This window comes from Neorhizobium sp. R1-B, assembly GCF_004368875.1.
GTDB lineage: Bacteria > Pseudomonadota > Alphaproteobacteria > Rhizobiales > Rhizobiaceae > Neorhizobium > Neorhizobium huautlense.
Window position 1 is genome coordinate 1 of the sequence record NZ_SOEM01000013.1, and the last position, 57436, is coordinate 57436.

The 57436-nt window shown below is 59.9% G+C and carries 50 protein-coding genes and 1 tRNA gene (1 of these 51 cut by a window edge); 28 read left to right on the plus strand and 23 right to left on the minus strand.

Features of this window, described 5'->3' with window-relative positions; translation table 11 throughout:
- Nucleotides 1-134: 134 nt before the first annotated feature.
- Entirely contained in the window at nucleotides 135-1181 is a 1047-nt protein-coding gene (locus EDE05_RS17575) for an NAD(P)-dependent alcohol dehydrogenase (RefSeq protein WP_112796673.1), read from the minus strand.
- A gap of 188 nt (nucleotides 1182-1369) precedes the next feature.
- Here EDE05_RS17575 and EDE05_RS17580 point away from each other — a divergent pair, with 188 nt between their 5' ends.
- The 3 genes from EDE05_RS17580 (at nucleotide 1370) to ilvC (ending at nucleotide 4185) form a co-directional block, all read left to right on the plus strand.
- Complete coding sequence (locus EDE05_RS17580) at nucleotides 1370-2272, plus strand: AraC family transcriptional regulator (RefSeq protein WP_112796519.1); 903 nt, start codon at nucleotides 1370-1372, stop codon at nucleotides 2270-2272.
- Between the two features lie 200 nt (nucleotides 2273-2472).
- On the plus strand, nucleotides 2473-3126 hold the full coding sequence (locus tag EDE05_RS17585) for a TetR/AcrR family transcriptional regulator (RefSeq protein WP_112796521.1): 654 nt from the start codon (nucleotides 2473-2475) through the stop codon (nucleotides 3124-3126).
- 39 nt (nucleotides 3127-3165) lie between these two features.
- A complete protein-coding gene (ilvC, locus tag EDE05_RS17590) occupies nucleotides 3166-4185 on the plus strand; it encodes a ketol-acid reductoisomerase (protein WP_105373521.1) in 1020 nt (339 codons plus the stop codon).
- Between the two features lie 57 nt (nucleotides 4186-4242).
- Here the strand turns inward: ilvC and EDE05_RS17595 are convergent, their stop codons facing one another.
- Nucleotides 4243-4695 (minus strand): RbsD/FucU family protein, encoded by a 453-nt coding sequence (locus tag EDE05_RS17595; RefSeq protein ID WP_132412421.1) that lies wholly within the window; start codon nucleotides 4693-4695, stop codon nucleotides 4243-4245.
- A gap of 199 nt (nucleotides 4696-4894) precedes the next feature.
- Between EDE05_RS17595 and EDE05_RS17600 the strand changes: the two genes are divergently transcribed.
- Complete coding sequence (locus EDE05_RS17600; RefSeq protein WP_112796525.1) at nucleotides 4895-6121, plus strand: PLP-dependent aminotransferase family protein; 1227 nt, start codon at nucleotides 4895-4897, stop codon at nucleotides 6119-6121.
- Between the two features lie 66 nt (nucleotides 6122-6187).
- On the opposite strand, the gene EDE05_RS17605 is transcribed toward EDE05_RS17600, so the two are convergent.
- Nucleotides 6188-8089, minus strand: a complete 1902-nt coding sequence (locus tag EDE05_RS17605) for a hypothetical protein (protein WP_134102156.1) — start codon at nucleotides 8087-8089, stop codon at nucleotides 6188-6190.
- A 239-nt stretch (nucleotides 8090-8328) separates the two neighbouring features.
- On the opposite strand from EDE05_RS17605, the gene EDE05_RS17610 reads away from it, so the two are divergent.
- From EDE05_RS17610 to EDE05_RS27270, 8 genes are all read left to right on the plus strand, one after another.
- Nucleotides 8329-9312: an ABC transporter substrate-binding protein gene (locus EDE05_RS17610; RefSeq protein WP_112796530.1), complete on the plus strand. Its 984-nt coding sequence runs from the start codon at nucleotides 8329-8331 to the stop codon at nucleotides 9310-9312.
- Between the two features lie 12 nt (nucleotides 9313-9324).
- Entirely contained in the window at nucleotides 9325-11019 is a 1695-nt protein-coding gene (locus EDE05_RS17615) for an iron ABC transporter permease (RefSeq protein ID WP_132412423.1), read from the plus strand.
- Nucleotides 11007-12035 (plus strand): ABC transporter ATP-binding protein, encoded by a 1029-nt coding sequence (locus EDE05_RS17620; RefSeq protein WP_112796534.1) that lies wholly within the window; start codon nucleotides 11007-11009, stop codon nucleotides 12033-12035. Before EDE05_RS17615 ends, EDE05_RS17620 begins: the two co-directional genes overlap by 13 nt.
- 52 nt (nucleotides 12036-12087) lie before the next feature.
- Entirely contained in the window at nucleotides 12088-13197 is a 1110-nt protein-coding gene (locus tag EDE05_RS17625; RefSeq protein WP_105373515.1) for an endonuclease/exonuclease/phosphatase family protein, read from the plus strand.
- Nucleotides 13194-13946, plus strand: a complete 753-nt coding sequence (locus EDE05_RS17630; protein ID WP_112796538.1) for an NUDIX hydrolase — start codon at nucleotides 13194-13196, stop codon at nucleotides 13944-13946. Before EDE05_RS17625 ends, EDE05_RS17630 begins: the two co-directional genes overlap by 4 nt.
- Before the next feature lie 62 nt (nucleotides 13947-14008).
- Entirely contained in the window at nucleotides 14009-14926 is a 918-nt protein-coding gene (locus EDE05_RS17635) for a PhzF family phenazine biosynthesis protein (protein ID WP_112796540.1), read from the plus strand.
- A 228-nt stretch (nucleotides 14927-15154) separates the two neighbouring features.
- Nucleotides 15155-15230: transfer RNA gene (locus EDE05_RS17640), tRNA-Lys, on the plus strand.
- Between the two features lie 146 nt (nucleotides 15231-15376).
- Entirely contained in the window at nucleotides 15377-16159 is a 783-nt protein-coding gene (locus tag EDE05_RS27270) for a BA14K family protein (protein WP_132412425.1), read from the plus strand.
- Here the strand turns inward: EDE05_RS27270 and EDE05_RS17650 are convergent.
- Both EDE05_RS17650 and EDE05_RS17655 read right to left on the minus strand, forming a co-directional pair.
- Nucleotides 16156-17343: an MFS transporter gene (locus EDE05_RS17650; protein WP_162712208.1), complete on the minus strand. Its 1188-nt coding sequence runs from the start codon at nucleotides 17341-17343 to the stop codon at nucleotides 16156-16158. The two genes, EDE05_RS27270 and EDE05_RS17650, sit on opposite strands and share 4 nt — an antisense overlap.
- A 115-nt stretch (nucleotides 17344-17458) precedes the next feature.
- The gene (locus tag EDE05_RS17655) at nucleotides 17459-18394 is read right to left on the minus strand and encodes a LysR family transcriptional regulator (protein WP_105373511.1); all 936 of its coding nucleotides are present in this window, start codon (nucleotides 18392-18394) and stop codon (nucleotides 17459-17461) included.
- A 155-nt stretch (nucleotides 18395-18549) separates the two neighbouring features.
- On the opposite strand from EDE05_RS17655, the gene EDE05_RS17660 reads away from it, so the two are divergent.
- The 3 genes from EDE05_RS17660 to EDE05_RS17670 all read left to right on the plus strand — a co-directional run bounded on the left by EDE05_RS17660 (nucleotide 18550) and on the right by EDE05_RS17670 (nucleotide 23893).
- Nucleotides 18550-19347, plus strand: coding sequence for an alpha/beta hydrolase (locus tag EDE05_RS17660; protein WP_105373510.1), 798 nt, complete (start codon nucleotides 18550-18552; stop codon nucleotides 19345-19347).
- A gap of 55 nt (nucleotides 19348-19402) precedes the next feature.
- Nucleotides 19403-20587, plus strand: coding sequence for an efflux RND transporter periplasmic adaptor subunit (locus EDE05_RS17665; protein WP_112796546.1), 1185 nt, complete (start codon nucleotides 19403-19405; stop codon nucleotides 20585-20587).
- A gap of 123 nt (nucleotides 20588-20710) precedes the next feature.
- The gene (locus EDE05_RS17670) at nucleotides 20711-23893 is read left to right on the plus strand and encodes a multidrug efflux RND transporter permease subunit (RefSeq protein WP_112796548.1); all 3183 of its coding nucleotides are present in this window, start codon (nucleotides 20711-20713) and stop codon (nucleotides 23891-23893) included.
- Nucleotides 23894-23970: 77 nt separating this feature from the next.
- Here the strand turns inward: EDE05_RS17670 and EDE05_RS17675 are convergent, their stop codons facing one another.
- Nucleotides 23971-24741: an SDR family oxidoreductase gene (locus EDE05_RS17675; protein ID WP_112796550.1), complete on the minus strand. Its 771-nt coding sequence runs from the start codon at nucleotides 24739-24741 to the stop codon at nucleotides 23971-23973.
- A 204-nt stretch (nucleotides 24742-24945) separates the two neighbouring features.
- Complete coding sequence (locus EDE05_RS17680; protein ID WP_245505200.1) at nucleotides 24946-26676, minus strand: catalase; 1731 nt, start codon at nucleotides 26674-26676, stop codon at nucleotides 24946-24948.
- A gap of 242 nt (nucleotides 26677-26918) precedes the next feature.
- On the opposite strand from EDE05_RS17680, the gene EDE05_RS17685 reads away from it, so the two are divergent.
- Nucleotides 26919-27602 carry an HAD family hydrolase gene (locus EDE05_RS17685; protein ID WP_112796552.1) on the plus strand — a complete coding sequence of 228 codons (684 nt, stop codon included), beginning with the start codon at nucleotides 26919-26921 and terminating at the stop codon, nucleotides 27600-27602.
- Here the strand turns inward: EDE05_RS17685 and EDE05_RS17690 are convergent, their stop codons facing one another.
- The gene (locus tag EDE05_RS17690; RefSeq protein WP_112796554.1) at nucleotides 27603-28964 is read right to left on the minus strand and encodes an APC family permease; all 1362 of its coding nucleotides are present in this window, start codon (nucleotides 28962-28964) and stop codon (nucleotides 27603-27605) included.
- Nucleotides 28965-29137: 173 nt separating this feature from the next.
- Here EDE05_RS17690 and EDE05_RS17695 point away from each other — a divergent pair, with 173 nt between their 5' ends.
- Nucleotides 29138-29881 carry a phospholipid methyltransferase gene (locus tag EDE05_RS17695; RefSeq protein ID WP_245505201.1) on the plus strand — a complete coding sequence of 248 codons (744 nt, stop codon included), beginning with the start codon at nucleotides 29138-29140 and terminating at the stop codon, nucleotides 29879-29881.
- A gap of 14 nt (nucleotides 29882-29895) precedes the next feature.
- Here the strand turns inward: EDE05_RS17695 and EDE05_RS17700 are convergent, their stop codons facing one another.
- From EDE05_RS17700 to EDE05_RS17725, 6 genes are all read right to left on the minus strand, one after another.
- On the minus strand, nucleotides 29896-30333 hold the full coding sequence (locus tag EDE05_RS17700) for a YqaA family protein (protein WP_112796556.1): 438 nt from the start codon (nucleotides 30331-30333) through the stop codon (nucleotides 29896-29898).
- Nucleotides 30334-30406: 73 nt separating this feature from the next.
- On the minus strand, nucleotides 30407-32947 hold the full coding sequence (gene secD, locus EDE05_RS17705; RefSeq protein WP_134102159.1) for a protein translocase subunit SecD: 2541 nt from the start codon (nucleotides 32945-32947) through the stop codon (nucleotides 30407-30409).
- An 81-nt stretch (nucleotides 32948-33028) separates the two neighbouring features.
- Nucleotides 33029-33436 carry a hypothetical protein gene (locus EDE05_RS17710; protein ID WP_112796560.1) on the minus strand — a complete coding sequence of 136 codons (408 nt, stop codon included), beginning with the start codon at nucleotides 33434-33436 and terminating at the stop codon, nucleotides 33029-33031.
- Between the two features lie 468 nt (nucleotides 33437-33904).
- Entirely contained in the window at nucleotides 33905-34834 is a 930-nt protein-coding gene (locus EDE05_RS17715; RefSeq protein ID WP_112796680.1) for a U32 family peptidase, read from the minus strand.
- A 2-nt stretch (nucleotides 34835-34836) separates the two neighbouring features.
- A complete protein-coding gene (locus tag EDE05_RS17720; protein ID WP_112796562.1) occupies nucleotides 34837-35814 on the minus strand; it encodes a peptidase U32 family protein in 978 nt (325 codons plus the stop codon).
- Nucleotides 35805-36314, minus strand: coding sequence for an SCP2 sterol-binding domain-containing protein (locus tag EDE05_RS17725; RefSeq protein WP_112796564.1), 510 nt, complete (start codon nucleotides 36312-36314; stop codon nucleotides 35805-35807). Before EDE05_RS17725 ends, EDE05_RS17720 begins: the two co-directional genes overlap by 10 nt.
- A gap of 246 nt (nucleotides 36315-36560) precedes the next feature.
- Between EDE05_RS17725 and EDE05_RS17730 the strand changes: the two genes are divergently transcribed.
- Nucleotides 36561-38726, plus strand: coding sequence for a methyl-accepting chemotaxis protein (locus tag EDE05_RS17730; protein WP_132412427.1), 2166 nt, complete (start codon nucleotides 36561-36563; stop codon nucleotides 38724-38726).
- Between the two features lie 96 nt (nucleotides 38727-38822).
- Here the strand turns inward: EDE05_RS17730 and EDE05_RS17735 are convergent, their stop codons facing one another.
- The 4 genes from EDE05_RS17735 to EDE05_RS17750 all read right to left on the minus strand — a co-directional run bounded on the left by EDE05_RS17735 (nucleotide 38823) and on the right by EDE05_RS17750 (nucleotide 40948).
- On the minus strand, nucleotides 38823-39293 hold the full coding sequence (locus EDE05_RS17735; protein ID WP_105373497.1) for a hemerythrin domain-containing protein: 471 nt from the start codon (nucleotides 39291-39293) through the stop codon (nucleotides 38823-38825).
- Between the two features lie 159 nt (nucleotides 39294-39452).
- The gene (locus EDE05_RS17740) at nucleotides 39453-39728 is read right to left on the minus strand and encodes a DUF6522 family protein (protein ID WP_112796572.1); all 276 of its coding nucleotides are present in this window, start codon (nucleotides 39726-39728) and stop codon (nucleotides 39453-39455) included.
- A 38-nt stretch (nucleotides 39729-39766) separates the two neighbouring features.
- Nucleotides 39767-40420 (minus strand): UbiX family flavin prenyltransferase, encoded by a 654-nt coding sequence (locus EDE05_RS17745; RefSeq protein ID WP_105373495.1) that lies wholly within the window; start codon nucleotides 40418-40420, stop codon nucleotides 39767-39769.
- 135 nt (nucleotides 40421-40555) lie between these two features.
- Nucleotides 40556-40948, minus strand: coding sequence for a group III truncated hemoglobin (locus EDE05_RS17750; RefSeq protein WP_134102171.1), 393 nt, complete (start codon nucleotides 40946-40948; stop codon nucleotides 40556-40558).
- Between the two features lie 259 nt (nucleotides 40949-41207).
- Here EDE05_RS17750 and EDE05_RS17755 point away from each other — a divergent pair, with 259 nt between their 5' ends.
- From EDE05_RS17755 to EDE05_RS17780, 6 genes are all read left to right on the plus strand, one after another.
- Nucleotides 41208-41576, plus strand: coding sequence for a response regulator (locus tag EDE05_RS17755; RefSeq protein ID WP_105373493.1), 369 nt, complete (start codon nucleotides 41208-41210; stop codon nucleotides 41574-41576).
- Nucleotides 41577-41653: 77 nt separating this feature from the next.
- A complete protein-coding gene (locus tag EDE05_RS17760; RefSeq protein WP_105373492.1) occupies nucleotides 41654-41950 on the plus strand; it encodes a hypothetical protein in 297 nt (98 codons plus the stop codon).
- A gap of 142 nt (nucleotides 41951-42092) precedes the next feature.
- A complete protein-coding gene (locus EDE05_RS17765) occupies nucleotides 42093-43478 on the plus strand; it encodes an FAD/NAD(P)-binding protein (protein WP_112796578.1) in 1386 nt (461 codons plus the stop codon).
- Nucleotides 43479-43590: 112 nt separating this feature from the next.
- On the plus strand, nucleotides 43591-44142 hold the full coding sequence (msuE, locus tag EDE05_RS17770; RefSeq protein WP_105373490.1) for an FMN reductase: 552 nt from the start codon (nucleotides 43591-43593) through the stop codon (nucleotides 44140-44142).
- Between the two features lie 68 nt (nucleotides 44143-44210).
- Nucleotides 44211-44702: a heme-degrading domain-containing protein gene (locus EDE05_RS17775; RefSeq protein ID WP_112796580.1), complete on the plus strand. Its 492-nt coding sequence runs from the start codon at nucleotides 44211-44213 to the stop codon at nucleotides 44700-44702.
- A 9-nt stretch (nucleotides 44703-44711) separates the two neighbouring features.
- Nucleotides 44712-45269, plus strand: a complete 558-nt coding sequence (locus EDE05_RS17780; RefSeq protein ID WP_112796582.1) for a DUF924 family protein — start codon at nucleotides 44712-44714, stop codon at nucleotides 45267-45269.
- A 9-nt stretch (nucleotides 45270-45278) separates the two neighbouring features.
- Here the strand turns inward: EDE05_RS17780 and EDE05_RS17785 are convergent, their stop codons facing one another.
- Nucleotides 45279-45533, minus strand: a complete 255-nt coding sequence (locus tag EDE05_RS17785) for a GlsB/YeaQ/YmgE family stress response membrane protein (protein WP_105373487.1) — start codon at nucleotides 45531-45533, stop codon at nucleotides 45279-45281.
- A 167-nt stretch (nucleotides 45534-45700) separates the two neighbouring features.
- Here EDE05_RS17785 and EDE05_RS17790 point away from each other — a divergent pair, with 167 nt between their 5' ends.
- The 3 genes from EDE05_RS17790 to EDE05_RS17800 all read left to right on the plus strand — a co-directional run bounded on the left by EDE05_RS17790 (nucleotide 45701) and on the right by EDE05_RS17800 (nucleotide 51848).
- Nucleotides 45701-48175 (plus strand): DUF3772 domain-containing protein, encoded by a 2475-nt coding sequence (locus tag EDE05_RS17790; protein WP_245505202.1) that lies wholly within the window; start codon nucleotides 45701-45703, stop codon nucleotides 48173-48175.
- Between the two features lie 150 nt (nucleotides 48176-48325).
- Nucleotides 48326-50839: an FAD-dependent oxidoreductase gene (locus tag EDE05_RS17795; RefSeq protein WP_105373486.1), complete on the plus strand. Its 2514-nt coding sequence runs from the start codon at nucleotides 48326-48328 to the stop codon at nucleotides 50837-50839.
- 157 nt (nucleotides 50840-50996) lie between these two features.
- The gene (locus tag EDE05_RS17800) at nucleotides 50997-51848 is read left to right on the plus strand and encodes a response regulator (protein ID WP_105373485.1); all 852 of its coding nucleotides are present in this window, start codon (nucleotides 50997-50999) and stop codon (nucleotides 51846-51848) included.
- A 107-nt stretch (nucleotides 51849-51955) separates the two neighbouring features.
- Here EDE05_RS17800 and EDE05_RS17805 read toward each other — a convergent pair whose 3' ends face one another.
- Together EDE05_RS17805 and EDE05_RS17810 are read right to left on the minus strand one after the other, a co-directional pair.
- Entirely contained in the window at nucleotides 51956-52984 is a 1029-nt protein-coding gene (locus tag EDE05_RS17805) for a GlxA family transcriptional regulator (RefSeq protein WP_105373537.1), read from the minus strand.
- Between the two features lie 226 nt (nucleotides 52985-53210).
- Complete coding sequence (locus tag EDE05_RS17810) at nucleotides 53211-53417, minus strand: hypothetical protein (RefSeq protein ID WP_105373484.1); 207 nt, start codon at nucleotides 53415-53417, stop codon at nucleotides 53211-53213.
- A gap of 211 nt (nucleotides 53418-53628) precedes the next feature.
- Here EDE05_RS17810 and EDE05_RS17815 point away from each other — a divergent pair, with 211 nt between their 5' ends.
- Entirely contained in the window at nucleotides 53629-54525 is an 897-nt protein-coding gene (locus tag EDE05_RS17815; RefSeq protein WP_105373536.1) for a LysR family transcriptional regulator, read from the plus strand.
- Nucleotides 54526-54599: 74 nt separating this feature from the next.
- On the opposite strand, the gene EDE05_RS17820 is transcribed toward EDE05_RS17815, so the two are convergent.
- Nucleotides 54600-56636 carry an ASKHA domain-containing protein gene (locus EDE05_RS17820; RefSeq protein WP_112796586.1) on the minus strand — a complete coding sequence of 679 codons (2037 nt, stop codon included), beginning with the start codon at nucleotides 56634-56636 and terminating at the stop codon, nucleotides 54600-54602.
- 31 nt (nucleotides 56637-56667) lie between these two features.
- Nucleotides 56668-57436: the 3' portion of a methyltetrahydrofolate cobalamin methyltransferase gene (locus EDE05_RS17825; RefSeq protein ID WP_105373482.1), read on the minus strand. It continues 194 nt past the right edge of the window; the window shows 769 of its 963 coding nt (coding positions 195-963); its start codon lies off the right edge, out of view; it ends in the stop codon at nucleotides 56668-56670.

The following is a 57436-nucleotide window of genomic DNA, read 5'->3' on the forward strand; positions in this document are numbered from 1 at the left end:
GCTTTGCCCTCAGCCATTGCGGTGTTGCGATCACCCCAATGACAAACGAGGCCGGAGCATCATAACAGACGCTCCGGCCTCTCAATGTATAAGGGCGGTCCGCGGACCGCCCTTCCCGTTTCGACTTTTTTGTCTCAGGCGGCCAGCGAGGCGATGTCGATGACGAAGCGGTAACGGACGTCGCTCCTCAGGACGCGTTCATAGGCTTCGTTGACATCCTGGATGTTGATCTTTTCGATCTCCGACACGATGTTGTGCTTGCCGCAGAAGTCCAGCATTTCCTGGGTTTCCTTGATCGACCCGATCATGGAGCCGGCGAGGCTGCGCCGGCCGGGAATGAGCGAGAAGGCGTGGACCGGAATGGCATTTTCCGGAGCGCCGACGACGACCATGGTGCCATTGACCTTCAGCAGGCCGAGATAGGCGTTCCAATCGATTTCAGCGGACACAGTGCAGATGATCAGGTCGAAGGTGCCGGCGAGCTTTTCGAAGGTCGATGCGTCGCTGGTGGCGTAGTATTCTTTCGCGCCGAGCTTCAGGCCGTCTTCCTTCTTGGAGAGCGATTGGGAGAGTACGGTGATATCGGCACCCATAGCTGAGCCAATCTTGACGCCCATATGGCCAAGTCCGCCCATGCCGACGATCGCAACCTTCTTGCCGGGACCGGCACCCCAGTGCTTGAGCGGCGAATAAAGCGTGATGCCGGCGCAGAGCAGAGGCGCGGAAGCGTCGAGCGGCAGGTTGTCCGGGATAGAGAGGACGTAACCTTCCTTGACGACGATGTGGTCGGAATAACCGCCTTGGGTCGCCGTCTTGCCGTCGGCATCGACGCTGTTATAGGTCTGCACGAGGCCCGGCATGTATTGTTCATTGTCGAGGTCACGGGCAGCGCAGCCGACGCAAGAATCGACGAAGCAGCCTACGCCGACGTGATCGCCGACCTTGAACTTGGTGACCTTCGAACCGACAGCAGTCACGATTCCGGCGATCTCGTGGCCCGGCACGATCGGATAGACGGCGTTCTTCCATTCATTGCGAACGGTGTGGATGTCCGAATGGCAGATGCCGGCGAACTTGATGTCGATGACGACGTCGTCGTCATTCGGTTCGCGGCGCTCGAAGGTGAAAGGCGTTAAGGGTTTCGACGCATCGGTCGCTGCATAGCCTCTAGCGATAGCCATGGAAAGCTCCATTCATCTGTTGGGTTTAGGGGGAATTGGACGGCCGGACTATGCCTCCGGGCTGTGCAACAGCGTTAGAGCGATCCTGCTAGCTTTTTGCACGATCCTGCAAAAGTGATGGCAAACCTGTTGGCTCGGAGGTCTAATTCAGCTTAGTGGAAGCACTCACTTGCTGATCGGAGGTCTCGATGACACTGCCCTTCAACCCCTACCACGAGGCGGCCTCAATTGCCGCACGGCATGTTCCGAAGGACGGGGAGGTGTGTACGGCCATCGAAAACCTCGTGCTCGGCCGGCGGTCGGTCCCGTCCGCGCCGCTCTATATGGATTACCGGCCCTGCATCTGCCTGGTGCTGCAAGGCACCAAGAGCGTGAAGCTCGGGGACGAGACAATCGCATACGGCGTCGGGGATTGTCTTCTCACCTCGATCGAATTGCCGGTGACATCGCGCGTCACGGTCGCAAGCCCGGAGGCGCCGCATTTATGTTTCGTCCTCGCAATCGATCCGGGCAGGCTTTCCGCGCTTCTGGAGCGGGTCGACGTTCCGCGACCGAGTTCCAGCACCGACGCTATGCGCGGCATCGTCGCCAATGTCGCAACGCCCGAACTGCTTGACGCAGCGACGCGGCTGCTTCGCCTGCTCGACCGGCCGGAGGATATCGCGGCCATGGCGCCGCTCATCGAGGAGGAAGTCATCTATCGGGTGCTCTCCGGGCCGGATGGGCCGCGGCTGCTGCATATCGCGACGTCGGAAAGCCGCAGCAACCGCATCGCCCGAGCGGTTGCCTGGCTGCGTGCCAATTTTCACAGGACGCTGCGGATCGAGGACCTTGCAGACCATGTCGGAATGAGCCCGTCTTCGCTCCACCACCATTTCAAATCGGTGACGGCGATGACGCCGGTGCAGTTCCAGAAGAAGCTGCGCCTGCACGAGGCTCGGCGGCTTATGCTTCTGGAAGGCCTCGATGTCGGCAGTGCCGGCCATCGGGTCGGTTACCAGAGCCCATCGCAGTTCAGCCGGGAATACAGCCGCCTTTACGGCGTGTCGCCACTGAGGGACGTAGATGCGATCCTCGCTGCTGCGGAATAAAGACCTGAGACCTGCAATCAACCGGGAATTCGAGCGCTTTGTCGCTGCGACACAGGGAGCTGAACATCCAGCGCAGAATCCTTCATCCTCGATGAGACTCGTCAAAGAACGGGCTTGACGATCGCGTCGGATGCTTTATAGGCAGAACCGTACCGTACGGTACTGAAAGGAAAATCGCCGTGAGACCCGACGCTACGAATATGCCTGAGTTTACGCCGCGCCAGAACGCCGTTCTGGAACAGGCGCTTCGGCTGCTCGTGGAGGGTGGGGAGAAGGCGTTGACGACTTCGGGTCTGGCGCGTGCCGCCAATTGTTCGAAGGAAAGCCTCTACAAGTGGTTTGGCGACCGTGAAGGGCTGCTTGCCGCAATGATTGCCCATCAGGCGAGCAAGGTCCGCACCTACGAGCGTTCCGGCGAGCGCCTGACGGCGGACCTTTTGCGCGAGCATCTCGAACTCTTTGCGCGCGACCTCTTGGAAGTGCTGGCGGGCGACGTGTCGCTGGCGCTTAACCGGTTGGCGATCGGCCAGATCAACAAGGCGGAGGCGGGCCGCGAGGGCTCCAAGCTCGGCAAGCTCCTCATCGAACATGGTCGCCGCCAGATCGACCGTCGAGCGATTGCGCTCATCGAGCAGGGCAAGCGGGCAGGGCTCCTGCGTTTCGACAATGCTGATAGCGCATACCACACCCTTTATGGACTGATCGTGTCAGACCTGCATGTGCGCATGCTGCTCGGCGAGCCGGGCCTCAAGGACAATGCGCGCCAGGCGCAGAAGGCGGTGGAAGCCTTCCTGACGCTTCACGGCACGCAAAAACAATCGGCGGAAACGCTCGGCATTTCCGCGGGACGATAACCCATTAACAAACCCACACGCATAGGGAAGGAACATACAATGCGCGTTTATTACGATCGTGATGCCGATCTCAATCTCATCAAGGCGAAGAATGTCGTCATCGTCGGCTACGGCTCCCAAGGTCGCGCCCATGCGCTGAACCTCAAGGATTCCGGTGCGAACAATGTCGCGATCGCTCTGAAGGCCGGTTCCGCCACGATCAAGAAGGCGGAAGCCGACGGCTTCAAGGTGATGACCGTTTCCGAAGCCGCCAAGTGGGGCGACCTGTTGATGATGGCGACGCCTGACGAATTGCAGGCCGACATCTACAAGTCGGAGATCGCTCCGAACATCCGCGATGGCGCTGCAATCGCATTTGCACACGGCCTCAACGTCCACTTCGGCCTGATCGAGCCGAAGGCTTCGGTAGACGTTGTCATGATCGCCCCGAAAGGCCCAGGGCACACAGTGCGCGGCGAATACCAGAAGGGCGGCGGCGTGCCGTGCCTGGTCGCCGTTCACCAGAACGCATCCGGCAATGCGCTTGAGCTCGCGCTTTCCTACGCCTGCGGCGTCGGCGGCGGCCGTTCGGGCATCATCGAAACCAATTTCAAGGAAGAGTGCGAAACCGACCTCTTCGGCGAACAGGTCGTTCTCTGCGGCGGTCTGGTTGAACTGATCCGCGCCGGCTTCGAGACGCTGGTCGAAGCCGGTTACGCGCCGGAAATGGCCTATTTCGAATGCCTGCACGAAGTGAAGCTGATCGTCGACCTGATCTATGAAGGCGGCATCGCCAACATGAACTACTCGATCTCCAATACGGCCGAGTGGGGCGAGTATGTCACCGGTCCGCGCATCATCACGGAAGAAACCAAGGCCGAAATGAAGCGCGTCCTGAAGGACATCCAGACCGGCAAGTTTACCTCCGAGTGGATGCAGGAATATCGTTCCGGCATGGCCCGCTTCAAGGGTATCCGCCGCATGAACGACAGCCATCAGATCGAAGAAGTCGGCGCCAAGCTTCGCGGCATGATGCCCTGGATCGGCAAGAACAAGCTGGTCGACAAGACCGTCAACTAAGCTTTCCGCTTTTCAGACTGCGCCACGCATCGCCATTGATGCGTGGCGTTTCCTTTTTCAGCCGGCAGGCGGTACCACGCCTTTCGTCAGCAGGAAGCAGCCGTAGAAGCGGGTTTCACCGGTGGCGATGACGCAATAGGCTTTCTTCGCCTGTTCGTAGAAGGCGAAGCGCTCGATGCCGTACATGGGCGTTGACTGGCCTTCGACCGCGTCGATTTCGGCCTGTACTTCCTGCTGCGGTGCCGGGATCTCGTCAGGAGCCCCCATGACCTCCATTCGACCAACGGCTGGCTGCAGCGGCGTGTCGAGGGGCAGCACGGAGAGGATCGCCTGCATCGCTCGGGCAGCGGAAATGTTGTCCATCCTGAGCAGCCTGCCCAGCGTCGTCTGCCGCGCAATCGCGTCGGCCGGGAAATTTGTGTCCACCACCGCCAAGGTGTCTGCATGTCCCATCGAACGCAGGGCGTGAAGCACATCGGCGTTCAACGCCGGATCCATGTTCTTGAGCATGTTTTCCCTCCTCTAGAGCTGTCTGAATCCTTGTGAGTCAGACAGTCGGAACCTCTCTTTTCTTGCCTCTTCTGGCAAGCGCGTTCGGGCAATGCTAAACAAGAGAAAACCGGGAAAAACCCGATAGGTCAGTATTGCTGACCTATCGATCTTTGTGTAAAGATCGGACATATAAGGTTGAAATAAGAGGAAACATTCCGTGCTTGATTGGGAACATATCTTCGCGACGCGCTCCGGCCGCATGCGTGCTTCGGAAATCCGGGAATTGCTGAAGCTGCTCGACCAACCCGACATCATCTCTTTCGCAGGCGGCATTCCAGATCCGGCGCTGTTTCCAGACGTAGCGTTCAAGGAAGCTTATTCGGACATTTTTTCCAGTGCGCAAGTCGGCTCGGCGCTGCAGTATTCGGTCAGCGAAGGCTATAAGCCGCTGCGCGAATGGATCGCCCGCGACGTCGCCAGGATCGGCATCGATTGCACACCTGACAATGTCTTCATCACGTCCGGTTCGCAGCAGGCGCTCGATTATCTCGGCAAGCTCTTCTTGTCGCCGAACGATACGGCTCTGGTCACCTGGCCGACCTATCTCGGTGCGCTTTCGGCCTTTAATGCCTACGAGCCGAACTATGACCAGCTGTCGCTGAATGGCAATCGCACGCCGGAGGCCTATCGCGACACTGCGGCCAAGTTGGGCGGCGGCGTCAAGTTCGCTTATCTTTCGGCCGATTTTTCCAATCCGACCGGCGAGACGATCGACCTGGCCGGGCGCGAAAAGCTGCTTGCGCTTGCCGACGAGCTCGATATCGCAATCATTGAGGATGCCGCCTACCAGCATCTTCGTTATGACGGGCAGGCCATTCCGCCGATCATGGCGCTTGATATCGCGCGAAAGGGCGGCATCGAAAATACCCGGACGATCTATACCGGCAGCTTCTCCAAAACGCTGGCGCCGGGCCTGCGCGTCGGTTTCGTGGTTGCAGCGATGCCGGTCATCCGCAAGCTTGTGCTGATGAAGCAGGCGGCCGACCTGCATTCCTCGACGATCAACCAGATCGCCATCGAGCACGTTGCCTCGCGCGGTTTCGACGCCCAGGTCGCCAAGATCAAGGCCGTCTACAGCAAGCGCCGCGATGCAATGCTGGCGGCACTCGACAAGTATATGCCGAAGACCGCCACCTGGACGCGCCCGGAAGGCGGCATGTTCGTGTGGGTCACCCTGCCGGAAGGCATGGACGGCGCCGAACTCTTGGCGAAATCGATCGCCACGGAAAAGGTCGCCTTCGTTCCGGGCAAGGCATTCTATGCGGATGGCAGCAATGCCAACACGTTGCGCATGAGCTTCTCCTGCGCCGACGAGGCGATGATCGAAGAAGGTATCAAGCGGCTCGGCCGCCTGATTTCCAATGCAATCCGGGCAGCGGCCTGACCGCCCAGTCCTTGGGGAAAAGCCTGCCGCGGAACGGCAGGCTCTTTGGTTTCTTCGGCTGTCCGATTAGTCGGCGGCCAGCACGATAAGCATGTCGCTGTCGGTGTAGGTGATTTTCTCTGACCTGTTCGGATTAACGACAACGCCACCGAGATTGCGGATATCCGGGTCATCCGCCCGCTGGCGGCGATAGCCAAGCGCGACTTCGCCGCGGCGCAGGGCGGCGAGACCCACGGTGAAGAAATTCAGGGGCTTTGAGATATCCACGTAGTCGCTCATAGGCCGCATGTAGATTTCCGATCCTGCCTCATCCAGCAACTCGTCGAAGATCGCGGCCATGGATTCGTTTTCCGAAGCCTGGGCGAGCATGAGGCTGACCAGCTTGTTGCTGACGACAAAATCTTCTGCGCGGGTGACTTCGGCAAGTTCGCGGTTGCGCACATCGATCATCTCACTGACCACGCTGATATGTTTGTCGGCTCTTTCGCCGATCTTGCGTAGCTGCAGGAGTGTGATGAGCGTACGCGTGTCGGCTGACTGCGCAGTCATGTCATCGCTGTAGCCGAGCACCAGGACATGGTCGAACGACGGGATATCGAGGTTGTCCAGTGCACGGCGACTGCTGGTATCGATCACCCGGGGTCGGACGCTCAGGAGGGCGGGGTCGAGCTTCAGGGCCGCGACCTCGCTTTCGAATTCCGCCGTATCAGCCGCGATCGTCAGCTGCGAGCCGGGCGCCACGTAACGGGCAAGCTCTGACGCAATGATCGGCCCGCGGCGGTTCCAGCCGAGGATGAGGGTGCGCTCCGCCGTCTTGCCACGCTTGATGATCGGCCGGATGGCATTCTTGTCGATGCCCATGTCCCCGGACCAGGTTCTGATCGAGGCGTCATCTTCCGAAATGATCACGGCACGCTCGCCGGGCGCGATTATCCGGTTGGGGTTAGGATTGAGATGGATTGCACCGTCCTTGTCGCAAAGGCCGATGAGGGTGCTGTTGTCGTAGGCAAGCACGGCATTGCCGAAGGATTTGCCGACAATATCCGGCTGGTCGAGCGTATAGATTTCGCAGCCATCAAAATCGAGAAGTTCCGAATAGACGGCACTCAAACCGGCCTGGCGACTGGTATGGACGACAATGCGGGCGATAAGATCGTCGGCAAGGACGAGCTGCATTTCCCCGCCGCCGACGATGCGCGCGACTTCCGCATTGTCGGCATCGCGGATTTCGGCGGCAATCATGTATTTTTCCGGTCGCCGGTTTGGATCATTTACCAATGCCAAAACGGTCTTGATCACCTGCGAGTCGGCATCGTCACCATCCGGCGAGAGAACGATGATCGAACGGGATGTCTGCGGGTTCACGATGCCGAGATCATAGAGATCGGTCGGATCGCCGCTGCGGCAGATGATCTTGGTGTTCTTGCGGTCGGCGATCTTGGCGGCGATCTCGTCCTCCATCTCCACCTTATCCTTGTTCGCCATTATGACGATGCGCGGATTGCGGCGGCTCTGGTTGGCGATGATCAGCTCGGAGATGACGTCGAAAATGGACGGCGACCAGTTGAGGATGATCGTATGTTCGGTTTCGAGCACGCGGGAGCGGCCCTTGCGCAACTCGCTCAGCGTTTCTTCGAGACCGGAACTGATGACACCGATAAGCGCGGAGAAGACGAAGATCCCCGCGAGCGTTACCAGCAGCATTATGAGGCGGAAGTTCCAGCCCTGGTCGGCGCCCATAGTGCCTGCGTCGAAGGTGCGCATCAGCGATTCCCACGCGCCCTCGATGAAACCCATCGGCTCTCCGCCTTCCGGTGCGATGCCCGTCAACGAGAGGAAAAGACCGGCCAGGATGATGACGATCAGCGAAATCAGTGCCAGCCAGCCGATCAGCGCGATCGCGCCTCCCGCCATGCTCTTGTCGAACTCATAGCGCAGCCGTGCGCCCCAGTGCTCGCGACTTTTCATCTTGTGCCCCGCAATATTACCCCATGCAGGGCATGGCAGGATTTGTGAATGAATACAATTGCGAGTGACCTCGGTATGAAGCCTCGCCACAGGAAAAGTATTGATAAAGTAAATTTCCGCGGTTGCGGCGGAATTGGAGGTTGGTGCGGTGAAAGCTTGAAGTTTCTCCAAAGCTGTCACATGGCTGTCAATCTGGAATGCTTATCGTCCGCCGCTTATCTTCGAACAGGGACGCCCCGATGAAAAACCTTCTCTCCGCTTTCACGGCCCTCGTGGCTTTCGGCATGCTTGCCGGTGCTGCCGAGGCCGCCGATCTCGTGGTTTATACAAGCCAGCCGAACGAGGACGCCCAGGCGACCATTGATGGTTTCAAGGCTGCCAATCCGGGGCTCGACGTGCAGTGGGTGCGCGACGGGACACCGCAGATAATGGCCAAGCTGAATGCTGAGATCCAGGCCGGCAACCCGGCCGCCGATGTTCTTCTGATCGCCGATACCGTTACTCTCGAGCGGATGAAGCAGGCTGGCCAGCTGTTGGCCTACAAGTCGCCGGAAGCCGCCAATTTTGATCCGAGCCTCTACGATGCCGATGGCTATTACCACTCCACCAAGCTGATCACCACCGGCATTATGTACAACACCCAGGCCGCGATGAAGCCGACGAGCTGGGCGGATCTCGCAAAGCCCGAAGCCAAGGGCCTGATCGCCATGCCAAGCCCGCTTGCATCCGGTGCCGCGTTGATTCACGCCCAGACGCTCGCAGGCGTTCAGGATCTTGGCTGGAATTATTACACGCAGCTCAAGACGAATGGCGCGATCGCTGCCGGCGGCAATGGTGCGGTCCTGAAGTCCGTCGCCTCCGGCGAGAAGGCCTACGGTGTGGTCGTGGATTATCTGCCGATCCGTGAAAAGGCCAAGGGCGCGCCGGTCGAGTTCGTCTTCCCCAAGGAAGGTGTTTCCGCCGTCACCGAACCGGCTGCAATCCTTGCTTCCACCAAACATGCGGACGCTGCCAAGAAATTCATCGACTATCTTCTGTCCGAAAACGGTCAAAAGGTCGCGGCAAAGCTCGGCTACATTCCGGCTCGCAAGGGTGTCGATCTGCCGGCCGGCTACCCGCCGCGCGACCAGATCAAGGTGCTGCCGATTAAGGCGTCGGAAGCTCTGAAAAACTCTGAGAAGGACGTCAAAACCTTCTCGGATATCTTTGGCATCAAAGGCTGATATAAGCGCCTTATGACGCGAGCCTCACATCGGGGAAACAGCCAGCCACGCTGGCTGTTTCCTTTTGTCATAACTGTGATCTTCTTTCTCAGCGCGCTGCCGCTCGGGCGGCTGGCCGTGACCGGCATCGCTTCCGCCATGCAGGGTGGCGCTCGTCAGATGCTCGGCGATCCGGGGGTCTGGCAGGCGGCCTATAATACGCTCTTCACCTCGTTCTTCGGGATGCTCGCGGCTGTGCTTCTCGGTGGCGGCTTCGCGTTGTTGCTGACGCTGTTCGATATCCGCGGCAGGACCGCGCTGGGCTTCCTTTTCATGCTGCCGACGATGATCCCGCCGCAGGTGACGGCGCTCTCATGGATCGGCATGACAGGTCCTTCCAGCACCCTCCTCAAGGCGATCGGTCTCGCTCCGCCGCTCGGCTCGCCGCAGCCGCTCTATTCGATCGGGGGGATCGCGCTTCTCTACGGTGTGCAGAACGCACCGCTCGTCTATCTCTCGCTCAGAGCAGGCTTGCTAGCCTTGCCGCGTGATGGGGTGGAGGCTGCAAGGCTTGCCGGAGCATCGTCCTGGCAGGTGCTGAGAGATGTCATCCTGCCGCTGTCGCTACCAGGCTTCACGGCCGGAGCAGCGATTGCCTTCGTGTCCTGCGTCGGCAATTTCGGCATCCCGGCGATCCTCGGCATCCCGGCCTCGATCTATACGCTGCCGACGCTCATCTACTCGAAATTCGCAAGCTTCGGTCCCGGCACGTTTGGAGACGTTTCTCTTCTATCCGCGCTTATCGCCATCCTGTCGATCGCTGGTCTTGCCGTTGAGGAAAGGGTGCTGCGTGGACGCGACTATCGCGTCATCGGCCTTTCGGGCCAAGTCGCGGTCTTCCGGTTGGGGAGTTGGCGCCGGACGGCGGAACTGGGACTCTGGCTGACGATCTTCGTGATCCTTTTCATGCCTTTGACGGCTCTCGTCGCCAGCTCCCTGGCGCCTGCCTATGGAGTGCCGTTGAGCACCTCGACCGCTACGCTTCACGCTTATCGGGAAATTCTCTTCCGGCAGGCGGTGACGCGCACCGCCTTCACCAATTCGATCGGTCTCTCGCTTGGCACGGCCTTCGGTCTCCTTGTGGTGACAGTGCTCACCGGCTATTTCCTCGTGCGAGGAAAAAGCCGCTTTACCCGTGTCATATCGGCACTGGCCGAAATTCCCTATGCACTGCCGGGCATCGTGCTAGCGGTTGCCTTCATCCTGCTCTTTGCCGCGCCTATCCCGATCATTGGCGTCTCCATTTACGGAACAATCTGGATCATCCTGATCGCCTATTTCTCAAGCTTCTTCGCTGTAAGCTTGAAACCGGTTGTCAGCGCATTCCGCCAGGTCGATCCGTCGCTCGAGGAGGCGGCAAGGCTTGCCGGCGCCGGCTTCGGCCGCCGGCTCAGAGACATCCTCGTGCCGCTCGTGGCTCCAGCAGCTGGTGCCTCGGTGATCCTCGTTTTTCTGATCGCCTGCAACGAGTTGACGATCTCTGCGCTTCTCTGGTCGGCGGGCACGCAGACGCTCGGCGTGGCGATCTACAATCTCGATGACAGCGGAAGTTTTAATCTCGCGTCGGCGCTTTCCGTGCTCGTGGTGGTCATGGTGGTGGCGATGATGATCGTGTTGGAACTGATGGCGAAACGATTGCCGAAAGGTGTGGTGCCGTGGCGAAGCTGATCCTGAACCGCCTCTCGAAGTCATTCGAAATGGGCGGCAGACCTGCGGTCAACGACGTGTCGCTGACCGTAAGGGAAGGCGGCTTCCTGGCGCTGCTCGGGCCATCCGGTTGCGGCAAGACGACGGTTCTGCGGATGATTGCGGGTTTCGAACAGCCGACTGACGGTTCCATCCTGCTTGGCGAACGCGTGCTGGCGGACGCTGGCGAGATGGTGCCACCTGAGCACCGCAACATGGCGATGGTCTTCCAGTCCTACGCGCTCTGGCCGCATATGAGCGTCACCGAAAATGTCGGCTTTCCGCTCAAGGTGCGCGGCGTCTCCAGGGAGAAGCGACAGCGCAAGGTCGCGGAGGCGCTTGCAGCCGTCCGGCTGGAAAGCTACGCCGATCGCCGCCCCGCCGATCTTTCCGGCGGACAGCGGCAGCGCGTCGCGCTGGCCCGTTGCCTGGTTACGGAACCTGACGTGGTTCTGCTCGATGAACCGCTCGCTAATCTCGACCGGCATCTGCGCCAGGAGATGGAGGAGACCTTTCGCGAGTTCCATGCCCGCTCGGGTGCAACGATGATCTATGTCACTCACGACCAGGCGGAAGCCATGGCGCTGGCCACGGATGTGGCTGTCATGTCGGAAGGACGGCTGCTGCAGGTGGCAACGCCGGAAGAGATCTATGCACGGCCGGAAGGCCGGCTCGTCGGTGGCTTGGTCGGACAAGGGGCGGTCCTGTCGCTTGCATCACCGCATGATGACAAGCGCCTTCTGGACTGGCCTGCGATGCAGGCGATGCTGGCGAAGTCCCGCAGCGGACCGGCCGCCGATGTGCTCGTGCGTCCGCAGGATGTCGAAGTCGTGCCGAACGGTATTCCGGCTACCGTGCTTTCCGTCTTGTTCGAGGGTGAACGGTACGCGTTGCGCCTTGCCCTGCCGGACGGCCAGACTTTGCGCGCCTTCAGCCGCCAGCCGGCGAAGGCGGGGGACGTGCTTGAGGTTGCGATCCATTCGGCCTGGCGGCTGTAGCCATTCGGCAAACGTCTCGTTATGGTGCTGACAGGAATAGGGAAACCTCCGGATGGCGCTGCGTCTCGGCACGTTCAACATCGAAAACCTGATGACCAGATTCGATTTCTCAGGTTGGCGCAATCAGCTTCGCCAGGATCGCGTGCTCAGGCTCTACGAGGTGCAGGACAAGGCGATTTATAATCAGCTCGAACAGGCCCGCCAGATCGCAGAGACGGATGACACGCGCCAGCTTTCGGCCCTTGCCATTGCGGAAGCCGATGCCGACATCCTCTGCTTGCAGGAGGTCGACAATATGCCGGCGCTGCAGGCATTCGAATACGGCTACCTCTACCGCATGGTCGGTAACGGCTACCGCCAGAAGTACCTTGTCGAGGGGAACGATTCCCGCGGAATCGATGTGGCGGTACTGATGCGCGAGGAGACGCGCGATGGAGAGAAGATCGAGGTTGTCGATGTGCGCAGCCACGCGATGTTGACTTATCAGGATCTCGACCTGTTCAATGGCGACCTGGCGCTGACCAACCAGCCGCACGACAAGATCTTCAAGCGGGATTGCCTGGAACTCGATCTGAAGATCGGCGGCAGGCCTTTTTCGCTTTACGTCGTCCACTTCAAATCCATGAGCAGCGCCCGCGACAACGGCGACGGACGTACCGGCACCATGGCAATCCGCGTCGCAGAGGCAAAAGCGGTTCGCCATATCGTTGAACGTCGCTTCGGCACGGGACGGACAGCGGACAAGAATTTCGCAATCTGCGGCGATATGAACGACTACCAGGAAAAAGTGCAGGTGATCGGCACCCGGCGCGAGGGTTACCGGTTCGAGCCGCGGCAGGAGGTGGTCAGCGCCCTCGACGTCTTCACCGACGACGGTTTTGCCATCAATCCCGTGCAGCGGCGGGATGTGATGGATCGCTGGACCCTCTATCATGCCCGTGGTCCGGAAGAGCAGCATCTTTGCCAGCTGGATTATATCTGGCTATCGCCGGCGCTTGCGGAGCGCAACCAGGACGTAATTCCGGAGATTGTCAGAGGTGGGCAACCCTATCGCACGGTTTTTCCTCCTGGCCAGGAGGTGCAGCGCTTCCCGCGGATCGGCTGGGATCGGCCGAAGGCTTCCGACCATTGTCCCCTCGTGATGACGCTGGAGATCGCATGACCGCCGGCCTTTCCGAAGATTTTTGCGGCTGGCCGCGGGAGAGGACCGTCTTTCACGTGAAAAGTGTCCAGATGCGCGTCCTCACAGGCAATCATCCTTTCCATATTGCCGAACGCGAGGCTGCTGCCGAAAACTGGGTGCGGGAGGTCGCGGCCAAACCGGCGCTCTTCGATGGCCGGATGATTCTGCAGCGGCGTATAGGTCTGGAGTGGGATGGTCTTTTCAGCGAAGGGCACATCGTTCCTTTCTCCACTTTCCTCTGGTGGCGAAAGCAGCCGGAACGGCACGGTGGCCTTCACATCTATGCCTATCCGGTTCTGGAATCGTCCGATGGTGCCTTGGTTGCCATTCGGATGGGTGAGCATACCGCCAATGCGGGCATGGTCTATTTTGCCTGCGGCTCCTTCGAACCGGAGGACGTCGTGGACGGTTTCTGCGATCCGGAGCGCAACATGCGGCGCGAAGTGCTGGAAGAGACGGGGATAGATCTGCAGGACGCAAAGGTAAGCCACGGATATTATGTGGCTCATTTTCATCGGGCGGTGACGTTGTTTCGCCTTTTCCGTTTTGCACTGACGGCGGATGAGATGATCGCCCGGATCGAGCGGCATATGCAGGTTGCCGAGGACAAGGAAATTGCCGGACCAGTGGCGATCCGGTCGGGAGATCACGCCGCCCATCCCTACAACGTCGGCATGCTGCCGGTTCTCGACTGGTATTTCCGAGAGAGGCAAACGCTTGCCGAATAGGGTTGCGCGAGACCAACCGGTCGGGCAGTTTGACGCGATCGGAATCATGGAGGGAGTTTCCGTTGGCGCGTCGCTACAGCATCTATGACGTCTTTACCGATAAGAAGCTTTCCGGCAATCCGCTGGCAGTAATTTTCGACGCAGACGGTCTGGCAGATGAAACCATGCAGGCCATAGCCAAGGAAATAAATCTTTCCGAAACCGTTTTTGTGCAGCCTTCCGAAAATCCCGCCTACGCCGCCCGGCTACGCATCTTTACGCCGGGCAGAGAGCTGCCTTTCGCCGGGCATCCGACGGTCGGCACGGCGGTCGCGCTTGCCGAGCGCGACTACCGCGCAGGCGAGGTTGATTTGGATCTCGTCTGCGTGCTGGAGGAGAATGTCGGGCCGGTGCGTTGCGCGGTGCGTCTGCGCGCGGGCGAGGTTGGATTTGCAGAATTCGACCTGCCCAGGAAATCACAGCGGATCAATCTTCCGCTTGATCGGCAGGGTCTGGCTGATGCGCTGAGCGTCAAGCAGAGCGATATCGGCTTTGAGAACCACGTCGCCTCGATCTGGAGCGCGGGCGTTCCGTTCGTGATGATTCCACTGCACAATATCGGAGTCGTTCGCAACCTCGAGTTCGATCCGGCCCTTTGGGAGAAAGCTGCCCCGTTTGTCGAGGGTGGACTTGCTTCCGCCTATGTCTATTGCCGCGGCGGCGTAAACCACCAGGCGAAATTTCACGCGCGCATGTTTTCTCCGGATATGGGGATTTCGGAAGATCCGGCGACGGGCGCGGCGGTCGCGGCGCTGTCGGGTGCGATCCGCCACTTCGATTCCCTTCCCGACGGGCACCATCCGATCTTGGTGGAGCAGGGGATCGAGATGGGCAGGCCGTCCTACCTTCATCTGCATATCGATGTGAAAGACGGCGATATCGCAAGGGGCCGCATCGGCGGGCAGGCTGTAAGGATTGCGGAAGGTGATCTGGATATCTGATATGGTTGATCTATCGACGGTGACGCATCCGATACTAACCCGTTGAAAGGGTTTCCATTTGTCTGTTGAGAAGGAATTGGGCCTAACTCGGACGCCTGCAGGTTTCACCTGCAATGATTTTTTGGCTGCTCGGGCAAATAATTTTCGCAGGAGCGCTGGACAAGCCGGAAGTTCCCCTTTATACGCCCTCACACCGCTGGCGAGGACGCCTCGCAACAGTCGGTTCTTGGGTGATTAGCTCAGTTGGTAGAGCAGCTGACTCTTAATCAGCGGGTCGTAGGTTCGAGCCCTACATCACCCACCATTCTTTCTGACAACGGTTTGAGGGTAGGGCACGATTTCGCGGTGTAATCATCCGTGAATCAGACCTTGGTCCATTTCGCTTTTTTAAGCGGAACCGAGAGGCCTGGGCCGGCATTTGGAGCGTAAACCTTTTATGGGAGCGCGGTCATGAAGCCCATCCTTCTCTTTTTGGCGAGCCTTGTGCTGCTCGTGCTGGTCTTCTTGAGCGGAGTGATCATTACGGCCAACGTAATCGCCGAACCAGAGCCGCATAAATTCGCTCACATAAACACACCTGACCTCTGGACCACGAGGCCAAAGCCGGTGGACACGTCCGGGCAGAATTTAGAGCGATTGCCGCCGGTTGCCGCGGCGCCTACGCCTGTAACACCGACGGCTGCACCGGCTTCCGGAGTTGGCGGCGCAAGCAATGAGGTCGACAATACCTTCACTGCCTCGATCGGCCCAAAACCGTCTGATGAGATGAGCAAGACAATGCCCGCGGCCCGGGAGGTGGGGGGAGCAACCCCTTCGTCCCCATCGATCAACGCCGCTCACGCTCAGTGGTGTTATGCCCGCTATCGCTCTTACCGCGTCGAGGACAACAGTTATCAACCCTATGGGGGAAGTTCGCGGCGTCAGTGCCGGGCGCCAGGCGCTGCACCGGCGCAGGCTGCCGCGCCCATCGCGGAGGATGCCGCGGCCAGGTCCGCTAATCAGTCCTACGATGATGGGAGGCCTCCTCGGCCAGAGGAAATTCCCTATGATGATCAGCCGGCTTACGGCATGCGGGCCGATTATGCGGAGCCTGAGGCGGCAGATAATGCTGCTCCGGTAGGGATTCACGAGGAATGGTGCTTCGGCCGCTACCGCTCTTATCGCCCGGACGATAACAGTTACCAGCCATTCGACGGAGGTCCACGCCGCCCCTGTCAGTCGCCATACGGCTAAGCCGCCTGCGCAGCGATTCGTTGTTCCATCTGCCGGAGACAAAGGGCGAGGACGAAACCCAGCGAAGTCGTGCCAAGGATATAGTAGGGCGCCCCGGACCAGCCGGAGGCCGCGACGATCGATGCCAGCAGCATCGGACCGAAGCACTGGCCGATATTGGAGCCTTGCATCACGAAGCCGCTGAACGTCCCGACCAGATCCCGGCGAGGCGCATAGACAGGCAAGGAACCCATGATCGTTGCGGGCAAGAGGCCACCGGAGACCGCGTAGGCGACGGAGGCTCCATACCGAAGCCAGAGTGGAAAGCCGTAGCCGAAGACGACAAAGGCGGTGAGCGTCAGCATTATGCAGGGGCCGGCAATGAGCGTCCAGCGGGGTGCGCCCCAACGGGCAAGGAGGCCGCCCAATACATTTCCCACGGCATTTGCCAACACAGCAAGCGCGGTCATGATCGAGGCGGCGGTAAGGCTGATCCCCATTTCTTCGATGAGCAGTGTCGGCAGGAACCCGAAGACCGCCATAAAGCTGGAGCTGTAGGCAAGGAAGATTCCGGCAATGACCCATGACATCGGCTGTATGGCGGTCAGGCGCACCGCCGTCGCAAGCGATGTAAAGGATCGATCGGCATGAGCAGGCTTCGGGACTTTTATAAGCATCAGCGCGACCATCGGGATCAGGCTGACGGCGGCGGCAAAGATCCATGACCCACGCCAGCCGAAACCCGACAGGAGGAACGGCGAGATCATCATCATTGCCGACACGCCTGCCGGAATCCAGATACCCCAAAGAGCAAATGCAAGACCGGTATCGCGGGCATCGATGGAAGCAGCGATCAGGCCGGGTGCCGCGACCGAGGCCATAATCAGGCCCACACTCTCGATGGTACGGCTCGCAAGGAGCAGCATTTCGGAATTCGAGCCGGCTCCCATAAGACTTCCCGCAATGAGCAGGCCGAGACCGAGGGCCATAGCCCGGCGGTGGGTGAGGTAGTCCGTAAAGCGGCCAATGAATATACCGCAAGCTGCCCCGAGCACGCTCACCAAGCCCATAAGCCAGCCTGCGGCGACGAGATCGATGCCGAGTTCTGCGCGGAGCATGGGAATCGCGGGCGGGACTTTGCCGACGTGAAGGGCGGCTGCGATGCCACCCATAACGGCGATTGCGACATGTCCCCAGCGTGTCATGATCTGTGTATTCCGATCGCCAACAAAGACCCTTCTGGCAGCGCTTATCATTCTCGGATGAGTCGAGGCACCAAAATTCCGAAGGTACGGTTTCTCGGCCCTCGCGACGATATCTTTAGCTGGCCTTGCGGATCTGCTCGCGATTTTCCTCGACCTTCAGGTTTTGCACGAGTTTTGCGAGCCAGTCGACGACGACCCGTACCTTGTTGCTGAGGTGGCGGGTCTGTGGATAGACGATGTAGAGGGGCAGGGGTTCGCAATTCCAGTCCGGGAGCACCTGGACCAGATCGCCTTTCTCCACGGCCTCACGGACCATGAAGCGCGGCGCCTGAACGATGCCCATGCCGGAGATCGCGGCGTTCACGTAGGAACGGGCGTCGTTGACGGACACAATGTAGTTGGGGGTGATTTCAGCGATCTCTTCGCCTCGCGTAAACTCCAGCGTCATCACGCGGCCCGCGTTGGCGTTCAGATAACCCACCGAAAAATGATCGGCTCCAAGATCCCTGGGATGTTGAGGCTCCCCTCTATTGCGGATGTAAAGAGGCGCTGCATAGGCCTGCATGCTGATCTCCCCGACTTTACGGGCGATCAACGACTGGTCGGTCGGCGTACCGGCACGCAGCGCGCAGTCGACGTTTTCTGCAATGTAGTCTACAAGCCGATCGCCCACGCCAATATCCAACTTGATCTGCGGATATCGCTGATAGAAGTCGCAGAGCGACGGGATAACGAGCAGGTCTGCAAAGGCGCCAGCCATTTCCACTCGCACACGGCCAGAGGGCTGCGTCTGGGAATTGGACATGCTACCATCGAGTTCGTCCAGCTCGGACAGGATTTGCACTGCCCGCTCGTAATAGAGTGCGCCATCGGTGGTCACCATCACCCTGCGGGTCGTTCGGTTGAGTAGCATCGTGCGAAGATGCCCCTCAAGGCTCTGAACGAGATTGGTGACCGTGGTCTTGGGCATGTTGAGGGTCGCGGCAGCGCGCGTGAAGTTGCCCGTTTCCACCACGCGCACGAAGACGCGCATTGCTGAAAGCTGGTCCATGTGATCTGTCTCCGCTGCGTCGCAGCATTGTCCTGAAATTTGGAACAGTGTTGTCGAATGTCGTGATCTAGTATGATTTTGGTCGAATAATAATATCAGCTTTGAGATTGGCGACAAGCACCCCTGTCACTAAGGGTGCCGAGCGAGATTTTTCAATGACGGTGCAATGGGAAAACATAGCGTTCGACAGGTCGGCAAAGCCGCCTGTGCCCATGCGTCTGTATGAAGGCACGGCAAAGGGCAAGACGCCGCCGCTGGTGCTTTATCTTCGCGGAGGAGCCTTTCTGGATGAGAGGCGCGCCGAGCCTGAGCATCCGATCGGAAAGGCTCTGGCGGAAACAGGTGCGGTGGTGCTGGAGGCTGACTACAGCAGCGTCTCGCACAACGTTTTTCCTCAGGCGATGGAATATGCCTTCAGGGCGCTTGATTGCCTGAGCAGCCGCCGCAAGCAGTTCGGCGGCGCAAAATCGCTGCTGTTGGTTGCCGGTGATGAAGCGGGGGGCAATGTCGCCGCAGGTGTGGCTCTGAAGGCCCGCGACCAGATGCCGGGTCAGCTAAACGGTCAGGTTCTTCTTTCGCCGATGATCGATCCTATGATGGCGACGAAGTCCTTCCGCAAGGCGGATGAAATCGGCATGGGGGAGCGTTGGGCGGCCGGCTGGAGTCATTATCTCCGCTCGGCATGCGGGTTCCAGCACCCCTATGCGGTACCCTGCCTCTGTTCGCGCCTTTTGGATGTCGCTCCGGCTCTGATCGTGACATCGGATGATGATCCATTGCGGGATGAGGCAATCGGCTATGCCGATCGGCTTGCTGCTTCCGGAGTTCAGGTGCGACGCAAGATTTTCCCGGCCGGCTATGGCTGGACGGGCATTTACAGGGACGGCGACGGCAAATGGATGGAGCCCTTGTGCTCCGAGTTTGCGGAATTCGTCCGAGAATTAAGTGCGTAAGTTGTAATATTTGAAGGCAATGGCGGCCGTATTACTGGGCCGCAAGGAGAGTATAATGACATCGAAGATCAAGAACTGGGCCCTGTGGGGCACCGGACTGGGCACTGCCGCCTTGATCGCAGGAGCTTCGGTCTATCTCGACCTGCCGCAGGGTGCGAATGCAGCGCCTGCGTCGGCATCCGCGCAGGCGCCCGCTGTTCCGGTCACCGTCGCCACGGTCGAACCACGTAGTGTTACGACGTGGCAGGAATTTTCCGGCCGGCTGGAAGCTGTCGACCGGGTGCAGATCCGTCCGCGCGTCGGCGGCATTATCCAGTCGGTCCATTTCCGCGAAGGCGGATTGGTCAAGGCGGGAGACCTTCTGGTGACGATCGATCCGGAGCCCTACAGGGCGTCTGTCGCTCAAGCCGAAGGACAGGTTGCTTCAGCCGAAGCGAAGGTCCAGCTTGCCGCCACAGAACTGGAACGCGGCAAAAACCTCGCGGCCAAGAACACCATCTCCCAGAGTGATCTTGCCCAGCGGCAGAGCGCACAGAGCGAGGCGTTGGCCAATCTGCAGTCCGCCAAGGCGGCTCTGAGGGTGGCGCAGCTCAATCTCGACTATACCGAGATCCGTGCGCCGATCGCTGGCCGGGTTGGCAAGCTGGAAATTACCATTGGAAATCTCGTGGCGGCAGGTTCTGAGGCTGCACCGCTGACGACCTTGGTGTCCAGCGACCCGATCTATGCGAGCTTCGACGCCAGCGAGGAACTGGTGGGGCGAGTACTGTCGCAGCTCCCCTCCGCGAATGGCACTCCCGCTATCGAGCAGGTGCCGGTCGAAGTAAGCACGCTTGCAGACGATGACGTAACTATCCGCGGCAAGCTGCAGCTTATCGACAACGAGGTGAATGCCTCGAGCGGGACGATCGGCGTGCGCGCCGTCTTCGATAATCCGGGCGGTCGTCTGCTTCCCGGCCAGTTCGTGCGGGTTCGCATGGGGCAGCCGAAAGCGGAAGATCATCTCCTGGTCACCGAAAAGGCAGTCGGCACCGACCAGGACAAGAAGTTCGTCTTTGTGGTGGATGCAAACAATACCGTCGGATACCGGCAGGTGGAGCTGGGTTCAACGGTTGAAGGAATGCGGATCGTCGAAAAGGGCCTCAATCCCGGCGATCGGATCGTCGTCAACGGCCTTCAGCGGATCCGTCCGGGTGCCGTCGTAGAGCCGAAGGACGAGGCGAAGGTCGCCACGAAGTAATCTGCCGACCGGCAACGGCCGGTCGGCCTCAAAATATCACCGACGCCTTTGTCGCCTGCAGCCCTCCGGCTGCGGGACGGGCGCTTTCCGTTTCTTGTTCATCCCCGGAGAGAGGGCTTTGACATGAATATTTCCCGGTTTTTTATCGATAGACCGGTTTTCGCAGCCGTCCTGTCGATCCTTATCGTGGTCGCCGGCCTTATCGGCATGCGCGCTCTTCCGATTTCAGAATATCCCGAGGTGGTACCGCCGTCAGTGGTCGTGCGCGCCACCTATCCCGGCGCGAACCCGACGGTTATCGCCGAGACGGTTGCCACGCCTCTTGAAGAGTCGATCAACGGCGTCGAAGACATGCTCTACATGTCGAGCCAGGCGACCTCCGACGGCGTTCTCAATGTTACCGTCACCTTCAAGCTCGGCACGGACCCGGACAAGGCGCAGCAGCTCGTACAGAACCGGGTTTCGCAAGCCGAACCTCGCCTGCCTGCCGAAGTCCGCGCGCTCGGCATAACCACGGTAAAGAGCTCACCCGACTTCATCATGGTCGTAAACCTGGTCTCCACCGGGGGCAACTACGACATCACCTATCTCCGCAACTATGCGACGCTGAACATCAAGGACCGGCTCGCACGGATCGAGGGGGTCGGGCAGGTGCAGGTCTTCGGGGCGGGCGACTATTCCATGCGCGTCTGGATCGATCCGCAGAAGGCGGCTGAACATTCGCTCGCCGCAAGCGACATCAGCAATGCGATCCGTTCGCAGAACGTCCAGGCCGCAGCAGGCATTATCGGTGCGTCACCGAGCCCGCAAGGCGTCAATTTGCAGCTCAACGTCAACGCCCAGGGCCGTCTCCAGACGCCGGAGGAATTCGGCAACATCATCGTCAAGAGCGGCGAGAGAGGCCAGATCACGCGGCTTCGCGACGTTGCGCGTATCGAGCTCGGGGCTGCTGACTACACATTGCGCTCTCTGCTTGATGGACAGCCCGCCGTAGCCGTTGCTGTCCTGCAGGCGCCCGGTTCGAACGCAATCCAGATCGCCGACAATGTGCGGGCGACGATGGACGAACTCCAGCTGGCTATGCCCTCCGGCGTCAAATATGAAATCGTCTATGACACGACCAAGTTCGTGCGTGCGTCGATCGAGAAGGTCATCGAAACGCTGCTCGAAGCAATCGCGCTTGTCGTTCTCGTGGTCATCCTCTTCCTTCAGACCTGGAGGGCGTCCATCATCCCATTGATTGCCGTTCCCGTCTCGATCATCGGCACGTTCGCGGTGATGTATGCCTTCGGCTTCTCGATCAACGCGCTGACGTTGTTCGGGCTGGTGCTCGCGATCGGCATCGTGGTCGACGATGCGATCGTCGTCGTGGAAAACGTCGAGCGCAATATCGAGAGCGGGCTCAGTCCGCGGGACGCGACTTATCGCGCCATGAAGGAAGTATCCGGCCCGATTATTGCGATCGCGCTGGTTCTGGTCGCCGTTTTCGTACCGCTCGCCTTCATCTCGGGCCTGTCCGGCCAGTTCTACCGGCAGTTCGCGCTGACGATCGCAATCTCGACCGTCATCTCGGCGATCAACTCGCTCACTCTGTCGCCGGCGCTGGCAGCCCTACTGCTCAAGGACCACCACGCCAAGAAGGACTGGTTGACGCGGTTCATGGATGCCATCTTCGGCTGGTTCTTCCGTGGCTTCAACCGTGCCTTCGGAGCCGCCTCGAACGGCTACGGGCGCACTGTCGGCGGGCTGCTTTCGCGCAAGAGCCTCGTGATGGTCATCTATCTCGCTCTGGTCGCCCTGACTTACAGCATGTTCAATGCCGTCCCTGGCGGGTTCGTGCCGGCTCAGGACAAGCAATATCTGATCGGCTTTGCCCAGCTTCCGGACGGGGCGACGCTCGACCGTACGGAAGACGTCATCAAGCGAATGAGCGACATCGCCATGGAGCAGCCGGGCGTCGAACACGCTATCGCCTTCCCGGGGCTGTCGATCAACGGCTTCACGATCGGCTCAAATGCGGGCATCGTCTTTGCGATCCTCGACGACTTCGAAAAGCGCAAGTCGCCTGAGCTTTCGGGCGGCGCCATCGCCATGGCGTTGAACCAGAAATATGCCGGTATCCAGGATGCGTTCATCGCCATGTTCCCGCCGCCGCCGGTCAACGGTCTCGGCCAGACGGGTGGGTTCAAGCTGCAGATCGAGGATCGAGCCGGCCTCGGCAATCAGGCGCTCGACGAAGCGGCGAAGGCAGTGCTTGCAAAGGCCTACCAGACGCCGGAACTGGCCGGCATCTTCTCGAGCTTCCAGATCAACGTGCCGCAGCTCTACGCGGATCTGGACCGGGCCAAGGCCGAGCAGCTCGGCGTCTCGGTGACCGATGTCTTCGAAACGCTGCAGATCTATCTCGGTTCGCTCTATGTCAACGACTTCAACGCCTTTGGCCGTACCTACAGCGTCCGGGTTCAGGCGGATGCGCAATTCCGCGCCAAGCCTGAGGACATCGGCCAGTTGAAGGTCCGTTCGCAGTCGGGCCAGATGATCCCCCTCTCGGCACTGCTGAAGGTGGATGCGCAGACGGGGCCGGAACGCGCCACGCGCTACAACGGCTTCCTTTCCGCCGACATCAACGGCGGTCCGGCACCGGGCTTTTCCTCGGGGCAGGCGCAGGCGGCGATCGAAAAGATCCTCGACGAGACGCTGCCTTCGGGGATCGATTTCGAATGGACCGATCTCACCTATCAGCAGATCCTGGCAGGCAATTCGAGCGTCGTCGTTTTCCCGCTGGCACTGCTGCTCGTCTATCTCGTGCTCGCCGCGCAGTATGAGAGCCTGACCTTGCCGCTTGCGATCATCATGATCGTGCCCATGGGTGTGCTTGCCGCATTGACGGGCGTCTGGTTCACCGGTGGAGACAACAACATCTTCACCCAGATCGGGCTGGTGGTGCTGGTGGGGCTTTCGGCGAAGAACGCGATCCTGATCGTGGAGTTCGCCCGGGAGTTGGAGTTCCAGGGTCGGACGCCATTCCAGGCGGCGGTGGAGGCGAGCCGGCTGCGCCTGCGGCCAATCCTGATGACATCCATGGCCTTTATCATGGGCGTCGTGCCGCTGGTCGTCTCGACGGGGGCGGGTTCGGAAATGCGCGCCGCCATGGGTATCGCGGTCTTCTCCGGCATGATCGGCGTGACCTTCTTCGGCATCTTCATGACGCCGGTCTTCTACATGCTGGCACGTTTGCTTACCGGCAGCCGCCCTCTGCGGCAGCACGGCACGGAGGCGGCGCCCGCTCTCTCTCCAGCGGAGTAAGCTGACCTCCAGGCCGCGCGGGCTCTTCCACCGGGAGCCCGCGCGGCAATTCATCGGATAGTTCTGCTGGAATCGCTCTACAAAGCGCCTCCGTCGATGACGATCGTCTGAGCCGTCATGGCGGCGGAGGCGTTGGAAGCAAGGAACAGGCATGGGCCGACGAGGTCTTCGGCCACCAGCACCCGCTTCAGGCACTGGCGTTCGATCATCGCGCCGATGCCTTCCTCTGTCAGCCAAAGTTTTTTCTGCCGTTCTGTGACGATCATGCCCGGCAGAATGGCGTTCACGCGGATGTTCTCCGGCCCAAGTCTTCCGGCCAGGCTCTTCGTCAGCCCGATGATGCCGGCCTTGGCGGTCGTGTAGGCCGGCAGCTCTCCCATATTGAGCAGATAGGCAATCGAGGAGAAATTGACGATCGCGCCGCCGTCGGTCTTTCGCATATGGGGCACAGCCGCCTGCGAGACGAAGAACATCTGCTTCAGATTGATATCCTGGCTATGGTCCCAGTATTCTTCCGTTACCGCATCGAAGTCATGCCGGTCGTCCCAACCGGCATTGTTGACGAGTACGGACAGCGAACCCAGCCTAGCGGCGGCTTCGTCCACGGCGGCGCGAGTCTCGGCGACGTTACGCAGGTCGGCTTTTAGATAAATAACCGGGTGGGCGGACTTTTCCGACACGCGGTCGGCCAATCTTCGACTCTCTTGCTCGGCGATGTCAAGGAAAGCGATTTTGCTGCCCTGGGCCGCAAAACCCTTGACGAGAGCGGCCCCAATGCCTGATCCGCCGCCGGTAATCAGTACGCCGCGATCGGCGAGATCCGCATGCCGGATAGAAACTGCAGTCACGTGCTCCTCCGCTTCGCTTTTTCGCGAGCTTTATCGCAGATCGGCCGAAAGCGGCAAGACGGTCGCCAAAGCGTCGCCAACGGCTGGCGCGATTCCAGGCGGCATGAGTATCGCCATGGGAATAGCGCCGGGCGTCGCATGCAGCCAAGCGCGTCCCTATGCGTTTGTAATGACGGCCCTCCTGGAAGGCCGGAGAAAGGACCGTTATTCCGCAGCCTGACTTTGCGTCATGCCTTGGGCCGGCAGCTTTCCTGTCAGCACTTCCTCCGCGGAAGCGCGGTGGTTCTTGACGGAACTGGTCCACTGGCCCCAGACTGTGGGATCGATCTTGTCGCCGTTGTTACCGAGGTTCTGCAGGCGCTTGTTTTCGGCTTCGGTCAAAACCTGCTTCGGCAGCGGGCCGAGATGTTTGACATCATTGGCGGAGATGCCGAGCTTTTCGCCAACGCGCTTGCCATAATCGTCATGAACCATGAAGAAATGCCAGACCATCCGTTCCTGCACGTCGCGTTCGCACTGGCCAAGCAGGTCGCACATATTGAAGACGAGATCGTCGCGCTCCCAATCCATCATCGTGCAATAGCGGCCGCGGGCGTGGATATAGTCGTTGCGGCGTTCGATGACGCTGCGCGTCAGGCGGCCATGGATCTCCGGCGGATTGTTGGGCGCTTCCTGCGTAGCCTCGTGCAGCCCGTTATGGATCGACGGTTCGAAGTTGATATGCGGATTCTGTCCCGGGGCAAGGTCGCGACGATAGGACATTTGTCCGCCGTTGAGATTGGTGGAGACCTTTGAATTCTTCGGCTGATTGACTGGCAGTTGCAGATAGTTTGTACCGACGCGGTAGCGCTGCGTGTCGGAGTAGGAAAAAGTCCTGCCGACCAGCATCTTGTCGTCGGAGAAATCGAGGCCGTCGACCAGCACGCCTGTGCCCATAGCGATCTGTTCGTTTTCGTTAAAGTGGTCTTCGACGTTGCGATTCAGCGTCATGACACCGATGTGCCGAAGCGGGAAATCCTTCTCCGGCCAGATCTTGGTGTCGTCCAGCGGATCCCAGTCGAGTTCGGGATGATCGTGATCCTCCATGATCTGGACGTACATATCCCATTGCGGATAGTCGCCCCTCTCGATGGATTCATAGAGGTCCTTGGAGGCGGAACCGAGATCCTGTCCTTGTACCTTTGCCGCCTCGGCCGCCGTCAAGCTGGCGAGGCCACAGCGCGGATGGAAGTGGTATTTCACGAGCATCGTGTCGCCCTGTGCATTGACCATCTTGTAGGTGTTGACCCCAAATCCTTCCATGTGCCGATAACTCGCGGGGATGCCGCGCGGGCTGAAGAGATGCGTCAGCATGTGCATCGATTCCGGTGTCTGGCTCATGAAATCGAAGATGCGGTTCGGCTCCTGCCGGAAGGTGATGGGGTCTGGCTTCAGCGAATGGATCACATCCGGAAACTTGATGGCGTCGCGGATGAAGAAGACCGCGAGATTGTTGCCGACGAGATCCCAGTTGCCGTCTTCGGTGTAGAACTTCACCGCAAAGCCGCGCGGGTCACGCGCGACTTCGGAGGAGTCGCGGCCGCCGATCACTGTGGAGAAGCGTATTGCAAGCGGCGTTTTCTTCCCCGCCGTCTGAAAGAGTTTTGCGCGAGTGTATTTCGAGGCAGGCTCCTCGCCGATTTTTCCGGTCGCCTCGAATCCGCCATAACAGACGAAGCCGCGGGCATGCACCACACGCTCTGGAATACGCTCCCGATCGAAATGTGTGATTTTTTCAAGGAACTGGTAGTTCTCAAGCGTCGCGGGACCGCGGCTGCCGACGGTGCGCTGCGACTGGTTGTTCGTGATCGGGTGGCCCTGGCGGTTCGTCAAAGTGCGATCATCGGAGCCCTGGGGCATGCCGCCCGGAGCGCGCGGATTGGTCTTGTCGTCCATCTTCATCCCTCCTTGGAGAAAGGCGCGCCGCATCGCTTGCGGAAGCAAGAGGCGCGACCACGAGGCGGTAACTCCGGGGAATGGACGTTGTTCCTGGCGATACGGAGAATTTACCGCATTTGCACTGACTGTCTGCGCAGATCAGTCTATCCGTCATTTGCCTCCCTCGCGAGCACAGGCTAGTCGAAAGGGGAGACGAGTGTCGCTCGATTCCTTATCCTGTCCGCGCAAAGGAAATTTCCTTGTCCTCCTTGCCTGAAGCAAAAATCATTCTCCCGGAAAAACGATATGCTGCTTTCCTATTCGACATGGACGGCACGATCCTGAACTCGATTGCTGCTGCCGAACGCGTCTGGGGACGGTGGGCGGCTGCTATGGGACTTGATGTGGAAAAATTCCTGCCCACCATGCACGGCAAGCGCGGCATCGACACCATCACGGCACTTAGTCTTCCCGGCGTCGATCCGAGGTACGAAGCGAATGTGATCCTTCAAGGGGAGATCGAGGATGTGGAGGGGGTCGTGCCGATACCTGGTGCGGTCGAATTCCTGTCCGCCATACCTCCGGAACGATGGGCAATCGTGACGTCTTCTCCGATCGAGCTTGCCAAGCGCAGGCTCGAAGCTGCCGGAATTGCCCAACCACGCTACATGGTGACCGCCGAAGACGTGACGGTCGGCAAACCGAACCCGCAGGGCTATATCCTCGGATCCGAACGGCTCGGCGTCAGACCCTCGGATGTTCTAGTATTCGAAGACGTGCTCGCGGGTGTCCAGGCGGGGGAGGCGGCCGGCGCCGATGTCCTGGTCATTACGGCCACCCATAGCCACCCGATGGATACGAGCCACCCGCGGCTGCCCAGCTATCTGGATGTCACACCGCATGTCGGCGACGACGGGCGGCTTTCAATCGTGGCGAGACCCTAGTCATGCTGGTTGCCGGCTGGTGCGCATGATCTGCACTGTGGCAAACCATAGGATGATGCCGAGGCCCAACAGGAAGGCGGCGATCACGTACTGGATCGTATCGCGCCCGGTCCAGGGACCGGCGAGGAAGGTGCAGGAGATTGCGCCCAGCACCGGAAGCAAGGTCGGCGTGCGGAAATGCTTGTGCCCGACTTTGTCCTTGCGCAGCACCAGCACCGATACATTGACTACTGCGAAGACGCAAAGCAGCAGCAGCGCTGTTGTACCGCCCAGAGCCGGAACACCTCCCGCAAACAATATGAGAGCAATCGCGAGCAGCGACGTAAAGAGGATCGCGGCATGCGGGGTCCGACGAACTGTGTGTACCCTGCCCAGCGAGGCCGGCAATACGCCTTCGCGGCTCATGCCGTAGATCAACCGGCTCGCCATCATCATGTTGATCAGGGCGGAGTTTGCGACCGCGAACATCGTGATGACGGCGAAGATGCTGATCGGAAAACCGGGGGCGCCCGCCTGAACGACCTTGAGGAGCGGGGTTTCCCCTTCGCCGAGTTCGGCGGCCGGCACGAGCGTAATCGCCGAGATGGCGACGAGAATGTAGATGAGGCCAGTAATAACGAGACCGCTCAGGAGCACCTTCGGAAACATGCGGCTGGGGTCCTTGCACTCCTCCGCCATGTTGACCGAGTCCTCGAAGCCCACCATGGCGAAGAAGGCGAGCGTGGTTGCCGCAATCACCGGCCAGAAGATGCCGCTGCCCTCGGGGGTCGCAAATGTCCAGGCGCGGGAGACATCGCCCTGGCCGCCGGCAATCGCCCAGAAGCCGATGGCAATGATGATCAGGAGGCCGGTCAGCTCAACGACCGTCAGCAACACGTTCATCTTTAGGCTTTCGCCGACACCCCGGAAATTGATCAGACTGACCAGGACGATGAAGCCGACGGCAATCAGCGGAACGCCCCAGGCTCCGAGATCGAGGCCGAGAGAGGTGGAAAAATTGGAGGCAAAGGCGCGCGAGGCGGTCGCCGCGGACGTGATGCCTGACGAGATGACGGCGAAGGCGACCAGGAATGTAACGAAATGAATGCCGAAGGCCCTGTTGGCATAAAGCGCCGCGCCTGCGGCGCGAGGATATTTGGTGACCAGTTCCAGGTAGCTGCAGGCCGTCAACAGCGCCACGACGAAAGCCACCAGGAAGGGCAGCCAGACGACACCACCCACCCTGGCTGCCACTTGCCCCGTAAGGGCATAAATACCGGTCCCCAGGATGTCGCCGACGATGAACAACAGGAGAAGTCCAGGGCCGATGACACGTTTCAGTTCCGTGTCTTCCTCGTGCGGCTCGGTAACCGGCTGATCCATTTCGCCCTCCCTCAGCAACTATCGTCCGTCTCGCTTAATGCGGGTAAAGTCTCGTTGTTCCACCAATGCGATGTGGCGTCCGGGATTTCCTTGAAAATGCCACGTGCGGATCTGATATGTGCAGTCCACTGCGGATTGCGTCGCAACGGCATCAGGGTGATCAGGAGAGTTCCATGGTTTGGAATTGCAATGGCGACGGCAAGTGCCGGGCGAGGGGTGCGGGGCAGCTTTCCGCCGATGAAGCCTTACTGCCGCCCCCGGATGCGGCCGTTTCGGATTTTCTCTATTTCCTACGCTCCTGGATCAGCAATCCGCTACGTGTGGCAGCGATTGCGCCATCGGGAGATTCTCTTGCCAAGCTGATGACGCAGGAAATCGCACCGATGGAGGGCCCGATCATTGAACTGGGGCCAGGTACCGGTGTCTTCACTCGTGCCCTGCTGGCTCGAGGCGTGAGCGAATCCGATCTGACCTTGATCGAGTGTGGAACGGAATTTATTCCGGGATTGAAGCGCCGCTTTCCGAAGGCGCGCGTGCTTCAGATGGATGCGGGGAGGCTCCACCATGGGCATCTCTTCGAGGGCCAACCGGTCGGTGCAGTGGTAAGCGGCCTGCCGATCCTATCCATGTCGCCTAGAAAGGTGACGGCTATTCTCTTGGGTGCTTTTACCTATCTCCGTCCCGGCGCGGCCTTCTATCAATTTACCTATGGCCCGCGGTGCCCGGTGCCCCGGCCGATCCTCGATCGCCTGGGCCTCAAGGCTGCCCATGTCGGCGGGACCATGCGCAATCTACCTCCGGCGGCCGTATATAAAATCTCCCGGCGGAAGCCGCTCGATAATGTCCGCAGCGTCCGAATCCCTGGGAATGAAGCATCGTTCGAAGCGCTGCCCGCCAGGTGGGTCTCGGACGACTGACGCGGGCGGTTGGCTTAGATGACGCTCAGCGTCGCGCTTGCGAGCGCCAGGTAGCGGCTGGCCTTGCCGATAAAGACGAGGATCAGGAAGATCGGCAGCGGCTCCTTCATGACCCCGGCAGCGACAGTGACGGCGTCGCCACCAATCGGCAGCCAACTCAGCAGAAGGGACCATTTTCCGTATTTCTGATACCAGATTTGCGCCCGCTCGAGTTTCTCCGGCGTGACGGGGAACCAGCGCTTGTCTCGAAACTGTTCAACCCCGCGGCCGATGAACCAGTTGACCGCAGCGCCCAGCGTATTGCCGACCGACGCCACGAGAAGCAGTCCCGCGAGTGAATACCGGTCGCTGAGGATCAGCCCTACAAGGATCGCCTCCGACTGCATCGGAAAAATGGTGGCGGCGATGAAGGCTGCGGAGAAAAGACCCGCATAGGCGGCAAAATCGAACATGACCGAGACTTCTAGAGGGAAAAACCAAAAGGGCGGATTCTCACCCGCCCTTCGGTATTGCTGAATGTGACGCTCAGGCCTGCTTTGCGCGATCGCCGTCCTCGATCGCCGTTTCGCCGGCGGCCTCGGCCTGGTTGGCCTTGCGCCGGGTGCGCCAGTCCCCGAGGAAGAGCAGGATCGGCGCGGCGATGAAGACCGACGAGGAAGCCGCGATCACGATACCGAACACCATCGGGATGGCAAAGCTTTCCACCGCGCTGCCACCCCAGATCGCCATCGGCAGCATCGCGAGGAAGGCCGTGACGGAGGTATAGAGGCTTCGTGCCAGCGTTTCGTTGATTGACAGGTCGATCAGTTCGCGCAGCGGCATCTTCTTATAAAGCCGCATGTTTTCGCGCATCCGGTCATAAACGACGACCTTGTCGTTCACCGAGTAGCCGACGAGTGTCAGCAGCGCCGCGATAGCCGTCAGGTTGAAGTCGAGACCGGTCAACGCAAAGAAGCCGATTGTTTTCGTGACGTCGAGCACAAGGGTTGCGATAGCGCCGACCGCGAAGGGCCATTCGAACCGCGCCCAGATATAAACGAGCATCGCAAGCGACGCGAGCACGACCGCCAGGATGCCTGCCGTCGCGAGTTCGCCGCTGACCTTCGGGCCGACGACTTCGGTACGCTCGACCTTTGAAGTCGGATCGATCTTGACCACTTCGGCCTTGAGCTTTTCGACCGCATCGGTTTGCGCCTGTTCGCCGCCCGGCTGGCGCTCGACGCGGACGAGAACGCGGTTCTTGGCGCCAAACTCCTGCAGGGCGACTTCGCCGAGGCCGAGTTCATCGAGGCCTGAGCGGAAGGCTGCCAGATCGGTCTCGTTCTGGGTGATCACTTCGAGCTGAATGCCGCCGCGGAAGTCGACGCCGTAGTTAAGGCCGGGTGTGACGAAAAGGACGATCGAGGCCACGGACAAGATCAGCGACACGCCGATACCGACGAAACGACCTTTCATGAAATTGATATGCGTTCCATCCGGGATCAAGTTGATCGGCAGGAGCGGCTTGATCTCGATCTTCTTGAGTTTCTGGCGGCTGGCAATGAAGACCATCACGACGCGGACGATGGAAACTGCCGTGAACATGGAGATTGCGATGCCGAGACCCATGGTGACGGCGAAGCCGCGGACGGGACCCGATCCGAACCAGAAGAGCAGGACTGTAGCGATAAGGGCCGTGACGTTACTGTCGACGATGGTCGAGTAGGCGCGCTTGAAACCTGCGTCGATCGCCCCAAAGGCACTGCGTCCCTTTCTTGTTTCTTCCTTGATGCGCTCGTTGATGAGAACGTTCGCATCGACCGCGAGACCGATGCCGAGCACGATACCGGCAATACCCGGCAGCGTCAGGGTGGAGCCGATCAGGGTCAGGCCGGCAAAGGTCAGGATGACGTTGATGAAGAGAGCAACGTTGGCGAGAATGCCCCAAGCTCCGTAGAGGAAGAACATGAAGCCGACGACGAGGCCGAAGCCGATGATGCCGGTGAAGATGCCCATCTCGATGGCATCGGACCCGAGGTCGGCGCCCACGGTGCGCTCCTCGATGACTGTCAGCTTGGCGGGCAGGGCGCCGGCGCGCAGCAATGCCGAGAGCGTATTGGCTTCCTCGACCGAGAAGCCGCCCGAGATCTGGCCAGAGCCGCCGGTGATCGGCGTACGGATGACCGGTGCGCTCAGCACCTTGTTGTCGAGGACGATCGCGAAGGGACGGCCGACATTCTGTTGGGTGATTTGGGCGAAGCGGTTGGCGCCGGCCGAGTCGAACCGGAAATTGACGACCGGTTCGTTGGTCTGCTGGTCGAAGGCGGCGCGGGCGTCCGTCAGGCGATCGCCGGAAAGCTCGACGCGATCGAGAACCGGATATTGGTTGCCGCCGTCGTCCGACAGCATCGTCACGCCTGGTTCTCCCTGCTGACCAAGCAGGTGGAAGCTCATCTTGGCGGTTGAACCGAGGAGCTGGCGCAGGCGCGACGGATCCTGTTCACCCGGAAGCTGGACGAGAACCCGGTCGGAGCCGACACGCTGGATGGTCGGTTCGGCAACACCCACCTGGTCCACACGCTGGCGGATGATTTCAAGGCTCTGATCAACCGCCGCGGTGATGTGGGAGTTGATCCCCGCTTCGGTCTGGGCGATCGAGATCGTGTTGTCGGATGGCGTTGTGATCGCAAGATCGCTGCCGCCGACCGCTGTTCCCAGGCCCACAGGGTTCGCGAGCGTCTGCAGTTCCGTGACGGCCGCGTCTCGCTGTGTCGGGTCACGAAGTGCGACTGTGATCGCTTCGCCCGAACGACGGATCGCCGAGGTGTTAATGTTCTTGTCGCGCAGAACGCGGCGGGCATCCTGAAGAAGGCTCTGGACGCGCTCGTTGATCAAGTCGGCGCGGTCCACTTCCAGCACGAGGTGTGAGCCGCCGCGCAGATCGAGGCCGAGGGAGACGCGGTTGTGCGGCAGCCATGACGGAAGACGGCCGAGGGTGGACTGCGGGATGACGTTCGGCAGCGCCACCAAAATGCCGATGATGATGATGAGAGCATAGCTCGCCACCAGCCACGGGGAATTTCTCATGTTTCTAATCCTGCTAAGCCCGTCGCTTCCTGAGCGGAAGGGCAAGAATGCTCATATTGTCGAAACGCCGAAGGCGCGTCCTCAGACGGCAAGCGGCGGAGCTCGCGGCAGCGAGCCATGCCAGAACCGAAAGCCTCTGGTTCTTGCGGTGGCATTAGGCGTCTGGGCCGAGGAATAAAGTGGGAAGGTGATTTCTGTGGAGTAGAGCGCGAGAGCGCCATCTGCATTGGCTGAATGAGAAGCAGTCCCATCCTTGCGATCTGTCGCGGCAAGCGCCCTTAACGGCTCTCGCTTGGAAAGATGCGGCGCGTCAGTGCTTTTGCCGGCAGACTGGATGCCACGCGCGATCTGCACGTCCTTGACGACACCCGAGAGCAGACCGATAAGCGCTGCAATCAGCAGCGCCACGGCAATCGCCGGCCAGCGCGACACCAGACCAAGCTCGTCGCGTTCGCCTCTGATCCGCCTGTGCTGCGGAAAAAGCGCCATCCGTCTCAGCTCCGGAGCGTTACAAAAATCCCGAAGTGCCTGCTTCGGAACGGAAAGCAGCCTTCTAAAGGAGAGCCTTCAGGTGGTCAATCTCGCTGTCGGGAGCGTAGACGGAGATTGCGGCGTGATTACCGGCGTCAAAGCATTTTGCGCGTGGATGCGGAGCGCTGTCTAGGATCAGCGAGGGTTGCGATCATCAGTTCATGGCCGCGGTCATGTGTTGCTCGTCGTTGCCACTATGGCTCAAAATCACTTTCGTGGAATGGAAGCGGGGCTCTCCAACTCTTGCGAGCCGGGGTCCGCGAGCCCCTAACCGGCATCATGTCGGCTGAAAGCGCACCTACCTTTGCTTTCCGACCATGTGCAATGGGACCTGGGCGAAAAGTCTGAGGCGTGGTGACGAAACACTGACTTCCTGTCCGAAAACAGCACATCAGCGTGGTCGGCCTTGATCGACGTTACGCGAAGTCACCCCGCTTGGGCGGTGTCGCGGGCTCGCGCAACCCAGGCGGCACCCTCGCGTGCATGATGAAAACCATTTGATAGCGGTGCGGCGGGATAGAGCATCCGGAGCTTGTCGACCGCCTCGTCTGCGCCGATCGCGCCGTCGAGCGCGGCGCTGTAGAGGGACGCGACAGCCACCATGTCGCAGTCTTGAGGTGAAATCCGGATTGCCGAAACGCCGCAGGCGGCAAGGTCGGGTAGTTCGCCGAGAAGTGCCTGGCAGGTATGGGAAATCGTCTGTACGCCGTTCAAGGCCAGGAAAGACTGGCGATCGAGCGTTTTCACCGGCAGGCCGTCCGGGTCATCGCCGCAAACGAACTGGCAATTGTCCTTGATTTTTCCCTTCGAGCGCGCGTGGGCGCAGCGTGCGGAGATCGCAAGCGGCATGCGCCCGAATGCAAAAACCTCGAAGTCAACTCCCGGAGTTTCAGCAATGACCCGCTTGACCGACGAAAAGGGGAGTTCCGGCGGTAGACAGATGCGGCATGCACCACGTCCGGCAAGCAGCCGGGCGGTCGCTGAATTGTAGACATTGATCAACGGCCCGACGCTATGGGCCTTGCCGTTCAAAAGACCGAGTGCCGAGAGGTCGTTCGCCTCGACCATGTACTCGCTGTCGCGTGCAAGCTCCCGGATCAGCCTGCTTTCCCGCTCCAGCGTCACGAGAGCCAGCGTCGAGAGGAGCACTGTCTTGCCGGCATTTTCCAGCCGTTCGATAACCTCGGCAATGTGAGGTTCGATAAAGTGCTGGCGTTTGGAACAGACCGTCTCTCCGATCACAACCCGCTCGAAAGGAGCCTCATCGGCGATGCGGAAGTGGAAATCGCGCCATTTGGCGCTGTCCCAAAGATAGTAGACGGGTCCCATGGTCAGCGAGGGGCGGGCGGTCTCCATCTTCATCTCCAACGCTTCTCGTAGGCACCCGACGTCGTCTTCTGTCCCTCGCTCAGCCCGCGAAGATGGGCAAGCAAGGCCGGACGATCGTCCGCCTTGGCTGACAACGCCTTTTTCAGCGTTGAAACGACCTCCGCCACATAGGCTTTGCCGCGCTGTCGGCCTTCGATTTTCAGTGCGCTGACGCCGGCGGCGGTCAGCGCATCGATCTCGCCCATAACATCGAGCGATACCGGGTCCTCAAAGGCGTAGCCCCGTTCGTCTGCTATGTCGAAGCGGCCCTTGCAGAGCGTCGGATAGCCGGCAGCTTCTCCGGTGGCAAAGCGGTTTATAGTGTAGGCGCCAAGCTCGGAGACGAGTTCATCGGCTTCCTTGCGGTAGCGGACGTGGCTGGCGGGCGAGCAGACGCCATTCATGTTCGGCGATTTCCCGGTCGCATAGGAGGACAGCGAGCAGCGCCCTTCTGCCATGACGCAAAGGCCGCCGAAGACGAAGACCTCTATTTCGCAGCGGATCTTCGGCGCAATGCGAGCGATGTCGGCGATGGTGAGCGTGCGCGGAAGCACCACGCGCTTGGCGTTGAAGGCGTCGACCAGAAAGTTGATCGCGTCGACGTTGGAGGCGGACGCCTGCACGGAGACATGCAGCCGCTGGTCGGCATAGTGCTCCGCGACATGGGCCATCAGGCCGAAATCAGCAAGGATGAGCGCATCGGCGCCCAGCGCTACCGCGTCGGCGGCGGCTCGGTACCAGATCTCTTCATCGCCTGCGCGCATGAACGTGTTGAGGGCGACGAATGTCTGGGTACCTTTGCTGCGGGCATAGGCGATCGCTTCGCGCAATTCGTCCCGGCTGAAATTGAGTCCCGGAAAGTTGCGCGCATTCGTCTCGTCGCGGAAGCCGCAATAGACGGCGTCCGCTCCCGCGTCGACCGCTTCGCGAAATGCTGAGGGTGTGCCGGCGGGGCAAATCAGTTCCATCGGGAAGCCTCCTCAGTCAGCGCGCGCTGTCGAATGCTTTCGGCAACACGCCCGACGATCGGCGCAAGCGGGCCGGCCAGCGCGGAGAGGTCACGCGGTAGATCGATATCGCAGTCGTCCAGGGCGTTGCGCATCGCCAGCATCGCCTCCATGTCTCCGCTGACGGTGAGATCGCGCGAGAAGAAAAGGGCGTCCGCGTCGCAACGGCCTTCGAGCAGCGCGAGCAGCATGAAGAGTGGGCCTTCGACGGAGGCATCCGCGGTTGGCGGCACCGGTAACCTTCGCGCCACGTGGATGGATGGCTGTGCCGGTGAGACAACGAAGACGAGCGGAATGTCGGTCGGCATGAAGGCGAAGCGCTTTTCGATATGCTCACCGAGGCGGGCAAACAGATGGGGATGTTGCGTCGTCACCCGCTGGAACAGCATGGATGTGGTTCGCTCGATCGCCGCCATTGGAATGACATTAAGGGGGGCGGCGAGTGTCGCGGGGAATCTCATCTTGGCGGGTCCTGCTGGAATCGGCCGGAGGCTAGCGGCAGCCTTCAGGGCGATGTTTGACCCAGCGCAAACAATAGCGGTTTTTCACGAGCAAATGGCGCTTCGATTGCAGGGAGAAATTCTGCAATGGTGTCAACTGTTTGCGGTTTAGCAAAGAAGCCGATGCGGACCGCTGATAACCGGTTGCGTCGCCGAGAATGAATAACGGCGTATCGGCATGATGCCGGGTCTTCGGAGCCACCGGTCATGCGTTTGTCAGACGTCGGAATTACCAAGAGAATATTGATTGCCGTTTGCCTTCCCGTTCTACTTGTCCTGGGCCTTTCCTACGAGAGGATAGGCAGGAGTGCAGAAGCGTATCGCGCTGCAGATCGACTTGTCGACGTGACCGACTACGTTTCGGCCCTCGGGGAAGCGGTGCACAAGCTGCAGGTCGAGCGCGGAGAGAGTGCTGCGTTGTTGGGCAGCAACGCGGCAGACAGCCGCGGGCATCTGAGCACGATCCGTCTGGAGTTCGACCAACTCGCTTCCGCCGTCGCCGCAAAGGGCGAAAAAGCATCGGTCGGCCGTGCTACAGATTTCGGTGAGAAGCTCTTGGCCCTGGCTCAGTTCCGACAGAGGATCGACCAATCCGCAGTCACGCCTGAAGAAAGTACCACTTTCTATTCCGGCCTCGTCGCACAACTTCTTCAGATCCCGCGTGATCTCGTGGCACAGGGGAAGAACAGCAGCCTGTCGGGTGAATTGGCAGCGTACAACCTGTTCTCGCAGGCAAAGGAACTTGCGGGTCAGGAACGGGCGATTGGCAACGCCGCAATTTCTTCGGGTAAAATCGATGCGGAAAAACTACTGAAGCTTTCGCGTCTCTACGGAGCCCAGGCGACCCTCCTTCAAGAATTCGAGGAAGCCCATCCTTCCCTGGGGCCGGATCTGAAGGCTGTAGGCCCGGATGCCCAACCGAGACTGGCTTCGATGCGAAGCGAGATATTCAGGGCAGGGGCAAATATCGACTTCACGGGCTGGAAGGTGTCCGACTGGTACGGTGCTGCAAGCGAACGGATCAACCGTCTTCGCGAGGTCGAGAAGAAGGTCTTGTCTTCTTTGCGCGACGATGCGGTCGCTCTTGCGGGGCAAGAGATGCGCGCGCTCGTCACGGTGGGAACGGTGCTGGCCGTTGCGCTGATCGCCGCCATCGCACTTTCGATTTCGATCGGTTTGGGCGTGGTTCGCCCGCTTCAGCAATTGACAAAGGTGGTCGAGAAATTGGCCCGGGGTGAAGCGGACGAAACCTCCGTCTCCGTGGACTCGAAGGACGAAGTCGGTGCGATGGCTCTCGCCGTGCGGCATGCCGTCGAAGCCGCCAAACAGCGTGCGGCGCAAGAACGTGAGGAAGACTTGCAGCGTGCGGCTCAAAGACAGGCGGAGGCGGACACTCTTGAACAAGAACGCGCCGCTCGCTCTCGATCCCTGGAAATGGCGCTCAGCGAACTTGACCAGGGCCTGCGGGAGCTTGCAGGCGGCAACCTTCGCCATCGCATCGTCAACGAACTGGCATCGGGCCTCGATCCGCTGCGGCTGAGCTACAATCTGTCGGTCGAGACACTCGAAAGCCTTGTCTCGCTCGCCGGGGCGAATGCCCATAGCATCAACGTGGCATGCGGAGAGTTGCGTGGCGCAGCCGACGATCTCTCAAGGCGTACCGCCGGCCAGGCGGCAGCGCTCGAAGAGGCTGCCGCTGCGCTGGAGGAGGTAGCAACCGCGGTGAAGATGTCTGCGAGCGGGGCCGACGAAGCCAAGAGATCGGTTGCAATCGCCAATGCCGACACATCGGAGGCAACTAAAATCGTCGCCGATACCGTGGCGGCCATGCAGGACATCGCAAGATCCTCGAACCAGATCGGACAGATCATCGGTGTGATCGACGACATAGCATTCCAGACCAATCTTTTGGCGCTCAATGCGGGAGTCGAGGCGGCGAGAGCCGGAGAGGCAGGCAAGGGATTTGCAGTCGTCGCGCAGGAGGTACGCGAACTGGCGCAGCGTTCCGCTGCTGCTGCCCGAGAGATCAAGGATCTCGTTGCGCTGGCGTCGAAGGACGTTTCCGGCGGCGTCGCTCTGGTCGGGCGGACCGGCGAGGCTCTCGTCGGCATCGAGCGGCATGTGCAGATCATCAATCAACAGGTTCTGGGGATCGTGCAATCTTCCATGGAACAATCGATCGCGCTGGCCGAAATCACTTCGACCGTCGGCCAGCTCGACCAGATCACCCAACAGAATGCCTCTATGGTGGAACAGACCAATGCGGCGACGCAGTCGCTGGCAGGGGAAACGGAAAAACTGCGCGAGCAGCTTGGGACATTTCAGACAGGGGATGCGCATCAGGAACCGTTCCGAGATTACTTGGCTGCCTGAACGTAGAAGCCGTTCCCGGGGCGTTGGCAGTCCGGCCTCTGGCCGGGCTGCGTTCCTGGAGTAAGTTTGGCTAACGCGAAGACGGTTGTAGTCCCGCTAGCACAAGACCTCCCGACCCTCAGCTTCGGCAACCAGCAGCGCCTCGATGATCAGCTTTTCCGAATGCACGTGCCGCCTGAGGGCTTCCAGAAAACCCAGGAGCAGATAGCGGGCGGAACTGGCAGACGCGCACTTGTTGTCGGCAAGCTCTTTCAGGGTAGTTTCTACTTCCTGACCGGCGAGCAGATCGCATCGATGCTCCGCCTTCAATTGTTCGATCATGTGCGGCGCAAAATAGGATCCTGCGTTGCTGCTGAAGTCGGGAAACAGCACCTCTTCCTCCAGAGCATGCGTCGCCTTTATCAGCTCCGCTATGTTCTTCGACGTATCGAGGCAGGTGGCGGTGTCGATTTCATCGGGCAAAGAGGCGGCAATCTCCTCAAGCGTCAGGCACAGTCGGAGAAGCGTTGTGTGATTTTGCTCCAACGCGGCAAGGTTCTGCGCGCTTAGCTTAGCCGTGATTGTCATAATCCTTCCCTTCAAAACTGCGGCAGGACGAGGTTTCTCATTTTGCCCGAGGGCGTTCCGCAAGCAGGTGCAGGGAAGGAAAATGCCGAAACAGGGCCGGCCTATCTTTGCGCGCAAGCAAATAAGGCGGAAGCCGTTGGCGCAGCCGGAAGTTCTGGATCAGGAATGACGTGGTTTAGGTGAATTCCTGACGAACGTCATCTCTTCCTGCGCCACTTGGCCTTGAGCGCTCAGGATGGCTCGCCATCTGCGGTTTCCAAGCCGCACGCTGAGCCTATGGGTTCCCGCGTCCTCTCCTTCTCCCCGTTCGACGCTGCTCGTGATGTGTCCTTGCCTGAGGCTCTTTCGGAACTCCTCGCTCGACAGACCGAAGCGCTGGGCGAGCTCAGGCGTTTCAAGGACAAAGTCACCATTTTCGTCGCGTTCGATGTGCATGATGAGTCCTCCGCAAGGAGCTAAAGGAAAGGGGCCGGTTACTCTGCCGGCCACCGATCTATTGCCGCCGTTCCCGAACTGATACCTGCGCTGCTGCATTGATCGGCCGCAACTTGGCCTTCCCACATGCGAGCGATAGGCCCGATGGCCAGAGCCAGCAGATCGATCGCCCGGCAAGCCAGTTGATCGACCATATCATCGATTGTCTGCGGCTTGTGATAGAAGGCAGGCACCGGCGGCATGACGATCGCTCCCATTTCGGTGACGGTGCACATATTGCGCAAGTGGCCAAGATGCAACGGCGTTTCCCGGGCGAGCAGTACAAGCCGCCTCCTTTCCTTGAGCTGCACGTCGGCGGCCCTGATGATGAGGGTATCGGCATGCCCGGTCGCCACGGCCGAGAGGGTGCGCATGGAACAAGGGGCCACGATCATTCCCTGAACAGGGAAGGAGCCGCTTGCTATCGCAGCTCCGATGTCCCCGGCCGGATATATCCTGTGAGCAAGCGAACGGATATAGGCAAGCGCCTGCGTGCCGACCTCGTGCTGCAGCGTCCGTCTTCCGGCATCCGAAACCACGAGGTGGGTTTCGATTTCCGGCAGCTCAGCCAACCGTTCGACAATCCGAACAGCGATCGGGGCGCCCGAGGCACCGGAAATTCCGACGACCACTCGCTGAGGCTTCTTCTGCATTGCTCGGCTCCTGTCCCGGTCGATAGCCTTGGCTATGGCCGACGGACCATGCGGTGAATGAACATCTCTTTCGTTGATGCAACGCAATCACCTCGATAGCGGCAGCCGACGAGCGGTGCAGATTTCGACTGCGTTTCAGGGAAGGCGGAGCGCCTTAGGCCCGATGCCGAGGCCGATCTGAAGACTGTCGGCGATGCGGTGCGCGCGGTCGCGGAAAAAATCCATGGCTTCTCCGCGGCATGTCTGTTCCAGGGTTTCCTCGAAGAGGTGAAGCCAACGTTGGAAGTGCTCAGCAGTCAGGGCAAGTCCTTGATGAGCTCCATGGGGGCTACCGGAGTAAGCACCGTTTTTGAAAGCGAGGGCGGACCAGAACAATGTCAGACGTTGAGGGTGAGCGTCCCAGTCAGGCCCTATCCGACCTTCGAAGATCGGGCCAAGCAACGGATCGGCCCTGACCCTGCCGTAGAAGAGGTGGACGACGTTGCGAACCAGCTCCTCATCGATAGTATCCCGCCGGACATCATTCATCTGCAATTACCCACTCCAAAACATCAGACACCAGTCCTCCGCAAAAGTCCGGCTGTCGAGATGACGAATGCGCGCACCGGCTCTTAAGGATCAAAACCCGCGAACAGCGGCAGGCGCCGACAGGAATTTGGTGCCGAAAGGACCGATGCTTGCCGCTGACTCGCCCATCCCCTATATGGCGTCACGCAAATAGGCCCGGATTTCGCGACAATTGCAGAGCATATTGATCCCGCGGTCCTGATGGGGCGCAATTTAGGAGATTTTGATGGCGCAGAAAGCCGTTGTGCTGATCGTCGATGATGAGCCGCTGATCCGATTCACAACGCTCGATAGACTGGAAGAAGTCGGCCATGTGGTCCTTGAGGCCGGGAATGCCGATGAGGCAATGGTGCTTTTCCGCAACCGCTCCGATATCGATATCGTGTTCACCGACGTCAACATGGCCGGCTCGATGGATGGGTTGCAGCTTGCCCGGCGTATCCGCGCCGTTCGGCCCAATGTGGGCATCATCATCACCTCTGGCGTCGTCAATCTTGATCCAATGCTGTTGCCTGCCAACACGGTATTCCTGCCAAAGCCCTACCAGCACGACCGGCTGTTGTCTTCGATCCATGAACTGATGCGCTAAAGCCCAACAGGGCGCTTGGCGGAACCAAGAAGGTCCGCTTGCGGTTGTGTTGCTGGTCTATCCGAGGAGAGCTCGACATGCAGACGAGGCTGGCAACGTTAATAGCGTTAACCCTTGCATTCGCGGAACCTGTATTTGCGCAGGCGCCGGCGACCGACACCACCACGAAACCAGGCACGGCAGCGGCGCCGGCCGGCAAGATGGAAACCTTGGCTGTAACGCCCCCGCCGGGCGTCACCGATTCCATGACGACCAATAGCACGACTGGCACCGTCGATCATGAAGATCACTGCCAGCCACCGGGTACGCCAGACAATACCAATCCGAGTGCAGACACACTGGCCCTTCCGCGTCCCGAGCAGTCGTGCCGCTGACGGAAACGGGAAAACTCTTTACTCTTCGTCAATCTCTATTAAGTTGGTAGAGATTAAAGGTTTGCCGTAGCCTGGGTAACTGGGGGCGGCGGCTTTGCGACTGCCCTTTCGCCCAATTTGCAACGGACGAGGAGTGTGCCTGATGACCTATGATGTCGCCGTCGTCGGTTCCGGTTTCTCTGCAATCGCTCTCACCATCAATCTGCTGCGGGTTCTGCCGCCATCCGCCTCTATCGCCGTCGTAGGAGACGATCCGGGATTCGGACGCGGAACCGCCTATCGCACCGAGTTCTATCTGCATCGACTAAATGTGCCTGCAGCACGAATGAGCGTGTATCCGGACAAGCCGGACGATTTCGTCGAGTGGCTGCGGCGAAGGGGTAGGGCAGTTTTCGCTGAGGATTTCGCGACACGGGGCGACTACGGCCTCTATCTGCGGGATACGTTGGCGGCACTCTTGCGGCCACGGCACGGTCGGGCTCATGTGGACTTCGTCAAGGCCAAGGCAACTGCCTGCGTACGGTGCGAGAGCGACCATCTCGGCTTCTGCCTCGACAACGAGGGCGAATTGACGGCCCGAAACGTCGTCTTGGCCTTGGGTGTAGGCAATGCCGATCTGCCGGTGTCGAGAGATCGCATCGCAGAAAGCGTCCGGCCTCGCATCATCGAAAACCCGTGGCGGCTCAGCTGGCTTTCGCGTGTGGGAAAAGCGGACGAGATCTGTATTCTCGGGTCCGGGCTGACGATGATCGATCAGGTTCTGTCACTACGGGCCCACGGGCATCGCGGCAAGATTCATGTGCTGTCGCGCCGCGGGCTGGTGCCGCAGCCGCATCCCCTGCGGCGTGCCATGCCGGTCACTCCGGCGCTGCCGGACAGCCGCGAGATCAGCCAGCTGTTGCATGCCTTGCGTCGGCAGATAAAGAGCGGCGCCGATTGGCGCGGGGTTGTCGACGGGCTGAGGCCCCGGACCCAAGCGTTGTGGCAGTCTTTGAACCGGGAGCAGCGATCGCGTTTTCTCCGTCATGCGTTTACCTGGTGGAATATTCACCGTCACCGAATTGCTCCGGAAGTGTTCGCCCGCTTCGACGCGCTGATCAAGAACGAGACGGTCATCGTGCATGCCGGCTTCATTCGGTCTATCGAGGATGAAAGCGCCGGCGCGAGCATTGGTTACCGTCGGCGCGGCACCCAGCGGTTCGCCTCCATTCGCGCCGACTGGATCGTCAATTGCACGGGCATGGAACGGGCCGGCATCGGGCACTCGCCATTGCTGCGTGAAATGCGGGAAAGGAAAATTCTCGTCATGGACGACCTCGGCCTGGGTATTTCTGTCGATCCCCGCTCCAGGGTTCTGGACGCCGACGGCAAAGCCCAACCCGGTCTGTTTGCCGCCGGTGCGCTTACGGCTGGCCAATTCTGGGAGATAACGGCCGTACCGGATATTCGGGTTCAGGCAAGCCTGCTTGCCGAGGCGATCGCCGTCCAGATCGCACAAACCGCGCCGCCGTCGGCTCGCATCGCCTGATCCGGTTTTGATGGCATGAATTTCTTCTTACGGCCCGTCTGAGGCGTTTCCTTTCCTTCCACCTTCGAAAAATGGCGGTAGTCTGTAGCAAATCATTTTGAAGGGATTTTCCATGGCTCTGAAGGTTGTCGGTCTTGCCGGTAGCTATAACCGGCCCTCCAAGACTTTCGTGCTGGTCGAGCATATCGCCAGGATCGCCGCTCACCGATACGGCTTCCAGCCTTTAATTTATGATATGGCAGATGTCGGGCCGTCCCTTGGCCAAGCGCAACACCAACGCGACCTCGACGCGACCGCCGCCGCTGTCTTGGACGACGTGGTCGGAGCGGATCTGCTGATCATAGGTTCGCCGACCTACAAAGGAAGTTATTCGGGTCTCTTCAAACACTTCATAGACCTGATCGATCCAGAGCAGCTTCGGGCCAAGCCCGTCCTGATTACCGCGACAGGCGGCGGTGACCGGCATGCGTTAATGGTCGAGCATCAGCTGCGGCCGCTCTTCGGTTTCTTCATGGCCCATACCTTGCCGACAGCCGTCTATGCTTCCGACAAGGATTTTTCCGACTATCGGATAGTCTCGGACCCGCTGCGCCAGAGAATTGGTTTCGCCGTCGACGAGCTCGCCGCTTTCTTGCCGGCTCAAGAGTTCGCCGCTACCGGCTGAACTTTACTTTCGTCCGCTTTGTCGTCATCTATGCCCGCGCGGTCCAAACGAGCATAGGGAGAACAGGCATGGCCATCGAGGAGGATATCGCCAGGATCACCGAGCAGGAGAGGTCCCTCGTCTTCGATCGGTTCGACCTCGGTACCGCCTGGGATCTGGGATCCTTGCTCCGTCATATGGCAACCGAAAGAAGTCTTGGCGTGGCGATCGACGTGCGGCTGCATTCCATGCCGGCCTTTTACGCGGCTCTTACCGGCTCGTCGCCAGACAACGAAAGCTGGGTGCGGCGCAAGCGCAACATTGTCCTGCGGTTTTTTCAGTCGAGCTACCTGATCGGTCGAAAACTCGCGCAGCAGGATGCGACGCTCGAATCCCGTTTCGGTCTGTCGTCCGCCGATTACGCGGCTCATGGGGGCAGCTTTCCGATTGCGGTCACCGGCGTCGGCTGTATCGGCGCCGTAACGGTGTCGGGTCTGCCGCAGCGGGAAGATCACAATTTGGTCGTGGAGGCCCTCTCGCGCCTGCTCGGCACAGATATCTCCACTTGCCGGCTCGATTGAGGAACGCCCATGGCCAAGACCGATATCAAGACCCCTGACGAGGTGTTTTCCTTTTGGTTCAAGGAGCTCAATCGCAAGGACTGGTTCGAGAAAAACGAGGCGTTGGACGAGGCGATGCGGAGGCATTTTGCGCCGACGCATCTGTCGCTTGCCCGCGGTGAGCTCGATGTTTGGCGTGGCTCTCCTCAAGATCGTCTGGCAGCCGTCATCGTGCTCGACCAGTTCCCACGCAATCTTTATCGTGGCACGCCGCTGGCATTCGCCACCGATTGGCTAGCGCTGAGGGAAGCGAAGCTTGCAATTGAAGCTGGCGCCGATCTCGCTGTACCGCCGGAGCAGCGCGGCTTTTTCTACCTGCCGTTCGAACATTCGGAAAATCTCGCCGAGCAGGATCGATCGGTGGAGCTTTTTGCGCTGCTGGGAGATGCCGAATATCTCGACTACGCGGAACGTCACCGGGCGGTGATCAGGCAATTCGGACGGTTTCCGCACCGAAACGCGTTTTTGGGGCGGGAATCCACCGCCGCCGAGCTCGAATATCTGTCGAAACCCGGCGCCGGCTTCTGATATCAGGCGCTAGCGGCGTATCATGCGACCGACAGCGATCAGGATGCAGGCCCCGATAAAGCCTGCGATGAGATAGCCGATCCAGCCGCCGAGCACGACGCCGAAGACGCTGAGAATGGCGTTGGCGATGATGGCGCCAACAATGCCGAGAAGAATGTTCATGAGGACGCCCATATTGCTCTTCATGAACTGCTCGGCGAGCCATCCGGCAATGCCGCCGATAATAATTGCCGCAATCCAGCCGATCCCTGCATCACCTTCCATAAGCCTACCCTCCTGTTGGTTGTGGCGGAAGGTAACGCGAAAAATGTTCCCGGGTTCCCTGCGTTTGTCCCAATTCTTGAGAGAGCCGCGCAAGCTTCCTTTTCTTCGCCTTGAAGTGCCTCTATTTTCGCCCGCGAATCCGATCGAGAGAGATAAAGAGCAGACCCTTGGCACGACCCTTCAAGACCGGCCGTTCAACTTCTTCGCGCGTGGCCCGCGTGTTTTTCGCAGCTTTTCTGATCGCAACGAGCGCCGCGCTTGTCGGTGTGCCGGCAAATGTGTTGGCGCAGGCGCAGCAGCAATCGCAGCCGCCAGCCAAAACCGACGTGACGGTCGATTCGATCAACGAAGACATGAAGAGCAAGCTGGACGCCATTCGTCAGCAGCTCAATGGTTTCCGCACACGGATTCAGGATGAATCCCATGACGATGCCCGTTTGGCGGAGCTCAGGCTTCAAGCCGAGGAGATCGTCAAGGAAATGCGCGCCGCCTCCGACGCGATGAAAACGCGCGTGGAACAGATCCAGGGGCGCCTTGCCAGCCTTGGGGAGCCGCCGGCCAGCGGGCAGCCGCCTGAGGTGCCTGCGGTCGCCGAAGAACGCAGTCGCCTTCTCAACGAACGTTCGCAGTTGAACATCATCGTTGACGATGCCGGCAACCTGTCGAACAGCGCTACTCAGCTTGCCAATACGATCACCAATCTTCGCCGCACGCTTTTCACTCAGACCCTGTTTCGCCATACGGAACTCTCCGCAGAGCTTTTCGCCGATGCCGGGAACGCCTTTGTGGCGGAGGTCCGCAACTTCGGCTCCACTTTCGGAAGCTGGATCGGTTTTATCTGGAAGTTCAAGAAGCTGCAGCTCCTCGGCGCAATGGCTTTGTCGCTTGCCGCGGGCCTTCTGTTTCTGCGCGGGGGCTACAGGCTTTTCGGCCGGTTCATCCGCCGAGAGAACCACGAGACGCCATCCTACATCCGTCGTCTTTCGGTTGCCTTCTGGTCGACAGTCATCCAGACGATGTCGCTTGCGGCCTTTCTCGCAGCTTCCTTTGTTTTCCTCGACGGGTTCAATGTTTTAAGGGCCGATATCTCGCCGATCGTCGCGACTTTCTTTGGCTTCGTGTGGTTTGTCTATTTCGTATGGAAGCTTACCTACGGCGTCATGGCTCCCGGTGAACCGGAATGGCGGCTGGTGCGCCTTACCAATCGGGGAGCGCGCCTTCTGACATGGGCGATCCTTGTAATGGCGGTCGTCAACGGACTGGATTATCTGCTCGGCGCGATCAGCGAGGCGTTGAGTTCGCCGCTTGTCCTGACAATCGTAAAAAGCCTGCTGGCTTCCCTCATCATCGGCCTCATTTTGATTGCCATCTCCTTCATCAAGCCACGGCTCGTCGAAGGCGAGGAGCCAGACGGACATGGCCACGCATGGCCGCGCTTTTTCCCACTGCTGCTGAGAGTGATGGGTGGCCTGCTCATTCTCGCGGTATTGACGGGCTATGTGGGGCTTGCCCGCTTCGCTTCGACCCAGATCGTCCTCACCGGCGCGGTGATCGTGCTGATCTACGTCGGTCTGTTGTCGGGCAAGGCAATTTCCAAGCAGGGCGCGTTTACCGATACGGCCGCGGGCAGAAGGCTCGCGGATCGGTTCAATTTCAACGAGGTGGCGCTCGACCAGGCCGGGCTTGTGGCGGGTCTCGGCATTTACGCTTTCGCGCTGTTGTTCGGCATACCGCTGATCCTGCTCACCTGGGGTTTCCAGATCGCCGATATCGAAGCCTGGATCTACGGCTTCTTTACGGAGATCCGCATCGGCAATATTTCCATCTCGATCATCGGCATCCTGGGCGGCATCCTCCTCTTCGGCGTTGGATACGTTGTCACCCGCTGGGTGCAGAAGTGGATAGACGGGAATGTGTTGGCGCGAAGCCAAGTCGACCTCGGCGTGCGCAATTCGGTCAAGACCGGCATCGGTTATCTGGGCATCGGCCTTGCGGTCATCGTGGGCGTTTCGGCAGCGGGCATCAACCTGTCGAGCTTTGCGCTGGTCGCCTCCGCACTCTCGGTCGGTATCGGTTTCGGTTTGCAGAACATCGTGTCCAACTTTGTGTCCGGCCTGATCCTGCTGGTGGAACGCCCCTTCAAGGTTGGCGATCACGTGATAACGGGCGCCACGGAAGGGATCGTCAAGCGCATCTCGGTACGCGCGACCGAGATCGAGACCTTCCGCAAGCAGTCGATCATCGTGCCGAACTCCGATCTCATCAATTCGCCTGTGGGCAACTGGACCCACCGCAACAAGATCGGCCGCTCGGAAGTACCGGTCTCGGTAAGCTACGACACCGAACCGCAGAAGGTGATGGATATTCTGCTGGAGCTCGTCGATCAGATTCCCGAGGTTCTGCGCAATCCCGAACCGCATGTGGAATTCCTGAGCTTCGGCCCGTCGTCGCTGAACTTCGAGCTGCGCTTCCACCTCGCCGATATGGGCGAGGGACTTCGCATTCGGAACAATCTCAGGATCGCAATCCTGAAGCGGTTCCGGGACGAAGGGATCGCTATTCCATTCCCGCAGCAGGAGATCGTCTTTCATCGCGGCAAGCCCATCCTGCCGGACGAAGCCGATGGCCGGGGCGGCGCCTGACCGCCTTCCGTCTTCGGATGATGGAATGTCGTATCGGGTCGCGAGCTGGATGCAGGCATGTCGTAATCAGGCGTTTGGCCGACCGGCCGGAATTGCATAGTCCCAGCAGATTGACAGACGGTCACTCGAGGCCGAAGAGGGGTTCATTCCATGAAGACACATGCACGGGCGGTGGTGATCGGCGGCGGCGTGGTCGGCGTTTCAACGCTCTACCATCTGGCCAAAAAGGGCTGGAGCGATTCCGTCCTCATCGAGCGCAAGGAATTGACCTCCGGGTCGACATGGCATGCTGCCGGTCTTCTGCCGCTCTTCAACCTGTCCTATTCGGTTGGCCAGCTCCATAAATATTCGGTGCGCTTCTATCAGGAGCTTCAGAACGAAACCGGCATGAATGTCGGTTTTTCGAATGTCAGCAACATTCGCCTTGCCCGCACCAAGGACCGCTGGGAAGAGTATATGTATTATGCCGGCATCGCGGAAACCATCGGGGTCAAAGTGAATATCCTGACCCCGGAGCAGGTGAAGGAAATCTGGCCGCTTTGCGAAACCGACGGAATTCTCGGAGCCATCCAGCATCCAGACGACGGTTATATCCAGCCTGCCGATCTTACCCAGGCGCTCGCCAAAGGCGCGCGAGATCGGGGGGCTACCATCTACCGGAACACCACCGTCACTGCAATTTCGCAGCAACCCGACGGCTTGTGGAAGGTGACGACCGACAAGGGCGAGATCACCGCCGAGCATCTCATTTCATGCACCGGCAACTTTGCCCGCAAGACCGGGGAGATGGTCGGCATCAACATTCCGGTCATTCCGGTCGAGCACCAGTATATCGTCACCGAGCCGCATCCGGCAATTCAGGAACGCAAGGCGAAGGGCCTGCCTGAAATGGGGGTCCTGCGCGAATCAGACTCCTCCTGGTACATGCGGGAAGAGAATGGAGGCCTGCTGCTCGGCCCCTACGAAGTCGGCGCGCCCGTCTGTTACGTCGACGGCCCGTCGGACGAGAGCGAATACGAACTCTTCCAGGAGGATCTCGACCGGCTGATGCCCTATATCGAAACGGCGATCACGCGGGTGCCCGCCTTCGGAGACGTCGGTATCAAGAAAGTCTATAACGGCGCGATCGCCTACACCCCGGACGGCTCCCCGATCGTCGGACCGGCTCCCGGGCTGAAAAACTTCTGGCTCAATGAGGGGCACTCCTTCGGCATCACCGCGGCAGGCGGTGCCGGCTGGCAGCTGGCAGAGTGGATTGTCGACGGTGAACCGACCGTGGATATGATGGGCGTCGATCCTCGTCGCTTCGGACCTTACGCTACGGAAGGCTATCTTATCGAGAAGAACGAAGAGGCCTATGCCAATGTTTTCACGATGCATTATCCGGATGAGGAACGCTCAGCCGCCCGTCCTTTGAAGACGACGCCCGTTTATGACCGGCTGAAGAATCTCGGTGCGGTTTTCGGCTCCGTCTACGGCTGGGAACGCGCCAACTGGTTTGCGCCTGAGGGCTACGAAGTGCCGAAGGATGAGCTTGGCGTTGGTGCCGAGGTCATCACCGGCCACAACCATGCGCCCGCCCTGGAAGACGGCCGGATTGTTGAAAAATGGTCGTTCCGCCGTTCGAACTATTTCGAGCATGTCGGCAACGAGGTGAAGAACGTCCACGAGAATGTCGGCGTACTGGATATGTCGGCCTTTGCGAAGATGGAGGTTTCCGGCCCAGGTGCACGCGCATGGCTCGAATCGATTTTCGCCAACGCAATACCGAAGAAGCAGGGACGGATCGCCCTTTGCCATCTGTTGACAAAGGGTGGCGGGGTTCGTTCCGAGTTCACCGTCTACGAATGGGCGCCGGGCCGCTTCTATCTCGTTTCCGCCGGCGCTTATGAGGCTCATGACCACGACTACTTACGTAAGCTTGCGCCAACAGATGGTTCCGTCCGGCTGCAGCAGATTACCCAGAAGCTCGGCGTGCTGGTACTCGCCGGTCCGAAATCCCGCTCTGTCTTGAAGAAGCTCACCAGGACGAGCCTGGAGAACAAGGATTTTCCTTGGCTTTCCGGCAAGGAGATCGCCATCGGCATCGCCTCCGCCCACGCTCTGCGCGTCAACTTCGTCGGCGAACTCGGGTGGGAATTGCACCATCCTATCGAGATGCAGAACTATATTTTCGACAAGCTGATGGAGGCTGGCGCCGAGTTCGGAATCAAGCCGTTCGGCATTCGCGCCATGCTCGCCATGTCGGTCGAGAAGTCCTACCGGCTCATTCCGCGCGAAATGTCGATCGAATACAATGCCTACGAATCCGGCCTCGACCGCTTCATCAAGACCGACAAGGAGTTCCTCGGCAAGGAAGGGCTGCTCTCCTACAAGGAAAAGGGGCTCAAGTGGAATTTCTGCACCCTGGCAGTGGAGGGCGCCAACGATGTGGATGCGCGCGGTTCCGAGGCGATCTACAACGAGGCGGGCGAGCTGATCGGCCGTGCCACCAATGGTGCCTATGGCTGGCGAATCGGCAAGTCGCTGGCTCTTGCCATGGTAAAACCCGGTTATGCCGAGACCGGAACCAAGCTCAAGATCAAGATCTTGGGCACGTTGTATAACGCGAGCGTGGTGCCGGAAAGTCCGTTCGACGCGGACAATGCAGCGCTCCGCGCCTGAAACAACGGGCTGAAACAGCTTTCTTGACGTTGGCGGGCGGCTCTTAAGTCGCCCGTTCCATTTTGAAGCGGTCCTGGTTGCCGGGATTAACGGTTCTGCAAACCGTTGACAGTAAGAGTGTTCCAAGAGGGGACAGTACTTACTGATAAGGGGCTTTATGACATTCCTCGGCATTTCCGGGATGCAGTATTCCGGCCAGTCACTGGCAAATTCCCGCATCCTGGTTGCGGAGGATTCCAATGTCTTTACTTCGATGATCGGCACGCGGCTCAAGGAGCTGTTTGGCATTGAGGTCGAAATTTGCCGCAATTTCGAAGAATTGCAGCTTGCCTATGATCAATCCGGCGAGCCGGTCACGCTGGCGATCTCCAATATAAATCTGCCGGGTGCGGAGAACGGGGAGGCGCTGGAATATCTGATCGACCTCTCGATCCCGACGATCGTCTTCACCGGGACATTCCATGAAGACACGAGGGACAAGCTGCTGTCCAAGGACATCGTCGACTATATCCTCAAGGACAATGTCTTCGCCGTGGAAATGCTGGCTGAATCGGTCTGCCGCTTCCTCACCAATCACCGCCATCATGTGCTGATCGTCGATGACAGTCCCACAGCGCGAGCGTTGCTTTCCAGCCGCCTCAAGCGCTACAATTTTCGTGTCAGCCTCGCAGAAAACGGCGCCAAGGCACTGGAAATTCTCAAGAAGAACCCTGACATCGGTCTGTTGGTAACGGACTACAACATGCCTGATATCGACGGTTTCGAACTGACGCGTCGGATACGTTCGGTGCGCGGGTCACATGAGTTGCGAATCATCGGGGTCTCGTCCTCCTCGAACCGGCTGTTGTCCGCTCGCTTTTTGAAGGCAGGCGGCAATGATTTCATGCTGCGCCCCTTCATCGACGAGGAGTTCTACTGCCGCGTCAACCAGAACCTGGACACGCTGGTTCAGATACGTTCGATGCAGGCAAAGCTGAAGGAGACGGCGGCCGTCAAAAGCGTCGCCTGAAGCCCCAAGACGGCCAATGTGCCAGCTTCTGCGCCGGCGCCTCCCAAAAGGAGGCCCGGCGTAGTTATGAAAGGCAGCACCATTCGGGGCTGATCCGTTTTTCGGGTTCAGACCACGACGCCGGTGCGGGAAGTGTTCATGTTGAGCTTGCGCTCAGCCCGTTCCTGTTGCGGCGAGCGATTGTAGACCTCGCGGTAGCATTTGGAGAAATGCGACGCTGAAACGAAGCCGCAGGCGACGGCCACCTCAACGACCGGCATCGATGACTGAACGAGCAGATGCCGGGCCCGGTCGAGGCGGATTTCCAAATAGTAGCGTGCGGGAGAACGGCCCATTTCCTGGCGGAACAGCCGTTCGATCTGCCGTCGGGACAATCCGGCGTCCTCTGCGATTTCCACGAGCGACAGTGGTTCCGAGAGATTGTTTTCCATCAGTTCGATGATCGATAACACCTTGGCGTTCTGGACGCCCAGGCGGGCCCGCAATGGCAGGCGCTGACGGTCGTGCGGATTGCGCACCCGATCGGTCAATTGCTGCTCGCAGACCCGGTTGACGAGATTTTCGCCGAAATCCTGGCCGATCAGGTTCAGCATCATGTCCAGCGACGCCGTGCCGCCTGCGCAGGTATAGAGGTTGGAGTCGACTTCGTAGAGGTCGGCGTAAACCTCCGCCTGCGGAAAGGCTTCGGCAAAACCGGGCAGGTTTTCCCAGTGGATGGCGCAGCGCTTGCCGTTCAGCAGTCCGGCCTGAGCAAGAACATGGGCGCCGGTGCAAAGGCTGCCGACCGCAATGCCGCGATTGTAAGTCTCCCGCAGCCAGGCATTCACGGACTTGTTCTGGAATTCTTCGACATAGACGCCGGAGCAGACAATGACCATGTTCGGCCGGTTTTCACCGGAAAGGTAGCGCCGCTCATCGGCAAGCGATGAGTTGACCTCGAGTTCTATGCCGCTCGAGGACTGCACCTTTTCACCGTCGGCGGAACAGAGACGCCAGGTGTAGGCGGGATAACCCAGCATCCGGTTGGCGATTCTCAGGGTCTCGACTGCTGCCGCGAAAGGCAGCATGGTGAAGTTCGGCACCAGAAAGAAGACGAGGGAACGCTTCTTCGCCGGGTATTTGCTGGATATGTCCATGCGATCATTCCCCTTGCCGTGGCCGTACATCGCGGCCTGCCTCTAATTCAAAAGCGACATTGGCATGGAAAAATGGAGGGGAGAAGGGCTTTTGACGACGAGGGAATAAAATTTTTGCGACATCGGGGTGTCGCAGCTTTCGACATATCTAAAAATTCGCATCCACGGAACACACGATATCACATGGCCCGCATCCTTTTAACATGCAGGCCATGTGTCCGGGGAGTTATCTACGCGGTGCGGCATTGGTCGTCGGCCATCCGATGTCTTTGCGGATTTCTGCGGGAAGGCCTTCCAGCATCTTCTCCGTCTTGCGACGCTGCCACTCATCCCGAAGTCTTACGGTGAGACGCAGGGCAGGGCGGACGAACGAGACGAACGATGACGGCCGAAACCGGGAGCCGTCGCTCTCCTGATAGGTGATCATAGTCATAGCAGTTCTCCTTGGGTCATTGCAGGCGGTGCTTGACTGGGATAATGAGCGTCGCCGATCCATCAATCAATCGGATGCATGTGATGCGTCTCATGAAATTCTGTTGGGAATTGACGCTTGCTTCCGATGGTGTGGACTATGCTCCGGGTTTGACATTCAATCAAACGAAATGATATGGTGTTTAAGTTCAGATTTTTTGATGGAGCATCTCATGACCGTCCCGTTCCGTCCGCCGCTCCCGGTGCTCGACAATGATGTTTTGCGTACATTCGTCGCGATCGCGGAGACCGGCAATTTCTCGACCGCCGCGGATGCAGTGCTGCGAACGCCATCCGCCGTTTCCATGCAGATCAAGAAGCTGGAAGAGCAGTTGAAGACGACGCTTTTCCTGCGTGATGCGCGTTCGGTAACGCTGACCCAGCACGGCGAAATGCTGCTTTCCTATGCACGACGCATGCTGGCGCTTTCCAATGAAGCGGTTTCGCGCTTCGTCATGCCCGAACTTTCAGGGGTTGTACGGCTCGGCGCTCCCGATGATGTCGGCGAGAGGCTCCTGCCGAAGGTGCTCAAGGATTTCGGCGAGAGCTTTCCGGGCATCATGGTCGACGTCACGGTGGATCAGAGTATTCTTCTTCGCAAACGCATGGACGAACAGCGGCTTGATCTCGCGCTCATCAATTGCGCGACACGGCCTTTTCCGACCGGCGGTGAGGTGCTCTATACTGAAAAGCTCGTCTGGGCGGGGGCAAAATGCGGTACGGCCTATCTGCGCGATCCGCTGCCCATCTCCGTGTGGGAGGACGGTTGCGTGTGGCGGCAGGATGCAATCACACAGCTTGAGAGACATAAGCGAAGCTACCGGATCGCCTATGCCAGCGCCCACACGATGGCGCAACGGGCAGCGGTGCTCTCCGACCTTGCCGTCGCACCTTTCCCGCGGTCCTACGTCACGGACGACATGCAGGTGCTCGGACCCAAGGAGGGGTTGCCGGAGCTGATCAGCTTCGACATACGGCTTCTTACCGCGCCGCAATTGTCGATCCCTGGCAAGGCCGTCGCGGAGAGCATCCGCGAGGCGTTTGGCGCGATGGTCGCCGCCGCGGCGTAGAAATTGCCCGTGGCGGGCGGCTCTCCATTGGACAGGCAACCGATCCTCGGATCGATTGCCTCACCGGTTGGTCTTTAATCCCGCCGCCGTCTGCGGCGGCCGCCGCCATCACCACCCGTGGCGGCTTCCGACATCCTCCGCTCCGGCAGGGTCACGACAGAGCTCAACTGAGGGAAGTCGTCCACTTTGTTCGGCAGCGCCATGGCGGCGACGAAGTGGTCCTGAAACTTTGTCTCCAGAGCCGTCTCGATCTTTTCGATCTTCCTGACGGTTTCCTCAATCTCACGTCGATAACTGCGGTTCAACAGGCACATGCGGGCACCTGTGCCTGCTGCGTTGCCGACCGCTTTTACCCTGGACAGATCGCAATCCGGAATAAGGCCCAGCACCATTGCATATTTGGGATCGATGAACGTGCCGAAGGCGCCTGCGAGGCCGATGCGGTCGACATGGGCAATGCCCTGCTTGTCCATCAATAGCTTCACGCCGGCATAAAGAGCCGCCTTGGCGAGCTGGATGGCGCGCACATCGTTCTGCGTGACGGTGATCCGAGGTTCCCCCTCGTGCAGCAGATAGGAGTAGGTGCGCCTGTTCTGCAGAATACGCGACGATCGCGAGCTCAATGACCCGTCCACGACGCCGTCCTCGGAGATTATGCCGGAGAGAAACATTTCCGCGACCACTTCAATAATGCCCGAACCGCAGATGCCGGTCACGCCGGTGGCTGCGACCGCTTCGGCAAAACCCGGCTCGTCGGACCATTGCTCGGCGCCGATCACGCGGAAGCGCGGCTCCAGCGTTACGGGATTGATGCGGACGCGCTCGATCGCTCCGGGCGCGGCACGCTGGCCCGATGAAATCTCGGCGCCCTCGAAGGCGGGGCCGGTGGGAGAGGAGGCGGCGACAACGCGGGAAGAATTGCCGAGCACGATTTCGGCATTGGTGCCGATATCGACCATCAGCATCATTTCGTTCTGCCGGTGCGGACCTTCCGATAGCGTCGCAGCGGCGGCATCGGCACCCACATGGCCGGCGATGCAGGGCAGCACGTAGGTCCGCGTACCCTTGTTCATCGGCAAGCCGATCTCGCTCGCCTTCACCTGAACTGCGCCAGAGACGGCAAGTGCAAAAGGCGCCCCCCCGAGCTCGGTGGGGTCGATACCGAGGAAAAGGTGGTGCATGATCGGGTTGCCGACGAAGACGCAATCGAGAATATCCTCGCGCGACACGCCACCATCTGCGCATACCTTGTCGATCAGCCCGTTCAGCGCGTCACGCACGGCAGCCGTCATTGCGTCCAGGCCGTCGGGGTTCATCATGATGTAGGAGACGCGGCTCATCAAATCCTCACCGAAGCGGATCTGCGGATTGGACGTACCGGCGGAAGCGACCGTCCGTCCTGACAGCAGCGAGGAAAGATGCATGGCGATGGTCGTCGAGCCTATGTCGCAGGCGATGCCGTAGGCTTCGTTCTTCAGGCCGGGATAAAGGGCGATCAGGCGCGGACGGTCGTCGTCGCGGTCCTTGTGAATTGCGGCCGTCGCCTTCCACTCTCCCTTGCGCAGGATCGCTTGAACTTGGGGAATCAGGTGAAAATCGACATCGAGATCGTCGACATGCCATTCGGCGGAGAGTGCTGCCTTGAGCCGATCGAGATCGCCGAGCGGCTTTTCCATATCCGGCTCTTCGACTTCGACGTAACACATGCGAACTGCCGGATTGCGGTCGAACACACGCTCGTCGGCGGCCTTGCGGACCACCTGCGCGTTGATGACCGTATCCTGCGGCACGTCGATGACGAGATCGCCCAGAATCTGGGCGGAGCAGGAAAGCCGGCGTCCTTCCGGCAAGCTACGTACGCGGTCGTAGCGCTCTTCCTTAGGCCCGATCGGCGAGAGGTGGTCCTCGGAGGACCTGATGCCGTGTTTGGCGAAATGGCCTTCCTGCACCGATACCTGACAGCGGCCGCATGTCGCCCGCCCGCCGCAGACGCTCTCCACATAAACGCCGAGCTGGCGCGCAGCCTCGAGCACGGGCGTCCCCACCGGGAAACGGCCGCGTTTGCCGGACGGCATGAAAAGGACGAGGGGGTGGTTCGAGGTATCGTTCATTCTCTTAGGCTCGCGCGTTTGAAGGCGCGTTCTACTCCATTCTGGCGGCGGCGCCAGCCCGGGCGGCGCGACCGCCGCGACGCCCCCCAGCCGCCGATGCCGGGGCAGCGGTCGCGGCAGCTCCGGCCTCAGCTGGCTTGTAGTCTCGATAAGTCATGATCCAGTTGCCGCAGTTCTGATCGGTGCCGTTCAAAACGTTGGCGGCGCGGACGGCTTCCATTTCCTGCGGCCGGCAGGGGTTCATGATGGCGGAGGTCATGCCGGCGCCGATCACCATAGGGATGAAACCGGCATTGATGCCGTGGCGGTGCGGCAGTCCGAAGGAGATGTTGGAAAGCCCGCAGGTCGTATTGACCTTCAGCTCCTCACGCAGGCGTCTGAGGAGCGCGAAAACCTGCAATCCGGCCGAACCCAAAGCTCCGATCGGCATCACGAGCGGATCGACAACAATGTCATGCGCCTTGATGCCGTAGTCCGCCGCGCGTTCGACGATCTTCTTGGCCACGGCAAAGCGCACATCCGGATCCATGGAGATGCCGGTCTCGTCGTTTGAGATCGCCACCACCGGCACGTCGTATTTCTTGCAGAGCGGCAGGATGGCCTCCAGCTTCTCCTCCTCGCCCGTTACTGAATTGACGAGCGGACGGCCCTTTGCCACCTTCAGCGCCGCCTCGATCGCGGCGGTTACGGAACTGTCGATCGAAAGCGGGACATCCACCAGGCCCTGGACGATCTCCATCGTCCGGACGAGAAGCGGCGGCTCGGTCTCGTTCGGGTTGACCGCCGTCACACCGGCGTTG

Bases quoted from the DNA above. Each gene is read 5' to 3' on its own strand.
- EDE05_RS17730 (WP_132412427.1), top strand. From the start codon at position 36,561: ATGCGTTTGTCAGACGTCGGAATTACCAAGAGAATATTGATTGCCGTT.
- EDE05_RS17715 (WP_112796680.1), bottom strand. From the start codon at position 34,834: ATGGAGACCGCCCGCCCCTCGCTGACCATGGGACCCGTCTACTATCTT.
- EDE05_RS17655 (WP_105373511.1), bottom strand. From the start codon at position 18,394: ATGGACCAGCTTTCAGCAATGCGCGTCTTCGTGCGCGTGGTGGAAACG.
- EDE05_RS17810 (WP_105373484.1), bottom strand. From the start codon at position 53,417: ATGACTATGATCACCTATCAGGAGAGCGACGGCTCCCGGTTTCGGCCG.
- EDE05_RS17785 (WP_105373487.1), bottom strand. From the start codon at position 45,533: ATGGAAGGTGATGCAGGGATCGGCTGGATTGCGGCAATTATTATCGGC.
- secD (WP_134102159.1), bottom strand. From the start codon at position 32,947: ATGAGAAATTCCCCGTGGCTGGTGGCGAGCTATGCTCTCATCATCATC.
- msuE (WP_105373490.1), top strand. From the start codon at position 43,591: ATGGCTCTGAAGGTTGTCGGTCTTGCCGGTAGCTATAACCGGCCCTCC.
- EDE05_RS17750 (WP_134102171.1), bottom strand. From the start codon at position 40,948: ATGAATGATGTCCGGCGGGATACTATCGATGAGGAGCTGGTTCGCAAC.
- EDE05_RS17585 (WP_112796521.1), top strand. From the start codon at position 2,473: ATGCCTGAGTTTACGCCGCGCCAGAACGCCGTTCTGGAACAGGCGCTT.
- EDE05_RS17740 (WP_112796572.1), bottom strand. From the start codon at position 39,728: ATGCACATCGAACGCGACGAAAATGGTGACTTTGTCCTTGAAACGCCT.
- EDE05_RS17625 (WP_105373515.1), top strand. From the start codon at position 12,088: ATGGCGCTGCGTCTCGGCACGTTCAACATCGAAAACCTGATGACCAGA.
- EDE05_RS17710 (WP_112796560.1), bottom strand. From the start codon at position 33,436: ATGGCGCTTTTTCCGCAGCACAGGCGGATCAGAGGCGAACGCGACGAG.
- EDE05_RS17720 (WP_112796562.1), bottom strand. From the start codon at position 35,814: ATGGAACTGATTTGCCCCGCCGGCACACCCTCAGCATTTCGCGAAGCG.
- EDE05_RS17745 (WP_105373495.1), bottom strand. From the start codon at position 40,420: ATGCAGAAGAAGCCTCAGCGAGTGGTCGTCGGAATTTCCGGTGCCTCG.
- EDE05_RS17630 (WP_112796538.1), top strand. From the start codon at position 13,194: ATGACCGCCGGCCTTTCCGAAGATTTTTGCGGCTGGCCGCGGGAGAGG.
- EDE05_RS17595 (WP_132412421.1), bottom strand. From the start codon at position 4,695: ATGCTCAAGAACATGGATCCGGCGTTGAACGCCGATGTGCTTCACGCC.
- EDE05_RS17690 (WP_112796554.1), bottom strand. From the start codon at position 28,964: ATGGATCAGCCGGTTACCGAGCCGCACGAGGAAGACACGGAACTGAAA.
- EDE05_RS17800 (WP_105373485.1), top strand. From the start codon at position 50,997: ATGACATTCCTCGGCATTTCCGGGATGCAGTATTCCGGCCAGTCACTG.
- EDE05_RS17660 (WP_105373510.1), top strand. From the start codon at position 18,550: ATGACGGTGCAATGGGAAAACATAGCGTTCGACAGGTCGGCAAAGCCG.
- EDE05_RS17795 (WP_105373486.1), top strand. From the start codon at position 48,326: ATGAAGACACATGCACGGGCGGTGGTGATCGGCGGCGGCGTGGTCGGC.
- EDE05_RS17760 (WP_105373492.1), top strand. From the start codon at position 41,654: ATGCAGACGAGGCTGGCAACGTTAATAGCGTTAACCCTTGCATTCGCG.
- EDE05_RS17695 (WP_245505201.1), top strand. From the start codon at position 29,138: ATGGTTTGGAATTGCAATGGCGACGGCAAGTGCCGGGCGAGGGGTGCG.
- EDE05_RS17700 (WP_112796556.1), bottom strand. From the start codon at position 30,333: ATGTTCGATTTTGCCGCCTATGCGGGTCTTTTCTCCGCAGCCTTCATC.
- ilvC (WP_105373521.1), top strand. From the start codon at position 3,166: ATGCGCGTTTATTACGATCGTGATGCCGATCTCAATCTCATCAAGGCG.
- EDE05_RS17780 (WP_112796582.1), top strand. From the start codon at position 44,712: ATGGCCAAGACCGATATCAAGACCCCTGACGAGGTGTTTTCCTTTTGG.
- EDE05_RS17575 (WP_112796673.1), bottom strand. From the start codon at position 1,181: ATGGCTATCGCTAGAGGCTATGCAGCGACCGATGCGTCGAAACCCTTA.
- EDE05_RS17605 (WP_134102156.1), bottom strand. From the start codon at position 8,089: ATGAAAAGTCGCGAGCACTGGGGCGCACGGCTGCGCTATGAGTTCGAC.
- EDE05_RS17775 (WP_112796580.1), top strand. From the start codon at position 44,211: ATGGCCATCGAGGAGGATATCGCCAGGATCACCGAGCAGGAGAGGTCC.
- EDE05_RS17670 (WP_112796548.1), top strand. From the start codon at position 20,711: ATGAATATTTCCCGGTTTTTTATCGATAGACCGGTTTTCGCAGCCGTC.
- EDE05_RS17650 (WP_162712208.1), bottom strand. From the start codon at position 17,343: ATGACACGCTGGGGACATGTCGCAATCGCCGTTATGGGTGGCATCGCA.
- EDE05_RS17815 (WP_105373536.1), top strand. From the start codon at position 53,629: ATGACCGTCCCGTTCCGTCCGCCGCTCCCGGTGCTCGACAATGATGTT.
- EDE05_RS17805 (WP_105373537.1), bottom strand. From the start codon at position 52,984: ATGGACATATCCAGCAAATACCCGGCGAAGAAGCGTTCCCTCGTCTTC.
- EDE05_RS17665 (WP_112796546.1), top strand. From the start codon at position 19,403: ATGACATCGAAGATCAAGAACTGGGCCCTGTGGGGCACCGGACTGGGC.
- EDE05_RS17820 (WP_112796586.1), bottom strand. From the start codon at position 56,636: ATGAACGATACCTCGAACCACCCCCTCGTCCTTTTCATGCCGTCCGGC.
- EDE05_RS17765 (WP_112796578.1), top strand. From the start codon at position 42,093: ATGACCTATGATGTCGCCGTCGTCGGTTCCGGTTTCTCTGCAATCGCT.
- EDE05_RS17680 (WP_245505200.1), bottom strand. From the start codon at position 26,676: ATGGACGACAAGACCAATCCGCGCGCTCCGGGCGGCATGCCCCAGGGC.
- EDE05_RS17735 (WP_105373497.1), bottom strand. From the start codon at position 39,293: ATGACAATCACGGCTAAGCTAAGCGCGCAGAACCTTGCCGCGTTGGAG.
- EDE05_RS17615 (WP_132412423.1), top strand. From the start codon at position 9,325: ATGACGCGAGCCTCACATCGGGGAAACAGCCAGCCACGCTGGCTGTTT.
- EDE05_RS27270 (WP_132412425.1), top strand. From the start codon at position 15,377: ATGAAGCCCATCCTTCTCTTTTTGGCGAGCCTTGTGCTGCTCGTGCTG.
- EDE05_RS17610 (WP_112796530.1), top strand. From the start codon at position 8,329: ATGAAAAACCTTCTCTCCGCTTTCACGGCCCTCGTGGCTTTCGGCATG.
- EDE05_RS17580 (WP_112796519.1), top strand. From the start codon at position 1,370: ATGACACTGCCCTTCAACCCCTACCACGAGGCGGCCTCAATTGCCGCA.
- EDE05_RS17725 (WP_112796564.1), bottom strand. From the start codon at position 36,314: ATGAGATTCCCCGCGACACTCGCCGCCCCCCTTAATGTCATTCCAATG.